Raw genomic sequence first — 57,426 nt, forward strand, 5'->3', positions numbered from 1 at the left:
CAACCGGAAACGGCAGAATCTTCAATTCCTCGAAGGCCAATCAGCCGACATCCAGCACAAAATAGATGAACTTCTGGAGAAACAGAGAGTCATTCTTGTTGATCTGGAAACGGCCAGGAAATCAGCACTTGATCTTCACGACGAATCCACCGAAGAACTTGAAAAGAACATCACCAATATTGAAGAGATAAACCGGAAAGTTCGAGCAAATTTAGATAAAGACAAAGCGGAAGAAGATGCTTTAGATTACTCGAATCAATATAATACGCTCACCGGACAGATTGAAAATATCCGGCAATCCAAAGTTGATTTGCTCAAAGGAGCTGATCTCCCGCTCCCTGGACTGTCAGTTGTGGAGGGAGAGCTCACTTATGACGGCTATAAATGGGATAACATGTCAGGATCTGATCAACTTAAAGTTTCTACGGCAATCGTTCGGAAGCTGAATCCTAAATGCGGGTTTGTCCTGTTGGATAAATTGGAGCAGATGGATCTGGATTCCCTTCAGGAATTTGGCCAGTGGTTAGAAGCAGAAGGCTTACAGGCTATTGCTACTCGTGTTTCAACTGGTGAAGAATGCTCAATTCTCATCGAGGATGGTTATATCAAAGGACAGGAGCAGGAGACACAGACACAAGAAGAGGCCGCAGCTACAGAAGCAACTGCATGGCAGAAAGGAGTATTTTAATGCAAATTACAAGAGGTAAGATTCAAAGTGCTCAAAAGGTTGTGGCTTATGGCCCTGAAGGAATCGGAAAATCAACTTTTGCCGCCCAGTTCCCCAACCCAGTATTTATCGATACCGAAGGCAGCACAAAGCATATGGACGTGGCCCGGACACCGAGGCCCAGCAGCTGGACTATGCTCATAGAGCAGGTAAAGTATTTTAAAGCACATCCCCAAGAGTGCAATACCCTGGTGCTCGATACCGCAGATTGGGCCGAACAACTTTGTATCAATGAAATCTGTTCAAAATCACAAAAAAACGGGATTGAGGATTTTGGCTATGGCAAGGGATACGTTTACTTGGCAGAAGAATTCGGACGCCTATTAAACCTTTTGGAAGAGCTCGTTGAACTCGGAATAAATATCGTATTTACGGCTCACGCTCAAATGAGAAAGTTTGAACAGCCCGACGAAATGGGTGCCTATGATCGCTGGGAAATGAAATTACAGAAAAAGACCGCACCGCTTCTGCGCGAGTGGTCCGATATGCTTCTGTTCGCGAATTACGAAACATTTGTTATCAATGTAGATGGACAGGGTGTGGCTAAAGGTAAAAATAAGGCCCAGGGCGGTAAGCGTGTTATGTATACGACCCATCACTCCTGTTGGGATGCAAAAAACAGGCATGACTTGCCGGACAAAACCGATCTAAATTATGCTGCGATCGCTCACTGCATTCCTACAAGAGATGCTTCAGTTCCAATTCAGAAAAATGCTTATTTAGAAGATACAAAACCTATTGAGCAACCGGTCAAGGCTGAGGAGCAGAAAAAAGTGACTGAAACAGTTTCGGCAACAACCGTTAAGCCACAAGAAGAGCAATTGAAAATAGATTTATCAGGTATCCCCCAGCAGCTGGCCGACCTCATGGCAGCTAATCAGATAACTCAGGAGGAAATCCAGCAGGCTGTTGCCAGCAAAGGATATTATCCCCAAAATACACCGATTCAGAATTATGATCCGGATTTTATTTCTGGCGTTTTGGTAGGCGCATGGTCACAGGTATTCCAAATGATCAAAGATTTCCGTGATGATGTGCCGTTTTAAAAAATAGAAGAGGGGAACAGAGATTATGAGCAATGAAGGTTATGAATTGAATTGGGATTCACAAATTGAGAATGATGGACCTGAATTTACAATATTACCTGAAGGTGATTATGATTTTGTAGTTACCGAATTCGAAAGAGCCAGGCATAACGGAAGCGACAAGCTTCCGCCTTGCTGGAAGGCAGTTGTCCATATCAGGATTCAAGGGCCTGAAGGCATTGCAATTATTAGACACAATCTTTTTCTACATTCAATTACTGAAGGTATGCTTTGCGCTTTTTTCAGTGCAATTGGTCAGCGCAAAAAAGGCGAAAAAATCAGTATGGATTGGGGAACTGTTGTAGGTTCTAAGGGTAAAGCAAAAATCGGTATTCGCAAATGGAAAAACGATGAAGGCCGTGAGTTTACCTCCAATGAGGTCAAGAAATTCTATGAACATACTCCTCAAAAAGGGTTTGAAGCTGGGAGGTTTTAAGCTTGGAGCTAAGGCCATATCAAAGTGAAGCAAAAGAGGCAATCCAAAATGAATGGCGACAAGGTTTACTTAAAACCTTGTTAGTACTGCCGACAGGTACCGGTAAAACAATCGTGTTTTCTAAACTGACAGAGGATTGTGTTCGTGACGGTGAGAGGGTCTTAATCCTCGCTCACCGGGGTGAGCTCCTTGACCAAGCCGCTGATAAACTCAGTAAGTCTACAGGACTGGGATGCGCCGTCGAAAAGGCTGAAGAGTCATGTCTAGGGAGTTGGTTTCGGGTAGTTGTCGGCAGCGTCCAGTCTCTTATGCGTGAGAAACGCTTGAGTCAATTCTCACGGGATTACTTTGATACCATCATCGTAGATGAAGCCCATCACGCCATATCTGATAGCTACTTGCGGGTATTAAATCATTTCAATAAAGCAAAAGTCCTCGGGGTTACGGCCACGCCGGATAGGGGCGATATGCGGAATCTTGGTTCATTTTTTGAAAGTCTGGCCTATGAGTATACTTTGCCAAAAGCAATTAAGGATAGCTACTTATCACCGATTAAAGCTCAGACAATCCCCTTAAAACTCGACCTGACTGGCGTTTCCCTTGCTCAGGGCGATTTTAAGGCATCAGACTTGGGGTCAGCGTTAGATCCTTACCTACACCAGATCGCCGATGAAATGGCAAAGGTGTGCCTGGATCGTAAAACAGTCGTATTTCTGCCACTGATCAAGACTAGCCAGAAGTTTACACAGATATTAAGAGAAAAGGGTTTCCGCGCTGCTGAAGTCAATGGAGAAAGTGCTGATCGCGAGCGGCTCCTGAAAGACTTTGATGCCGGCTCCTATGATGTCTTGTGTAACTCGATGCTTCTGACTGAGGGCTGGGACTGCCCGTCTGTAGATTGCATTGTTGTCCTGAGACCCACGAAGATCCGCAGTCTCTATTGTCAGATGGTGGGCCGCGGTACCCGGTTGTTCCCAGGTAAGGAATATCTGCTTCTGCTTGATTTCCTTTGGCACACCGAGCGCCATGAGCTCTGCCATCCTGCCCATCTGATTTGTGAGAGCGAAGAAGTAGCCAAGAAAATGACAGAGAATATTGAAGAAGCCGGTTGCCCAGTAGACTTAGAGGCAGCTGAAAAACAAGCCTCAGAAGATGTTATAGCTGCCAGGGAAGAAGCCCTGGCGAAACAACTTCAGGAAATGCGCAATCGCAAACGTAAGCTTGTGGATCCGCTGCAGTTTGAAATGAGTATTCAGGCTGAAGATTTAGCAAATTACATTCCGGCTTTCGGATGGGAAATGGGACCACCGTCAGATAAACAGGTTCAGACCCTTGAGAAGCTGGGAATATTCCCTGACCAGATTGAAAGCGCTGGCAAAGCTGCCAAGTTGCTTGATCGTTTAGATAAAAGAAGATCTGAAGGATTAACAACACCAAAACAGATCCGCTTTTTAGAAGGGCGAGGTTTTAGAAATGTCGGCACTTGGGAATTTGAAGGAACAAAAAGACTTATAGACCGAATTGCTGCAAATGGATGGAAGGTTCCGAACGATATCAATCCCGCTGAATTCAAGCCGGAATCCCAGCCATCTGTAGGCTTTGAATGGGGTGCATAAATTGATTAAAGATTTAACAGGAGAACGTTTTGGCAAATTAATTGTTTTAAATCGTGCGCTTTCAAATTCCAAGAGCGGTAATGCTCGCTGGACATGTCGCTGTGATTGCGGAAGTTTTACAACAGTTACTGGAAGTAAACTCATTAATAAACATACAACAAGTTGCGGTTGTAATAAGCGAACTGCCAATGGCCATTCAACTGAAAGACTTTTTAGGATTTGGAATGGTATGAAAAGAAGATGTTTAAACGAGAAGAGTGATAATTATAAGTGGTATGGCGGCCGCGGAATATCGATTTGTTCAGAATGGGATGAATATGAAGCTTTCCGGTCTTGGGCAATAAAAGCCGGATACTCAGATGCTTTAACAATTGATCGAATTAATCCAAATGGAAATTACACACCCGAGAATTGCAAATGGGTCGATATTAAAGCACAAGCAAACAATAGAAACAATAATCACATCTTAAAACTAAACGGAGAAACATATACAATTTCACAATTTGCTGAAAAATACAGAATATCTTACTGGACGGTTGTAAATAGGCTAAAGCTTGGGTGGGACTTAGAGCGAATAATTAGAACGCCTGAAAGGAGCGTGGATTGTCTTGGATGATTCCCATAACCTTTTGGATCTCCTAAAGCATATTGATCCCGCTCAGCTTGATTATGCCACATGGCTATCCGTCGGCATGGCTCTAAAGGAAGCAGGTTATACTGCCGCAGACTGGGATGAATGGAGCCGACGGGACATCGGCCGGTACCATGCCGGCGAATGCTTCCGGAAATGGGACAGCTTCCGCGGCGCCTCTACTCCGGTTACTGCCGGCACGATTGTAGCACTGGCCAAAGATCATGGATGGCGGCCGGAACGGGATATTGGATATGAACTGGGATGGGATTCGACCATTGGCGGGAAAGACGATCTGGTGGTAATTCAAAAAGGATGGTTGGAGGGCAGGGAAGTTGCTGAGCCGGATTCTTGGGACCACGTCGGCCAACTGGTCAAATATCTGGAAATCCTTTTCGAAGCGTCTGAAAATGTCGGTTATGTGACCGAGAGCTGGGAAAAGGACGGCAAATACTTGCCCACTAAGGGTAATTGGGACCGGACTGCTGGCGAACTCATCCAGCAATTTAATAAATGCAAGGATGATATCGGCGCCGTCCTGGGCGATTATAAACTTGAGGCGGGGGCCTGGATACGCTTTAACCCCCTAGATGGCAAAGGCTGCAAAAACGAGAACGTTACCGAATTCCGATATGCTCTGGTTGAGTCGGACGACATGAACATTGACCAACAGAACGCTATTATTCGCGAGTTGGAACTGCCGGTGGCTTGCCTGGTGCATTCCGGAGGAAAGAGCCTCCACGCTATTACAAGAATTGACGCTGCCAATTATGACGAATACCGCAAACGGGTTGATTACCTTTACACCGTCCTAAAAAAGAATGGGATGAACGTGGATACCCAGAACAAAAACCCTTCCCGGCTCTCCCGGATGCCAGGCGTAATGCGTAATGGCCACAAACAATTCCTGATTGATACCAATATCGGAAAAGAGAGTTGGAAAGACTGGCAAGAGTGGATTGAAGGCATCAATGATGATCTGCCGGAGCCGGAAAGCCTGACCAGTGTCTGGGATGATCTGCCGGAGTTGGCGCCACCGCTCATTGATAGCGTGCTTCGCCAGGGTCATAAGATGCTCATGGCTGGACCATCGAAGGCCGGAAAATCGTTTGCCTTAATTGAGTTATGTTGTGCCATCGCTGAAGGCCGTAGATGGTTTAACTGGCCGTGTACACAAGGAAAAGTGATGTATGTCAATCTGGAGTTAGACAGGGCAAGTTGTTTGCATCGGTTTAGGGATGTTTATACCGCATTGGGTTGGCAACCAAAGAATCTCAATAATATTGATATCTGGAATTTACGTGGTAAATCTGTCCCTATGGACAAGTTGGCGCCGAAATTGATTCGCCGGGCGGCCAAGAAAAACTATATCGCGATCATTATTGACCCAATTTATAAAGTAATTACCGGCGATGAAAATAGCGCAGACCAGATGGCACACTTCTGCAATCAGTTTGACCGAGTTTGCACTGATCTGGGGGCAGCCGTGATCTATTGCCACCATCACAGTAAAGGAAGTCAGGGTAATAAGCGCAGCATGGACCGAGCATCAGGTTCCGGGGTGTTTGCTCGGGACCCGGATGCGCTGCTGGATCTGATCGAGTTGGAACTGAATGAGAACATACTGAAGCAAGAAGAGAATAAAGCCATTGCTCATGTATGTAAGGAATGGCTGAATAAGCACGTAAAGGACTGGGAAGATCACGTATCTCAGGATCATTTATGCTCTGAAAAAGACATGCTGGAAGCGTGCAGGAAGCTCCTGGAGACCGAAACCCATTATGCTATGCAGAAGGATGTTGAAGCAGCCAGGAAGGCAATCAAGCAACGGACAGCTTGGAGAATTGACGGTACCTTGAGAGAATTCCCCAAGTTCCCGCCGGTTAACCTTTGGTTTAATTATCCCATTCATTATGTGGATGATGTCGGCAGCTTGCAGGATATAGAAGCTGAAGGGGAAGCGCCGCCGTGGCAGAAGGCCACTGAAAAAAGAAAGTATAGAGCGAAAAAGGATCGTAGGAATAAGGCACAAGAATTCGATGACGCTGTAAAAAGCTGCAATATGGGCGAACCTCCGACGATAAATAACCTTATCGAATGGTTTTCGTCTACCGGAAAGACCGTAGCTGAAAGAACAATCCGAGATTGGATTAAGACTTTCGGGTATGAAATAGACCGCAATAACGGAAATACAATCGTGAAAAAAGATGCGGGGGGAACATAAAAATATGGTCGCTGCAACATTATTCAAAATTGCGGGGATACCATTAAATTATGATCACCGCAGAATTGCGGATACCATAAAAACATGGTCACCGCCCCGCAATAAAAAACTGCGGGGGAACCATAAAAACATGGTCACCGCCGCGGCGGCGGGGAAACCTATATATACTACGTATATATATATCGCCGTTCCGCCGCCGCTTACGCGACGTCACGTATGCGAAGGCGAAGGGGACCGCGATAGATGACGCGGTTCCCCCCTGCCCCTGCATACATGACAGTGACAAACGCAAAATTCAAAACAAAAACCCAAATGTAAAAATTTGGAGGATGGAAATAGATGATTTGTAAATTTTGCAATGAGGAAATGGAACTCGATTCGAATAGCGGAATGGAATACAACGAAACTCATATTTACGCCTGCGATTGTGGAGCAAGTTGCATTGTTCATGAAAACGGAGAAGAAGATGCTTGGGAAGAAGGCGGGGAAGATGCGTACTGAATTTTTTATACCGATGGCCAAGGTTCCAACTGCAACCCATCAGGAAAAGAAAGTGAACTGGGAAACAAGGACTTTCTATGAGCCAGACAACGTAAAAGCAGCCAGGATAAAGATTCGAGCACATCTGGCCAAACACGTCCCGGAAAAGAAATATACCGGCCCTGTCCGGCTGCTGACAAAGTGGTGCTTCCTGGTAACAGGTAAGCATAAGAACGGGGAATACAGGACCAGCCGACCAGATACCGACAACCTGCAAAAAATGCTCAAGGATGTTATGACGACTCTTGATTACTGGACCGATGACGCACTGGTGGCCAGTGAAATCATTGAAAAGTTTTGGGCAGATATCCCGGGAATCTATATAGCGATCGAAGAGCTCTAAAGGTTGGTGATGATATGGCAGTCCAGGAGACATTATGGGGAGAGCCGGTACAGATGCCGGAACAAGGAAATTACAAGGGTGATCCCAGGGCTGATTTGAGAACAGATAGCCAGTATTGGCAAAGGTTACTTTTGAACTGCTGGCACATGGAAAAGGATTTGTATTATATCCTCCATGGGGTTCGATGTGGAGGTGGAGAGTTAATACTTACCAGTAACAGCTTGATGTTACGCCCAGGTGAATGGAGCGAAAAGAAATGGGATGAGATTAAGCAAGAAGAGCTTGTCCCTTATCGTGAAAAGTTAATTGAGGTCCTTAGAGTATCAAGAGTTATGAGTATAACTGATGAGATGGTGCCGGCAGGATGGTAAAAATGGAGTTGGAGTAATGCCAAATGAAAACTATTGAAATTGTCGAAAAAGAGTACTTGCCTGAACAGCAGAAGCTTCTTGATATTTTTCGCCAGCATGGGCAAAGCGCTATGCCAGAGCTTCCGGTAGTCTTTAAAATTCCGGATATTCCAAACAAGGTGAAGACTCATATCAACCGGGTACCATGCAAGACTCTCAGTAAGCGGCAAGGCTACATGATCATCGCTATGGAGGTTGTTGATTTCGTTCGGCTTATGGTTAAAAGCGGTATTGAGATGAAGATAAGCGACAAAGAAAATGGAGGGAAACAACGATAATGAGTGAGTTTGAACGGCTGACGAAAATTTGGAAAGATGAAGGGTATCCATTAAGCACGGGAGCAAGTGGTTATTACGCAAGATCAGAAACAGGATATCCTATTCACGGAAATATTGTTGATCGTCTTGCCCAATACGAAGACCTCGGAAGCCCGGAAGAGGTGGCCAAGCTTGCCAAGGCCAAAGAAGAGGGTAGGCTGATAGTATTGCCTGTTCCTATCGGAGGCTCTATATACGTTCCATTCCGCTATCAAGATCTGGACAATAACATAGACGAAGGTGTGGAAGAGTTGCACTTATCCGGTTATTGCAAAGAAGGCGAGCGGGAATTTTATATGACTTATGATGATTCAGGCACAAATGATATTGAGCCTTGCGAGGTATACATTACCAAAGAGGAGGCCGAACAAGCATTGAAGGTTAAGGGGGCAGAGCAATGCCGATAGGTAAAGCGATTTTATTATCAATCATTTTGACGATTGTCCTTTTAGTCATGTTAGATTCGATCAAGCAAGAATAGATAAGACCAAGGAGGAGCGTATGACAAAAAAACTTGCACCAGAGGTTTTAAAAATAATCGAGACAGCAGTAAACAAGGCTGCCAAAGAGAGCGTGGGCAAAGCCGTAGAGTATAGGCCGGATGAACGGAATTTTTTCCGGGAAACTGAAATTTTGCTTTATAACTATCCCGCCTTGAAACTAAAAGTCGCCCAGGATGAAGAGTTTTTGTATAACCCAGAAGCGCAGACCGACCCGCCGGCAAAATCAAAGGACATTGTTTATGGCGCGATTCGTGGGGGTCACGGCCTGGACATCGACCAATACACCAAAGGAGTTAAGTCCAGCATGATGCGAACTAGGCAGGAAGTGTTGCGGGTTGAGAGGGCATTGGAGACGATCAGAGATGATCAGTATTACGGCATTATTCCGTTTAAGTACTGGGATGGAATGACGATGGAGGAGATAGCCGGAAAATTTGAGTGCGACGAAAGAACACTTTACAGGCAAAAAAACAGGTTGGTTAATAAAATTAAGATCATGCTGTTTGGTGCTGATGCTTTAAAATAGAAATGTCAAAAACGTGTCAGTTTCGTGTCAGAAACGTGTCATTGTTAAGGGGTTTTTGACCTGTTATAATTGCTACAATGCGAAAGTTATGTTAAAGAGAGGTGGCCGGGCATGAACAATAAAGACTTAATCAATCTAATTGAAATTATTCTCTGTGCACTGGCATGCCCGCTGATATTGCCGGCTGTCATAGAAAATCAAACAAAGTAAGGTGCAATATATAAACGAGTTTAGAGCCGAAAGGCTCTTTTCTTTATGCCATTTTTTAGGAGGCGAGTAACCGTGGCATTAACAGCAAAGCAAAAGCGTTTCGTGGATGAGTATTTGGCTGATGATGAGCTAAATGCCACGAGAGCCTATAAAGCTGCTTATCCCAAAGTTAAAAGTGATGAGACAGCCGCAGTAAATGCAAGTAGACTGCTAGGAAATGCTAAGGTCATAGCCTATCTGCGCGAACGCATGAAAGACCGGCAAAAGCGGACCGAGATCACCCAGGACATGGTTTTACAGCGCTGGTGGGATATTGCCACTGCGGACCCGAACGAGATTATTCACCTTCGCCGCTTATGCTGCCGTCATTGCTTCGGCATCGGCCATCAGTATCAGTGGCGCGATGAAGAAGAGTATCAGCAGGCAGTACTGTCTGCGATAGCGTTTGCAAAGGCTGAGGATAAAGAACCCGCTATTCCGTCCGACGTCGGGGGCTATGGCTTTGATAAACTCCTTAAACCTCATCCGAAATGCCCGTACTGTCAAGGGGAAGGTATTCCGGATCTCCATATTGCTGACACCAGGGAGCTAGGGGTAAAAGCCAAATCACTTTATGCCGGGATAAAGCAAACGTCAGCAGGGATTGAGATCAAATTCAGAGACCAGGATAAAGCGCTGGAGAATGTGGCACGGCATCTTGGGATGTTTAATGACAAACTTGAGCTATCCGGCCAGGTCAACACCAACAGTGATAAGCTTGACGCCATTCTGGAACAGTTAAAAGACGATGGCTGAACAGTTCCTGCTTTCTCCGAAGTATAAGGCCTTCCTGCGGCATAACGCGCCAGTAGAGTTTCTGGAGGGCACCACCGCCGCCGGAAAAACGACAGTTGGTATTTTTAAGTTCATGCTCAAGGTGGCCGAGTCACCAAAGAAGATTCACATCCTGTCCGGCCTTGATCTGGGTACCGTCGAAAAGAATATTATCAACAAAGACCTGGGTATCTTAGACATCTTCGGGCCGCTTGTGCAGTATAATGCATCTGGTAGAGGACAGCACAGCCTCCCGCATTTGGCCTATAAAGATAAAATCATCTACGTCCTAGGGTATGATAATAAAACTCGGTGGAAAAAGGCACTTGGAGGCCAATATGGCTGCCTGTACATCGACGAAATTAACATTGCTGATATGGAATATGTCCGAGAAGCTTCCATGCGGTGTGACTATCTACTCGCTACACTCAATCCAGACGATCCGGGATTACCGGTTTATGAGGAATACATCAACCATAGCCGACCGCTTCCAGAATACGAGAAGGACGCGCCAGACGAATTGAATCAAATGCTTTGTGAAGAACCAAAACCCGGTTGGGTCCATTGGTTCTTTTCTTTTGAGCATAACGCCGGGCTGACCGAGGAGAAAAAGGCTCAGATCATCGGGAATGTGCCCGAGGGGACAAAACTACACAAGAACAAGATTCAGGGACTTAGGGGCCGCGCTACGGGGCTTATATTCAATCTGCGTAAGGAAAATATAATCACGCCGAAACAGGCTAAGGAGTTTAAGTTTAATCTGTTCTCCTGCGGTGTTGACACCTCATACAGCCGGTTGTCCGATGATACGTTTTCATTCAGTTTTACGGGCCTAACTGTATGTCGGAAAAAGATCACGTTAGCGGAGGCCGTTTATAACAATAAAGATCGGGAAAATCCGATCACGCCGTCAGATATTCCGCTGCTACTCGTAAAGTTTCTAGAGCAGTCCCGGGCAGGCTGGGGTTTTGCCCGAAATGTGTTCATCGATAGTGCTGATCAAGGCACGATACTGGAGTGCCAGAAATACAAAAGGGCAAATGGTTCTCCGTATCTCTTCCAGGGGGCTTGGAAGAAGATGGAGGTTATAGACCGTATAAACCTGGAATCAGGCTGGCTTGCTCACGAGGATTCCTTGATTGTAGGCACCTGTAAGGAACACATCAGAGAGCTGAACCTGTACAGCTGGAAAGAGGATAAGGATGAACCGGAAGACCGGAACGACCACTGCGTAAATGCGGATCAGTACAGCTGGTTGCCCTTTAAAGATAAAATTGGAAAGGTGGTGAAACCTTGAACATAAGATTGATTATCGACCTGCTGAACCGAGAAAAACAGTACAATCTTTCGCCGGAATACTATTTCAAAGTTGATATCTGGCGAGATTGGTGGCGGGGCTTCCACAAACCTTTTCATGAGTTCCGGGAGCTGGCCGGGGATAAGATGACAACGCGCAAGCTCTTTACTCTCAAAATGGCAAAGAAGGTTTGCGAGGACTGGGCGGCCATCCTGCTTAACGAGAAAACGGAAATTGCGATTGATGATAGAGCCTCTTCTGAGTTCCTTCAGGGGAAGGACGGTACCGGTGGCGTATTTGGTGAGAATGATTTCTGGCAGCTTGGCAATGCACTGGTCGAGAAAGGATTTTACAGCGGCACCGGCGCTTTTATTGTGAAGCTTGATGGGATGAAGCTGCAAGGCCAGAGTGTCGTCAAGAGTCCGGAGGCCAAATTACGTATTGATTACCTGACCGCGCATAACATTGTTCCGCTGACGATTAGGCACGGCAGGATTACAGAGGCCGCTTTTGCGTCGGAAGTGCTGGAGCGAGGCAAGAAATTCATTTACCTGGAAACGCACGAGCTGACCGAGAAGGGGTACAGGATCACGAACAGGTATTTCAAGGCTGATGACGGGATACTGTCAGAGCAATCTCTGCCTCCAGGCATACTTCCCGAGGTAAACACAGGCTCAGACATTCCGCTGTTTGCAATCTTCAGCCCGAACATCGTCAACACCTTCCCGAACACAAACGGACTGGGGATGAGTATTTATGCTCACGCTATAGATAATCTGATGGGCGTTGACTTGGCTTTTAACAACTTCTGCCGGGATTTTAGGCTGGGAGGTAAAAAGGTATTTTACTCTGAGGCTCTGGTGCGCACCGACCCGGACGGAAATAAAATCACTCCTGATGATGTTATGCAGCAACTCTTTTCCGTTGTGGGTGAACTGCCGCTCCGAGAAGACGGCAAAAACTCTCTCATGACCGAATACAACCCTGACCTGCGGGTGCAAGCGAACACAGACGGCTTACAGTCTCAGCTTGACTATTTATCGTTCAAGGTAGGTTTTGGCACAAAGCATTATCAGTTCAATGCCGGCCAGATCGTTACAGCCACACAGTACACCGGTGATAAGCAGGAGCTTATCCAGAATGCCAGTAAGCATTATATTGTCATTGAAAAAGCACTGAAGCAGCTCGTAAAGGCTATCTTGTGGGCGGGGAAGGAAATCCTCGGTCAGCCGGTAAACCCGAACGCAGAGGTGACTGTCAACTTTGAGGACAGTTATATCATTGACAAAGAATCGGAGCGCCTGCGCGATCTTCAGGAGATTCGTGACGGTCTAATGCAAAAGTGGGAATACCGCGTTAAGTGGAAAGGTGAGGATGAGGAGACAGCTAAGAAGATGGTTGCGCAGGAACCATCTGATGATGAGCTGATGGGCTTTAGAGGGGGTGCATGATTTGGAATTGTCTAGGATGGCTAAGCGGTGCCGTCAATGCCGATATCGGAATACTTGCGAGAATAAGGAGACGGAAGCACTGGCTTATATGCAGGATACTGTTGTGGCGCCAGCATCCGCTGCCTTAACAGAGTTGGCAAGTGCTGAAATAACGGTCAAGCATGACTATAGAAACATCTATATCGACAAAGATACTAGCGTCACAATTGACCTTGAGGAATTAAAAGAGCAGATGAGACAAGACTTTTACAAGAGCATTGGGCTCGGCGTTGTATTAGGCGGGTGATTTCTAATGCTCAAGCCCAAGTATCTGGAGCAGCTTCCCGATAACATGGTTGAACTGTACAGCCATGCTGAAATGGATATCCTGGCCGACATGGCTCGGCGGATCAGCACTTACGATTACTTCATTCCGGCAGCCCAGTGGCAATATAAAAAGCTGATTGAAATGGGTAACTACCATAACTCCGTCGTTCAGACCCTGTCAGCTCTGACCGGAAAAACGACAGAAGAAATCAGGTTCCTGATGCAGGAAGCCGGACAAAAGGCTCTGGCATTCGATGATTCTATCTACAGGAAAGCAGGACTTGATCCTCCGCCGCTTTCATCTTCGCCGGCGCTGCGTGATGTCCTAATGACCGGAGTCCAAAAGACAAACGGACTCTTTGAAAACTTGACCAGTACAACGGCCAATACCTCCTCGAAGCAGTTTGAAAATGCTTTGGATCAGGCGTATATGCAAATTACATCCGGGGCCTTTGATTACAATACCGCGATTCGAAATACAATAAAGGGCCTGGCGGAAAAGGGAATCGCCTCAATCGAGTACCCGACTGGACGAGTTGCGTACATTGAGACTGCTGTCCGACGGGCGACGATTACCGGAGTAAACCAGACTGCTTTAAAACTCCAGGATGCGAGAGCGGATGAAATGGGGTGCGATCTTGTTGAAACAAGCGCTCATGCCGGCGCCCGGCCAAGTCATGCGGCATGGCAGGGTAAGGTATTCAGCCGGTCCGGAACGCATCGGAAGTATCCGGATTTTGTAAAGTCAACAGGGTATGGCACTGGTCCAGGTCTTGGTGGCTGGTATTGCCGACATTCATGGTTCCCGTTTTTCGAGGGACTGAGCTCAGCCGCTTACGACAAGGAAGATCTTACCGAGATGAACGCCAGAAATATTGATTACAACGGCGATAAGCTGACGGAATATGAAGCGTCTCAGAAGCAGCGACATATCGAACGCCAAATACGGAAGTGGAAAAGGGAGTATGTCGGGATGGAAGCTGCAGGGCAGCCAACGGAAGAAGCTGCCGCAAAGATATCCCAATGGCAGCGCACGCAGAAGGATTTCCTGGAGCAGACAGGGCTGAAGCGCCAGGGTGATCGAGAGCAGATTGCCGGTTTTGGAAAGAGTGATGCGGCAAAAGCGAGAGCCAAAGCGCGCAAGGCAGCTGCGGGCGTTGTAAATACAGGTAAGAGTGGTATAATGGTATCAGGAATGGCTCCTGTTCCTTCAGCCGGTGGAAGTTTTTCGATACTTGATGCCAATGGGTACCGGGAGCTGCGTAAAACTGCCGGTAAAATCTCAAAAGCAGACCTGCATACGATATGGGATCACAGTAATGGTTATATTCAGACGGGGAACAGCTGGACTATTAATGCAGCAATGCGCAGCGGAACAGTCAATAAACTTCCGACGGAAACCAAAAAAACTATTCAGGTGCTGCGTTCTGTAATTGATAACAACGTAACGGATCGGGACTTCATGGCAGTACGTTTTGCAGATAATAATTATCTCGATGCGGTGTTTGGACCTCAATTTATAAAAACAACTGCCGCAAAGACGGCGCAGGCTTTGAAAGACAATTGTATCGGGCAGATCATTGAAGAAAAATCATTTGTTTCAGTCAGCCTGGATGAAAAGAAAAATGTTTTCAGAGGAAAAGATGTAAAGCTAAAGCTGGAGATTCCCGATGGTGCGAACATCTATGTCAGCTCAAACTTTCAAGAGAGCGAAGGGATCATGAAAGACGGCCTTCGATATGTTTTGAGGGATGTAGAATATCTAAATGGCCAAGTCGAACTCACAGTAAGAGCAATACTTTAGGGGGTGGTAGTGTGAATGATAAGCAATTGGCACAAGAACGGTTTGTTGCCAGTGATGGCATTGGGCACGGGATCTCTCAATGCATGAGGTGCAATAATTTTAAAGAGTTTAATTGCTTAGTCATGCCGCCGTCAGAATCCGGAAAATATATGAGCAACAAGGAAGATTGCCCACGAATAGATTTTAAGGAAATCCAAAGATAAAAACACCACCAGTCAAGCTGATTAGGTGGTGTTTTTATAGCCCATGCGTCATGAAGCGCTGACGTTAAACAGGCTTATTTTTTATTGCCCAAATTGGCTTACCCGTAAGCCTAAAAGAGCGGGACGGCAGGTGACGGCGACCACCTAAAACGCCTAGCCGGGGAAAGGATGCAACATGAAAACGGAATTTTTGGAAGGTTTACTCAAAGAGGGCGGCGTCCCGGATGATAAGATCAAGGGCTTGATCGATAAGGTTATGGCTGAGAACGGCAAAGACGTCGAGGCTGAGAAGATCAAAACTACTGCCGAGACGGGCAAGCTCACTACCGCGGAGAATACCATCAAAAGCCTTCAAGAGGCCGCGAAAAAATTTGATGGTGTGGATGTCGAGAAACTTCGGAAAGACTTCGTGGATCTGGAACAGAAGTATAACGATGATACGAAGGCGCATAAGGCTGAGCTTGATAAGCTCTCTTATACTTCAGCTGCCGAGAAGTTCATTGATTCCCTGAAACCCAAAGACAGCTTGTCCAGAAGTGCAATTCTATCCGAGTTTACCAAAAAGGAATTCAAGCTCGACGGCGATACCTTCCAGGGCGCTAAGGAGTGGGCGGAAACCTTCAAAAAGGATAACGCTTCCCACTTCACGGATGGCGAAGACGGAACATCGACCTCCGTATCATCTGGAGGCGGACACGGCGACCCGCTTGCAGGCGACGTCGATAAATTTGTTGCCGCAGCAATGAAAGGCGCAGGAATTGCGTCGGAAAAACAATAAAGGAGAATTTGAAAAATGCCAAACAGTATTGAATATGCGAAAAAGTTTGTGCCTATAATCGATGGGATCTACAAAGCTGCCGCTGTCACACAGGGGATGGATGCCGCAACAAGGGCCGATTTCACCGGGGTAAATGAGGTGAAGGTGCTCAAGGTCAGCACTACTGGCCTGGGCGATTACAGCCGTGAAAATGGCTATCCTAAGGGTGATGTGACCGCCGTTTGGGAGACCATGCAGCTGACTGAGGAAAGAGGCAAGGAAATTTCCGTAGATCGCATGGATAATGAGGAGACACTGGGGCTAACATTTGGAACAGTCACGGGTGAATTTATGCGCTTGCACGTTATTCCAGAACTCGATGCCTACCGGTTTGCGAAATACGCAAGTAAATCGGGGATCTCCACCGTAACGGGAGCCGTCCTTACAAAAACTACCATTATTGAGGCGATCGACGAAGCGGTGAGGCAGATGAACGCAGATGAGGTTCCGCTGGAAGGCAGAAAGCTCTATCTCAACAGTGATCTGCAGCCGATCTTGAATAGCGCCCTCAACCGTCAATGGGGGAGTGATGGAACTGTAAATACAGTGCTCAGCGGCTATAACAATATGCCGATTACCTGGGTGCCACCTACAAGGTTCTACACGGCGCTCACGCTCAATCCTGGCACTGCCAATTGGGGATATGCCAAAGGAGCAGGAGCGGCGGACGTCAACTTCATGATCATATACCCGCCTTCAATTCTCCAGGTACAGAAGTTCGCATTGCCGAAAATCTTTGATCCTGATACCAACCAGGACAAAGATGCGTGGAAGTTCCAGTTCCGTCTCTATCATGACGCTTTTGTCTACGACAACAAGGTCAAAGGCATTTACCTGCACAAGAAGCCTGTAGCGTAATGGGAGGGATGAAAAATGCTAATTGCTAAAGACGGCATAAGCCGTGAAATTGATAAATCCAGATTGCAGGAATACCGAAACAAGGGATATGTCCCTGTCGAGGCGCAGGAACAGGTTAAGGAAAGGCCCCTTGAAAAGAAGAATGTCGAGGAATTAAAAGCCTATGCCACGGAAAACGGTATAGATATTTCCGAAGCTAAAAACAAAACGGAAATTCTTGCAATTTTGCTTTCCTCTGAGGAGAAAAAGGGGGAATAATCATGGCCCCTGATTACGAATTCTATACAGATACCTACTACGGGAACAAGATTCCGGAGGCGGATTTCCCCCGCCTCTGTAACCGGGCTGAGAGCTATCTTGACTCGCTTGGGTGCAACCTGTCAGGATTACCTCCCGACAAGCTGAGCATGGCGATATGTGCCGTTGCTGAGGCGTGGCAGACCAATGAGCAGGGCGGGGATGTGGTGAGCCAGTCAGTAGGGCCGTGGAGCAAAACCTTTGCAGCCGCCAAGCCCAAGACAAATGAGCAGCGGCTTGCCGATGCTGCAAGGTTGTATATCGGCCCCTGCGCAAGCGGAGTGAGGTGGGTGTAATGTTTCCGCATACCGTAACAATCTATAACAAATATATTGATACTGGTATAGAGAAGTGGCAGAGAACCGTGATATCCGGTGTCTTCTGGAACAGTTCCAAGGGTGCGGCAGTCCGAAAAACAGGAGTATCAACTGTAGATGGTCTGCAACTGATCATTCCTTTTTCGGCCAGTTCGTTCTACGTAAAGCCAAAGGAATGGGCGGCGCTTGAAGATAAATCCGGACACTGGACCTTGCAGAGCGGGGATATCGTTATTCTGGGTGAACAGAGTTATGAGGTTGTAAAATCCTCCAGCGAATTGAAACAGTTTGATGATGTACTGACCATTACCAATGTCGATACTCGGGATTACGGTGGCAGTATGTCGCACTGGGAGGTGTCGGGGAAGTGAGTCATAAGGGTATCCGAATCGAAACTCCACGGGGGGCAGTGGTCAAGAGTAAAAATGGTGTTCGGGCAAGGCTGAGATGGAATCCAGACTTCGTGGATAAACGGCAGGGGTCCTATGACAAAGCTCAGATGTATGTAGATAATGAAGTCCTGAGACTGTCGGACCCTTACGTCCCATTTCAAAGCGGTCTGCTCAAGAAAAGCGGTATCCTCGGAACCGTCCCCGGTCGTGGGGAGGTCATCTGGAACGCTCCATATGCACGGTACCATTACTACGGCAAGGTTATGATCGGCAGGGCTCCAAAGCAGCGGACAGGCCAAAACCTACAACATCACGGCGCGCCAAAGCGCGGGGCTTTCTGGTTCGTTCGAATGAAAAAGGATAAGCTCAGTCAGATCCTAGCAGGCGCTAGGCGGATTGCTGCAGGAGGAACCAGATGAGCATTATAAAAGCTTTGCAGGATTATCTAAAAACCTATGGCGGCATGGACATGCGTCCGATATCCGAGGTTCTGACTGATCAGACCAGGGAGAACGCTTCAAGCTATGCGCTGGCTCCATCCGGCAATGGCAAAACAGTGACGGATATTGTTGGCAATAAAACCTTTGAAAACAATTATGTGTTTTATGCCAAGGAGGCTGTCGCCGATGAGATAGACCGGCAAGAGAATTATGACTTTCTGGAGGATCTTTCCGACTGGTTGGACGAACAGAACGACGCTGGCAATCTCCCGGAGCTGCCTGGGCAGTATGAAGCCGAAAGCCTGGAAGTGTCCAATGTCCTGCTCTTTGATATCGATGAGGACGGCACCGGTCTTTACCAGGTGCAGATCAAACTTATATTAACCAAAAAGAAAGGGTGATAATATGGCTGGAAAAGTTAAAAGAAGTCAGATTGCGGCGTTCTTGAATACCGGTACTTCAGCTTCCCCGACATGGAGCCTGATCGGTGACGGCGTGACAGAGCAGACTATTGCTTATAATCCGCAAACGTCGGAAGAAATTTATATTAACCAGGACAGCGGTAATACCAATATTGAAAGCTACAGACCAACGATACCGACGCCGATGACGGCCATAAAAGGCGATGCCGTATTTGATTTTGTGGACGAAATCCGGAAGAGCCGGAAAGTGTTAGCAGATGCGGAAACTGAGGTTTGCCTTGTTTACCTGTATGAAACGGCGGAGTCCGGGGCGTACCCAGCGGAAAAGAATTCCTGCTCAATTCAGATTGACGATTTTGGCGGGCCCGGTGGAGAGAGTGCTAAAATCAACTTCACGCTTAACTTGAACGGGGATCCAGTCGTCGGGACATTTAACCCGACAACAAAGGCTTTTACCGAAGAATAATAGATGAGCCCTGCTGTCTTGCGGGGCAAATCTCTTTTAGGAGGATATGAGTTTATGAAACTAACCACAGGACGCATAGAGATACCAATTGAACGGGATGGGGAGAATGTCGGCAGCCTGGCCTTCAATCCAAACGACATGGCTTTTGTTGACCGTTTTTACGGCCTGATCGGCGACTTCGAAGCAAAGGAAAAGGAATACCAGGAAAAGGCCTTGGCGCTTGAAGAGAATACAGAGACCGATTCCTACGGCATACCGAAGAACATGAAAGAACGCTTGGCGCTGCTGAAAGATATTTGCGGGTTCTTGCGGGGGCGGATTGATTATGTATTCGGTGACGGCGTCAGTCAGAAAGTTTTCGGCGATGCTAATACCCTTGATATGTTTGAACAGTTCTTCGATGGCATCGCCCCTTTTATCCAGCAGGCAAGGGTAGGAAAGGTCGAAAAGTATACCGGCAACAGGGCCCAACGCAGAGCGGCCAAGGTGATGAAGTAAGGTGAACATTTTAACAGAGCAGCTGCCGACGGCAGTCGAGATTGACGGCGCAGTGTATGAGCTGGATACCGATTTTCGGAGCTGCTTAAACATCATCCTGGCTTTTGAGGACCAGGAACTGACCGACTATGAGAAGCAGATTGTTTTGCTTCAGCTTCTTTACAGAGAAATTCCGGAGAATGCCAAAGAGGCTTGTCGGCTTGGAGTGAAGTTCCTGGACTGCGGTGAAGAGCAAGGAGAGGGCGGCAGCCATGGTGATGGTGCTGGCCGGTTGTATAGTTTCAACCAGGACGCTAAGTATATCTATTCCGCCATAAAACAAAGCCACGGCGTTGACCTTGAGACAGTTGATTATCTGCACTGGTGGAAATTCTGCTATATGTTCCTTGACTTGCGGGAAGATTGTTTCTTCCATCGGCTTATTCATTTACGCCGTCAGAAAAATCTTGGGAAGCTTACCAAAGAGGAAAGAGAGCTGTATTACAAGATTCAGGATATAGTAGATCTTCCGGAAGTGCGGACGAGTGAAGAAAAGATCGTCGCGGATGAGTTTATGCGGTTGCTGAACGGAGGGTGAGAAAAACGGATTATAAAGATAGGTATGAATGTGAATTATGGGCGCACAGATACTGGCACAAAGCCTTTTGTATTGCGGCGGCATTGTTATCATATACATGGTTTTCTTTAATCGGCTGTTTGATTATTTGGTTAGTAACCAAAAAATAATAGATGTTATCAATCCTGCTACAGCTCCGCCAGCTATACCAAAACTTGCAATTTTCCAATCATGCTTAAACTGCTTTTTCTGTTGCTCTTTGGCAAAATTTTTATCCGCTTTACGATTTTGATTTTCTCTAAAGATTTTCAATGGATCGTCGCTCAATTATGATCATCCTTCATATGGTTATGTAGAAATCATACCATAGGATGGAAAATAATCACTATTTCCAGCTATTCGGCCCGTATTTCTGCTCAAGAGTAGCATTCATTTCTTCAATTTCCTTAATGTTATTAGGGGACATTTTATGGAAATAATCTTCTAATAGAGTGTAAAAGTTGCAAACTTTATTGTATTTTGCTTTGTTAGTTTTTAGGGCATTGATTTTGTTTAATGTTTCCTGATAAAACCGGTTAATGAATAAATGAGTATTACGTTCCCTTCCTATTTCAAGGTCTCTGAATTGCTTACTTGGCTTGGTTCCGTTAAATTTTATTGAATCCTCCAATAAAGAAAGTTTCTCCATGCAATCAAGAAGAGTGTCATAGCGGGCAAAAAACACATCCGGTTTTTTGGTTGTGTTAACTAAGTTTGCCGAATCGTTTGCTATTTTTAATAATCCTGGTGCCATAAATCCAGCCTCTGTCTTATTTTTTGGCATGCGAGTATTAGACGTATGAGAACGCGGAGTAAACTTTTTAGGTTTAAAAATATCAAACAATCCCACAATAACCTCTCCCTTGGTAAAATAGTACCATAGTTCTGTTGAAAATAGTATCTGGTCTGTTGTATTATTTTGGTAAAAGAGAAGAAGGAGTATTGATGAACATGAAAAAGAAAATGCTATCCTTAATTATGTTTGCCGCGTTTTTGGGGTGGGGATTGGTATTGACCGGTTGCGGCAGCGAGGAAGCAAGTGCCCCATCAGAAAATAGCGAAAAAAGTTGGACGGAAGTAATAAAATTTGAAGGTGAAAGCGCCAAAGATACGGAAACCTTTAATATTTCATCCAATGAATGGCGAATTGTTTGGGATACTCAGCCTGGTAATCTAGGCGATATGAATTTTTCAATAAGTGTCTACAAAAGCGACGGCTCACTGGAAAGTGTCGCTGCTAATGTGATCGGAAAGGCAAATGACTCAAGTTATGTACGAGGAAAAGGTGAGTATTATCTATCAATCAATACTGGGCAGCCTTACACAATTACGGTAGAAGAAAAGAAATAACAAGCGGTCTCGAATATTACATGCAAAGCATTCTCATTGAGAGGGTGCTTTTTCTATTGCTCAAAATAGGGCGGGTGATAACATCAAAAAAATAAAATGCCCTTATTGTGGGTACGAAATGCCCATTGAACACGCCAAGGAGGCTATTTGCAAAGGCGTATTTGTGAAATGCAAAGGCCGAACGTGTAAAAAGATATTTGAGATTAAACTGAATGAAACAAAAATAATCAAGTAGTGCCTGAGTGCCGATGATTATTGCTTTCTCATAACGGGAGGTGAAATCATTGGCAGCAGGTTATGACGGTAGTATCAGGATTGATACCAGGGTAGATACAAAAGGTTTTAATACAGGAATGAAGCAGATTTCCGGTGGGTTAGCTGGCATAGCTTCATCATTAGGAAAATTGGCCGGCGCTGTCGGTCTTACATTCGGTGTTAAAGCAATAATTGATTTTAGCAAGGAATCAGTTAAGGCCGCGACAGACTTGTCTAATGCCATGATGGGACTCCAGAGCATCATGGAGGGTCAGGGCCGGAGCTTTGCTAAGGCTCAGCAATTCATCAATGACTACATTTCAGACGGTTTAATACCGGCAACGGATGCGATAACTGCTTATAAGAATCTTGCATCGCGTAAATATACTGATACCCAGATCCAGCAAGTCCTTGTTGCCTTAAAAGATAGCGCTAGCTTTGGCAGGCAGGCCAGTTATAGCCTGGGCGAAGCGGTAGAAACTGCTACCGAAGGATTGAAAAACGAAAATTCAATTTTGGTCGACAACGCTGGGGTTACAAAAAATGTAGCTCGGATGTGGGATGAATACGCCAAGTCTATCGGTACCACAGCCGCCAATCTCTCACAGCAGCAAAAGATACAGGCAGAAGTCACGGGCATACTGGAAGAATCTAAGTATCAGATCGGCGATGCCGCAAAAGTAGCAGATAGCTATTCCGGGCAAATCCTAAAGCTCGGCTTTAATTTCAATAATCTCAAAGTAGCCGTGGGAAATGCGATAATTCCACTAGCGCAGGCGGTACTTCCTTCTATCAATGCTATAATAGCCGGGCTTACACGGCTTGCTAATGTCTTTGCCCAGGTGACTGCGGCTCTTTTTGGGAAGCAAGTAAAAGCGCAGGAGCAAGTGGCAAAGACGGCTGCTGCTGGTGCAAAGGCTGAAAATAGCCTAGCTAAAGCAACTGAGAAGGCAGGAAAAGCTGCAAAGGGGTCCCTGGCAAGTTTCGATGAGCTAAATGTCCTCGCGGAAGATACCGCCGCTGGAATGGGAGCCGCTGCTAATGGCATTGAAGATACGTCTTTCGGTGGCGTTGATACAGACGCTGGTCTCAGCGGAGAGCTAGGCGCTGATATGACCGTCAGTCCAGCAGTCCAAACGGCGGTTGATACTTTCATGAGGATTCTGGAGCCCCTGCAGTCGATCAAGCTTGATAATCTCAATGCTGCTTTCGATCGGCTAAAAGAAGCAATCAGGCCAATAACAGCAGCACTCTTCGCTGGCCTGGAATGGGCTTATCTGAATATTTTTGTCCCGCTGGCGGAGTGGACGATAGAGGACGCGCTTCCGGCATTCTTAGACGTACTGTCTGGGGCATTAAAAGTTCTTTCCGCTGTCATTGAGGCGCTAACACCATTGGCGCTATGGCTGTTTGAAAACTTCCTAAGGCCTATAGCTGAATGGACCGGTGGACTGATTGTTGCCTCACTAGAAGCCTTAGCCGGTGCTCTTAAAGGTGTAAGCGATTGGATTAGTGAGAATGAAGGCTTAGTTCAGGGAATGACCGTAACGGTCGGTTTATTTTTTGCAGCATGGAAGGGCACTGAACTTTTAGCATTCATTCAGATGAGTGGCGGGGTAGCGGGAGCCTTTAAAATTATCAAAGATGCCATAAAGGGTGCAACAATAGCCCAAATTGCAAATAAGTGGGAGACTGTTGCTCTCACTGGCCTTTATGCAAAGGATTTCGTAGTATCTATTGGCGCAGCAGCGAAGGCAATCGCTTTTTCGACAGGTAAATGGGCAGCAAACACCTTCGCAATGATTGCTAACAAAATAGCTATGGGGGCTTCGGTAATTGCTCAAGGAGCTATGACATTTGCAATGGGTACCTGGAATGTGATTTGTGCTATCGGTACAGGACTCACAGCCGCCTTTGGTGCCGCTGTCGCCTTTCTTACCTCTCCAATCGGACTGGTTCTACTGGCAATTGCAGCGCTAATCGCAATTATAGTATTGCTTGTCACTCATTGGGATAAAGTCAAAGCCGCCGCAGCCGCTGTTTGGACTGAAATAACAAAAATATGGGGTGTTGCTTCAGGCTGGTTTAATCAAAACGTACTAACTCCATTAAAGAACAACTTCAAAGGGGCAATCAATTTCCTGATTGGGCTCGCTGAGGGGTTTGTAAACGGATTTATTAAAGGGATTAATAAAATTATTAGCGCCCTGAATACCTTAAGCTTTGAAAATCCAATAACAGGGAAAGCATACGGAATAAATATAAGACCGGTAAGAGAGATCAGTATCCCCCGCCTCGCCACCGGCGGCATTACGAGCGGCCCGATGCTGGCTATGATCGGCGACAACCCGGGAGGCCGCGAGGTAGTTGCTCCCCTTGATGATCTCACTGATATGATCGCTAGTGCAGTGGGGGACGCAGTCCTGGCAGTCATGCAGATGGTTCAGAGGAATACGTCAAATCAAGGTGGCGACATCGTAATCCAGGTTGACGGGGCTACATTTGCCAGGATTATAAAGCCATACCTGGCGAGAGAAGATCAGCGTAAGGGATCGGCAATTATTAAACCGATTTAAGAGAGGAGAGGGGGAAAATGATAAAAATAAATAGCATAGAGCTGCCGGCTCTTACCGACTACATTGTATCTATCATGGATATCTCTAAAGCAGAAAGAAACGCCAATGGGACTGTAATCATTGAGCGTATTGCTACAAAGCGAAAAATAGAATTGGCCTTTGGTTTATTAACCAGGGAGCAATTAAGTCAAGTATTAAACTTAGTTGCTCCCGTGTTTTTTACGGTAGAATATGTTGATCCTCAGGATAACGCAATAAAGACAGGAACTTTTTACTGCGGGGACCGTAGCGCTGGAGGACTGCGGTATAAAAACGGCCGTATGTCCTGGAAGGGAATTAAATTTAACCTGATTGAAAGGTAGGTTTAGACAAATGGACTTAGAAAAAAGAATAGAAGCCATGGAAAAGAAAATGGCCGCTCTTGAAGGGCAAGTTCAAAAGCGGCCGGAAAAAATTATTTTAGAGATTGACGGTGAAACTCTTTCTACCGTTCTGAAGAAAAATCACGATTAACTGCCTTCAGCGTCGTATCATAGATGTTTTTATATTGTGTGTAGTAATCAAAATGGACTTCTAAATTTGTGGAATTTGCTTTATTAGCATATTCCCGCAGGATTTCATTTTTGAAACTTTGTAAGATTGATAAGGTTATATCGTGGGCTCTTTGTTCATTAGTTAACATTGCAACACCTCCTTCCTTACCATATTGTACCAGAGGAGGCTAATTTTTTATATGGAAAGGAGGTGTCTGGTCATGATCACAGTCTCAGATCAATTTAAAGAAGCGATATACGCGCCTATCCGGAAAACAGCGGCGAAAGTAACCTTTGAAATACTTGATAATGAGGCCTATGAGGACAATACCATCACGGTCACAGGCGAAGCACCCATAAGCCGGAAAAGCCAACTTGCCAATAAGGTCCGGACAATGACAAACCGGTATGCTACCTTTGAACAGGACTACTGGAAGCTTGACGGTAGTTTTTATATCCCGCCGGTACTGGGAGAAGACAATAGCGAATTAAGCTGGTGGAGCGGGGCTATCTGCGGAAGTGACGGGGTATTTGATCCCTATCAGGTCATAGAATTTGTCTTTGCCGGAGAGCACAACAGCATGGGACTGACCATCACCTTTGATGTCTTGGCTAATGAGTACGCTGCCGACTTCGATATTGACATTTACCGGGCAGACGACAGCCCGGTAAACCATCAAGCGGTAACCGGGAATACCAAAACAGTTTACGCACTGATCCATGGCCTAGACAATTACGGGAAAATCGTTATTACAATCAAAAAGTGGACGAATCCATACCGGAGAGCCAGGATAACAGAAATTGACTTTGGTGTGATTAAGAACTATGAGGGGGATAAGCTCATCAGCCTAAACTTGATTGAAGAAATGGCGGTAATAGGAGATACAATCCCGATAAACGAGCTTAGATTTACGGTAGATAACAGTGACAAAGAATTTAACATCTTAAATCCTGAAGGATTTTACCGTTTTTTTAAGGAGAGACAAGAAATTTCCCTAAGTCTCGGTGTAGAAATATTTGAGGGTCTTTTTGAATATACCGATTTCAAAAAATACTATTTGACTGACTGGCAGAGTGATGAAGGCGCTCTGACGGCAACATTTACAGCCCGGAATATCATTGAGTTACTCGATCAGCGGGAATATGTTCCGGCGGTAACGACTAACCTTTATGCCCTCGCTGAAGATATCCTGCTAGGAGCTGGCGTCATGGAGTATTATATCGACCCTGCACTGCAAGCTATTCCCACGGGGGGCTTTCCAGAAAAAATATCTAGACGGAAAGCTCTGCAATGTGTAGGTATAGCAGGAAAATGTGCGGTATATCAAGACAGGCAAGGCATTTCAACTATCCGCCGTTTTGAAAATCTTGACGAGCGTACTGCTTATGTGAATTACGCCGGAGAAGACATGTTTTGCGGAATGACATTTCCGAGCGTAATCGCCGACTATGGGCTCAGGAATATTGACTTTGATAATGCCTACGAAATCCCGCAGATCAAATTAGACAGCCTGGTCAAGTCCCTTACCGTTGTGGTTTATTCCGGGAGTGAAAGACAAGAATTCGTCTATTTTAATGCCGGCATAAGTGAAGGAACCTCACTAAAGCTAGATAATCCTTTGATTCAGTCCGAAGCTCAGGCCGCTGATGTCGCTGGATGGATTTTAGCCGAAAGCAATCTGCGGGCCCTATATAGTATCAACTGGCGCCAGAATCCTTGTTTGGAATGCGGGGATACGGTATTGGTAGAGGATAACTTTGGCATGAAAAAAGCCTCTCGAATCATCAAGCAGGAATACAATTTTCAGGGTTACTTGGTTGGAAAAACGGAAACTAAGGGAGGGGTGTAAGTGGCGTGGATAACCCCTAAAACAGACTGGCGGCCTACCGACTACTACAATTTCGAGGATCTGAACAGAGTGGAAAACAATACAGAAGTTGTGGCCGATATGGTTGCTGCGTTTGATGCAATACCGTCTCTTGTGACTGTAACTAACCGGGATAGGGCAAGTATTGAGTTTGCAGACAGCCTGAACCGGATAGAGGAAAATATCGGCGCTCTGGGCGAACGGTATATCCCTCCTGGGTGGCAGGAAAATAAATTGAACTGGGCGGCGAACACCCCTTTTAGTTATCAAGACGCAATACGGTTGGAGAACAATCTGGCCTTGTTGTATGCTTTTTACCAGGAAAGCATGCGGAACCTGACGTATTGCGGAATGTATTTTTGCGGAGAGGAAGGGATTTAAAATTGTACGCACCGTTGGAATGGAAAAACAGAGAGGTTGAGCGTCCTAGAACATATGAATTAGTTGAAAATATGGATGAAACCGTTACCCTAACCCCGGCAGAGGGAGCGATCATCGAGCCTGGGACGCCTATCGTTGCTAACAACATGAATCACATCGAGCAGGGGATTGCTGATGCTCATAGCGCTCTTGATACGCACCTTGCTGACTATATCAAGCAGCCAGCTACAGGCACGATTACTAGAAACGGGAACGCCTACACATTTAGCTCCACTCCCGCTTTAAACTCTTATACCGATTTTGTAGGTCTCGTTTTAAAAGCGAGCGCCGACAGTACCGGGGCCAGTACGATTAACTGGAACGGCCTCGGTGCGAAGGCACTCAAAACGGCAAGTGGGGAAGATGTCGACATGAAAAATAACGGGGTGTACACGTACCGTTATAACGCCACTACAGGATTCTTTGTCCTGCAAGGCGGAGGGGCATCGGTAAAAGCAGTCGACGAGTTACGCCTTTATGTTAATGCAGCAACAGGGAATGATAGCAATACAGGACTTACAGCAGGTACGGCACTAAAAACTATTAATAAAGCGATTGCCGTAGCCAGCTCCTATATCACGAATAAAGTTGGCATAGAATTTGCCGCTGGTACGTATTCGTTATCGGTGCCGTTGTCAAGTATTCAGTCTACGTATATATGGTTCTCCGGTCGAGGCGCTACATCAGTGCCTGTGCTAAACGCTGCAGATGGAGAAATAAATTTGTCTGGCATGTACAACCAAATAGTTGAGTTTAGCTATGAGTGGACTATAAACGCTAGTATTACCGGCAATGCTAGCGTTATACTGTCCGATTGTACAGTCACTGCTCCCTCTAATAGAACCTATGCCGTTTCGCTCGAGGGATCGCAAATGTTTCGCTCCAGGGGCCCCGCATATTTTACCGGGCGCTTTGGGTCCTGCATCTATTTAAACAGTGTTGGTACTGTTAGTATAACCCAACAGACCTACTGTTCCACAGGGGGGACACCCGGAACTCATTTGTTTTTGGGTAATATTGGATCGGCAATTTTAGAGAACATTCATTTTCAGACGACTAACAATACCGGAATAATAGTTGAAGGCGGATCAACTGTGTCTGTCAAGGGTTGCTTTGGTACGCTAGGCACTAAGCCATTTATAGATTGTGGGGGTTCAATTGTCATGATGGGCAATAATGAAGTTACCGGGGCAACAAACGAAGCCTCGGAGGGCGGCCAAATATTTTCATAATTTAACGCCAATAAGTTAAGGAGGAACACTGGAATGAACTGGGTCAAACTAGCTGGCAGCATCGCTAGCATCAATAAAGCTCCCGTCGTCGGATCTAAAACCGTCGGCACCACAGCAGCAGAAATCTTTGCCGGTGCGCAAAGACTTGCAGGACGAGAGTATATGGAAGTTTGCAACATTGGTACCCTGCCGGTCTACTGGGGTCCTGCAAGCGTGACAGTTAACACTGGTATGCCGATTCAGCCGGGCGACAGTCAAGCTTTTGGCGTCGAACAGACGCCGGTATATTTTGTAGCAAGCGCCAACAACGAAGTACGGATAAGGGAGGCGTAATCATGAGGTATGAAATAAAGGTCACTGTAAACGGCCATGGCTCTGATGTTGATGTTGAGATATACGAGGATGACGATACCCTAATCCTGGCCGGTCACACTAAGATCGGCACAACGGAAGAAACGACAGCAAGACAATACGCTGAGAACATCTTCCTTCCTGATTTGCGCCGGAACTTTCCGGAGATCTCCACTCTTGAACTTCCTATCGACCTTGTGCCGGAGGTGATTCCTGATGAACCTATTAACGAAGAAAATCCGGAAGCCTAGCAGCTATCCTGCTAGGTTTGAACGTGCTGGATCGGGATTTAATCAAGCTGGCAGGATATTCCCGCAACATACACCGAGGGTAGAAAATCAAGTGTTGACCAAAAATTTAGTCGATGGTACGTTTTTGAGAGACCTAAATAGTGATAGTGTTGCCGGTGATTTTATGCCGACTAAGATGGAGAGTGCCTCCTTTGAAAATGGAGTACAGAGCTTCAAGGCCAATGATCAATTTGGTGGTATTTCTAAAACTGGAGCGCTAAATATTGTTGATCACATATATTACGCAAGAGCCTATGTTAAGGCTCCGCCAGGGTATAATACGATTAGATTTCAAGTTTACAGTGTCAGTTATGGGAGCGCTGTTGTACCGATAACTGGCACTGGTGATTTTCAGTTTGCAAGCTTGACGCATAAAATAACGGGCGGGACTGCTTCTCTCATGATACAAGATAACGCCGTTACGCCATCGGAGTCATTTCAGATTACAAAAGCAATTCTGATTGATTTAACCGCCGCGTTTGGCGTTGGCAAAGAACCGAGCAAAGAAGAATGTGATATTAAGTTTGCGGAGGCGAACGGCGGCCCTCTCGTCCAACCGGCAAATCCTGTCTGGATTGAAGAAAACACAACGAATCTAATCCAGTCTCCCTTGGATCTCAACGCGCCGGCTTGGGCAATAGAGCCATACCGGCCTGTGTGCACAGGAGGATACTTAGATCCTTTTGGCAGCAATAGAGCCTGGCTGATACAGGACACGAAAACAAATGAAAACAGTCATCTCCGGCAGAGCGTAACGATACCAAATGATTCCTTGCCCAGAACGTTTTCATCTTTTGTGAAAAGGCACGACGTAGATGTTTGCGGTATATCTGTAATTTTGCTGGGGGGCAGCACAAGTGTGCAGGCGTACGCAAGGCTAAACCTAACAACCGGAGTTATAGGAGAGGGCGATGGCATGTCTGTGGCAGAAGCGGGGGACGGCTGGTATAAAGTAAGTTGTACCTTAGTAAATAACGGCACCGGAAACATTACCTTTATGCCTCGCATCTTCCCCGCCCCTGATGGGGGGACGGGCTCCGTGTATGTTTCCATGCCCCAAGTCGAACAAAAGGGATATGCCACAAACTTTGTTGAAGGAACTCGGTCAACTGAATTGTATACTCTTCCTACTCCGGCGGGACTAACTCCCATACAAGGCAGTATTCGCATGTGGACATATATCAACTCTGCCTCTAAAAGACAAATCACAAGCAACTGGACAAAATTATTATATATTCCTCGAACCAGCGGCGGGAATGGAATATTGATACAACACTCTGCGTCAGCCGCAAACTGGCAATTACAAACATTTAATGACGCGAATACAGCGTCAAGTATCGCTATTTTGGATACTGTCACGCCGAACGGCTGGCATCATTTTGCGGCGAAATGGTCAGCGACAGAGTTGAAATTTTATATTGATGGAGTGGTTGTGGGTACACTAGCAAATCCTAATCTGCCGACCGGATTCGCCAACACCATCATGCTTGGCTGTTCAAGCGTCGGGCAACCGGCATATGCATGGGGTAGCATGATAGATGAGGTGCATATCACAAATGACAGTCCAACTGACAGCCAGATGCTTGATGAGTATCTGACATATCCTGCTGTGCCATATGCGGCTACAGTGGCGCTGATCCGACCAAGAATGCGGACAGTTGAGCAGGGGATATTTTGATAGAAAAAGGGGGCTGAATATTGGAAACATCGGTATCTCAAGCCGTATGCGAAGAACGGCATAAAGCTCTAGACAATTATCTTAGTAACGATAAAACGAAGCTCCTGAAGCATGATGCTGAAATCAAAGATGTCCAGGAGGCTATTGTTGTCCTTACGGAGATCCAACGCCGGCATAATGCAGAAATAGATGACCACGAAGACCGGCTTCGGGGGATTGAGGCGAAGCCCGGGAAACGCTGGGAAAGTATCGTCGGGCAAATTATACAGCTTATTATAGCTGCCGCAATCGGCGGGATGATAGGTAAATTATTTTAAGAGAGGAGCTGATGACTAATGGAAACAAGGCCATGCAGTATTAAGTACATTGACCTGCACCACACAGCCGGGAACGAAGCAAGCCTGGGCGTGATCAGAAATGAGCATATGAAGAATAATGGCTGGGGAGATATCGGTTATAACGCCGTCGTATTTCCCGACGGCACAATCCCGAAAATAACCAATTCGGATGGGAGTTGCGCTACTGGCCGCAGTCTTAAATGGTCCGGTGCACATAACCCAGGGAAGGCTCCCGACGGCAGCGGATACACGATGAACCAGAAAGCCTACGGCCTGTCGCATGTCGGGAACTTCGAAACGGGTACAATGCCGGACGTCCAATTTGCGGCGTCAACAAAGTTTTGCGCGGAGCTGTGTAAAGAACTTAATATTGTGCCGTCCACATCGACTATCCGCAGGCACAGCGACGATTACGCCACCGCCTGCCCAGGGAAGAATTTTCCCTACGAAAAGTATGTCAAAAAAGTAATCGAAATTTATAACGGAGAGGATAAAAAGAAAGTGGAATACGGGATTTTACTTTATTCAGGCGACGATTTTCCTATCGCCTTAAGATTATGCAGAAAATACAAAATGGAATGCGCTATATTTATTAGGGATGAAGACACCCATAAGGCTCCAGAAATAAGTGAAAAGGTAAAAACCTTATTTATCGTCGGTGGCACCAGTATTGGACATAGCGGCGAAGTGCTGCTCGGTGGTGACAATTGGTTTGAAACTGCCGAGAAAGTAGGAAAGCATTTGAAGGCGATATAATGAAATGGTTCTCACAAAAATGGTCACAATCTTATACGCATAGGATTGTGACCATTTTAATATTTAATAGTGTGGCCTGGGTATGGTGCAGTTACTATCTCGCCTACATTGGGAAAGAAGAAATCGCTGAGTCTTTATCCGAGAAAGTTGTAATAAATCTTATTGCTGTATTTTTGGGCTATGCGGTAAAAGCCTTGTTTGAAAATATCAGCAAAAATACAGATTGGCCGGCCCAAAATACAACAGAAGCCCAAAGGGAGGAAAAATATTAAGGAGGAATTATGTTGGAAACATTGCAGGAAGTCGCCGTTTATTTCATTTTAGCGCTGGTGTGCGGGATTGGCGCATGGCTTTTGAAGACGAAAAAAGAGCAGCTCCTGAAAACAATTGCTGACCTTTGTCAAAAAGCAGAGGAGGCCGTCCAGGGATCTGGCCTGGGTGCGGAAAAGAAAGCAAAAGTCATTGCATACTTAGAAGCCGCCGGGGTAAGTGTCACCGATACTGTAAGTAATCTCATTGATGAAGTGGTTGAAAAACTGAATAAAAAAAGCGGTTGGCTTGTATCGAGTGCTACCAGTACCGCGACAGCAGCAGTAAAAACGGAGTAGTCATAGCACGACAAAGCCCGGGGATGTAATGTCCTCGGGCTTTTTTTGTTAGAACAGGCAACGCCTGAGGCAGCAGGTGGGGAGTCACTTAACCTGATACCAAAGAATATTAAAACCAGACACTCTTTCGGGAATCTTAGAAACGATATTTTTTGAAAAATATTCGCGCAAAGGCTTGTGCAGTTCATTGAAAAGAATAAACCCGTACCGATCTTTAGGGAGTTCCATTTCAATTGTCCTGGTGATGTACTTTACTGGAGCGTATCCACTGGAAAGGTTTACCCTAGCCTTGAAACAGATTTTTGCCATTTTAGATTTCACCTTCCATTCTTTCGATTGTGTACCCATGAACCCTAGTCTTACTTAGATCGTTATTTTTCATCCTCATGAGATTTTCCATTATTCCGTCCATGTCAAAGGGCAGATTGTGAAGTAATCCGGTTGAGAGTTCCTCGATACATCCAAATGCTTCATGTGCTGTGGAGCAATCTCGGACCAGCGGGAAATGCCCGTTATCAACAGTGATTTTGTAATACATATTTATATCCTCCTTTATGTTTGCCTCTTGATTAGTGTCGGTAAGCACATATTAACATGACTCCTTAATGGAGTCAATAGGATATTGACACTTTTTTAGAGTATATTTATAATTGATTTGAGGTGATATCATGGTCAAATCAAAGCTAAAAGAAATCATAGATAAAAAAGGATTGTCTATTCGTAAAGTGGCAGGTGACATAGAATACAGGTTTGAAACTGTGCGTAGGATGTACAATAATGATACGAAACACTACCCGCAGGATCTCCTTGATAAGCTTTGTACTTATCTAGACATAGAGGTTGGCGAATTGCTTGTGAATAAACGAGGAAAGGATGCTACCTTTAAGGCTAATTTCAAAATTGAAGGTATGAAAAGAATAGAGAAGTTTAGGAGTGATTCTATCGATCGTTATTCTCCCGACCTTGTGTTTACCGACGAACAAAAAAACAAGCTTGTTATAATAGAACACTCATCTACGGGAGATAGGAAAGTCCACATTGGGGAAATGACACAGTTTGTGATGTATTGCAAAGCTAAGAGGGTAGAGGATGCCTATTTTTTCATATTCCTTGACGGCGCCGGTGCTACTGCCCCCACTGTTGAGACAGTAAAGAAACGATTAGAATATTATGCAGAAAATTTATTAAGTGGTATTTTCAAAGAAACAAATGGAATTAAGTTTATTGGCGTATTAGGCTGTCCTGAAGATGTAAGAGTTGGGGAAGTAACAGAGAAGTTGGGTGATCTGATTAAGGCATGTAGCGATAATGGCGGGATAGTCTATAAGTGGCAGGAGAAAAAATAGCACCGAGGTGCTTGTCACACTTCTCCGGGCAAGACATATATTATAGTGGGGTGTCGATAATCATAGAAATCTTGATAAGCAGAAACCCGGTTCGTAAATGGCCGGGGTTCTGCTTTTTTGTTTTAAAGTGCGCGGGGCATTGTCTATTTATTGCCACCCACAGTGACGTTATTATAAATAGGAAAAGAATTAAATAGTAGGCTTACGCTACGCGAGGGATTATAAATTTAAACACAGCTTGTTGCTGGCCCCCGCAACCAAAGAAAGTTAAAACCTTCAGAGAATGTATTCTGAAGGTTTTTTAATTTTTTAAATCACTGAGGAGGCTTACAAATAGAACAAGGGCCGTATCCGGATGATTTCGCTTTAGAAAGAGTGGTTTCTATTTTGCTTTTGGACAGATGCCGGCAACCGTCGCGATGGTATTGATGTCCGGTATCAGTGACATATACCGTTACATCTGATTTGTTGCTGCTTGGAGTCTTTGCAACCGGGGCTGGAGGAGCGTTTTCTTTTACGGGAGAAGCTTTTTTGTCGAAAGTAATCGTTTTTCCATCACTGGTTGCGACAATCGTTCCTGACAGATCAGTACGGAAAACCTCAATACCGGCATCGGACAACGCGTTTAATGTGGCGTCATGGGGGTGTCCGTAACTGTTATCTTTTCCACAGGATATTGCTGCATATTTGGGAGAAACGGCCTTCAAAAATGCCGGTGTGGTAGAAGAGTCACTTCCGTGGTGGCCGACCTTTAGGACAGTTGCTTGCAGGTTCCCATTTTTCAGCATTTCATTCTCGGAATTTGATTCGGCATCTCCGGTAAATAAAAACGAAGTATTATGGTAAGTGATTTTTAGTACGGCACTGTAATGATTTAGATCATCATAATTCGAACCGGTTGGAGCAAGAAAGGTTCCGGTTATTCCAGAGACATCAAGTCGTGTACCGGCTTTAGCCTCTACGCGTTTTGCCCCGGATGCAGAGACTGCGGATATAAAGTCATTAAAAGTCTGTGTTGTAGTAGTCGCGTTCGGCAGGTAAACAACCCTAGGCGGAAAAGCCTTGATTACAGTATCCAGCCCGCCAATATGATCCTCGTGAGGGTGAGTAGCGATAATCGCTGCTAACTCGGTGACTCCTTGGGCTTTAAGATAGGCAACGACCTTAGGACCGTCCTCGTTGTTACCGCCGTCAATCAGAATTACGCTGGAAGGGGATTGAACCAGAGTGGAATCTGCCTGGCCAACGTCAATGAAATGAACGCTTAAAGACCCTGCTGCTTGGGCTGCGGGCGCGCTCGAAGGGGAGGCGGCAGTTGGTGTGCTTGCACTCGGAGATGTATCACCGAAGGCAACGCTTAACTGGACGAGAAAGAGAAAGCCAAAGGCAACGGTTAGGGCGGCTTGCAGAGGTTTATTGAACTTTTTTGTCCTGAACATAAAAAATAAACCCACTGGCGGCAGCACAAATAATAATACCCAGAATAGCCAAGGGTTTTTATTAAAAAAATCCATTTTTTCCTTCCTATTCTTCCTCATCAAAAAAATGATCAAAGAGTTTTTTAGCGCGATCTTTGCGCTGAACTGTGGCGGCCTGATCAACAATCACTTTAATCTGAATAACATCACCTTCCTTGGCTGCGGGGAAAAGGGCCTTCGGAAGATGAAAGGTTTTGCGGTCATTTGTCGTTATAACCGCCCATTCACCTTCAAAACGATCAATGATGTACATATTTCACCTCATTTTCGATTATTAATGATTTTATACTTGTTAATTCTCTATATTTCTCCTTAATCCTTTAGAAGACGAAACAAAACAAATACAGATGCAAGCAGTTCGTCATTTCCCCGGAATGGTCTAAACCCCTTTGTTTTACAAATTAATTCATTTTTCAAAATTATTTTCTTTTAATAGGAAAAAAGATATGTTACCATTTTGTTAAATAGCATTATTTAGGAAAGAGAGGAAAATATAATGAAAATCAATGTAGACAAAAAGAATTTGGTGTTTTTTACGGGTGGTGCAGTTGCTTCTTTAGTGGCGTTGAAGTTTCTCAAGAGCAAAAAAGCCAGAAAAATTGGGGTAAAGACCCTGGCCAAGGGACTCCGGTTTAAGGATGAAGTTCAGGCTGCCGCACTGTCCATCAAGGAGGAAGCCGAGGATCTCGTCAGTGAAATCCGCGTGAAAGCTAAAGATGCAGACCTGGCATCGGAATAATTGTTTCGGACTAAGGGGGAACTATGCGCTATAAAATTGCCCACGAACTTCCTGGACGTCTGCGCTTAAATAGCGGTAAGTTCGCTTTTTCACAGGAAGAGGGGGAAAAGATCGAGGTCTATTTAAAGTTGCTGGCGGGAGTAAACAAGGCTGTAGCAACCTCCAGTACGGGGAGTATTCTGCTCGAATATGAGGGGGATGCACGTGCCGGAATTCTGGATGCGGTAACGGCTCTCAAACGGGATTCTTTACCCGATCTGGGGGAAGAGTATGTGATGGTCCAAAAACGGAATGCCGACTTTAAAAAAGGACTCTTGCACATCGTCAGGCGGTTTTTACTTAAACATTATATTATCCCTGCTCCCATCAGTAATGTCTTACGAATCATCGATTCCTCTAAATTTATCCTTAAAGGGTTAGAAAGCCTGTTGATTAAACAGAAAATAGATGTAGCCGTTCTGGATGCGGCGGCGATCGGAGTGACTATCGGACGTCGTTCCTATGGTACGGCCGGATCTATTATGTTTTTGCTGTCAATTAGCGAGTTGCTGGAAGATTGGACGAAGAAGAAATATAAGGATAATCTGGCGACCAGTTTGGCTATCCATATCGATAAGGTCTGGGTTGAAAAAGATGGGGCGGAAATGCTTATTCCCATGTCCTTGCTTATGGCAGGGGATCATGTGGTGGTTCGTACCGGTGGGATGATTCCTGTCGACGGACAAATCATCAGTGGAGAAGCGATGATCAACCAGGCTGCGATGACCGGTGAAGCGCTGCCAATTCAACGGAAGGAAGGCAATATGGTTTACAATGGAACTCTTGTAGAGGAAGGTTCTATTGTGATCCGCGCGGACGCTGTTGATAAGGAGACCCGTATTCATAAAATTCTCAACATGGTTGAGAATTCAGAACATCTGAAAGCAGGATTGCAAAGCCGTACGGAAAAGTTGGCGGACTCAATTGTCAAATACAGTTTCCTGGCCTCCGGTCTGATTTATCTTCTGACCAGAAATCCGATCAAGGCGATCTCCATTTTGCTGGTAGATTATTCGTGTGCCATCAAGCTTTCAACCCCGCTGGCCATTCTTTCGGCGATGAGCGAAGCGTCCAGGCACCGAATCATGGTTAAAGGGGGAAAGTTCCTTGAAGCTTTTGCCAATGCGGACACGATTGTTTTCGATAAAACGGGAACCCTGACTGTTGCCGAGCCAAAGGTAGAGAAAGTTATTCCTTTTGCCGGGCAGACAAGAGAAAATGTTTTAAAAACAGCAGCCTGCCTGGAAGAACATTTCCCGCACAGTATGGCTCGGGCGGTTGTACGTCAGGCGACGGAGGAAGGACTTTGTCACCAGGAGGAACACTCTGAAGTGGAATATGTGGTAGCACATGGGATTTCTTCACGCTTAAACGGAAGAAGTGTTTTGATTGGAAGCGCGCATTTTATCTTTGATGATGAAAAGGTTATTCCAACACCTGAGCAAAAGGCTTTAATCGATAAGGAAAGCGGAGCCTATTCGGTCCTGTATCTGGCTATTGGCAATCAGCTGGCAGGAATGTTTTGCATCAATGACCCTTTGCGTCCGGAAGCCAAGGAAGTAGTTCACCGACTTAAAGGCTTGGGCGTAAAAAAAATAATCATGCTGACAGGAGACAGCCATCAAGCGGCGGAGGCAGTTGCTGCCGGTCTGAAGCTTGATGAATATCGGGCACAGGTATTGCCGGAAGACAAGGCCGACTATATTCGCTCATTGGTTGAGGCCGGACATTCGGTGATTATGGTCGGAGATGGCGTAAATGATTCTCCCGCTTTGACGGCGGCCAGTGTCGGAGTAGCAATGAAAGACAGCTCGGACATTGCCAGAGAGGTATCTGATATTATCCTGCTCGATTCCAAACTGGATGACTTGGTGTATTTGCGGGAATTAAGCCGAAAATCCATGAAGAAGATTAAAGATAATTATACCTTTATCATGTCCTTCAATACATTTATCCTGGCTCTGGGCTTAACGGGCGTAACAACACCGGGAACAGGGGCATTGCTGCATAATCTGTCTACCTTGGGGGTAAGTCTGAACAGTTCGCGAAAATTAATAAAATGAGAGTTCAAGGTGTAAAAAATGTATGTTTCCATTGCTGATTTTCTTTTATTGATGATTGTTATCGTAGTCACTGTGGTAGGAATTTATGCCGCCATGACCTTGAAGAATATCAATATTTTGGTCAAAAGCACCAGGACGCTCATAGAGAAAAACTCCGATTCACTGACCAAGTCGGCGGAATTTTTGCCTGAGGCGATTAAAAACACCAGCAATCTTGCCAAATCAACGCAGGAGCAGGTCAATGCAATTGGTACGACGCTCAATTGTCTGGGTACCAATCTCGCTGAGACAGCTGCCGCCCTGAATGAAAGAGCTGTCAGCGGTGTATCTTTTGTCAATACGGTAGTGGAAATAGTCGGTGCGCTCAAGCATTACATAAGTTCACACGATGAAGACGAAGAGGACAATGAGAGAGCTTGAACGTGTTAGTCACCATTACTGCTGTAATGGAAGATATTCTTGAAATATGCAGTTTACCTGATGGAAAATTTTTAGCTGAAAAAACCTGCAAACAGTTAAGTTTTGCAGGCTTTTTTATAGATGTTCTGCTGATGATAGCATCGGCTTATGGCACAATCCCTTTGATAAACTGAACCGGCTGATAAATAATACGTTCTTCTTCCGAATACTTCCGGCAAATCGATATACCCCGTTCTTTTAACCCGTTCATAATCTCTTCACGGGCTTTCCACGGAAGATTGGCCAATTCCTCTTGGTACAGTCCAAGACCATGAATAATATGTTTGATTACTTTGTCCGGGTCTCGAAAGACCATGGGAGAAAAAGGCTCCTGATGCTCGATCTTAATGAGCCCAGTCTCTGTGAAAGACGCAAGACATTCTTCTGGGCCGAACAGGAAGTTTTTAGGCTGCTCCCGGCGTTTAGAGGCTAATTCAAATATTCGGGCAAACCATTCGGAGAAAAACGGGAAGCTATTGAACGCACAGGCTAAGGGGTGGAAAGAGCCAATGATTCCTCCGGAGCGGGTTACTCTGCGCATTTCTCTAAGAGCGGTTTCGCGATTGGTAAAATGTAAAAAAGCACAACCGATAACAGCGTCAAAACGATCATCTTCAAAAGGAAGCTCTTCGGCGACCCCAACACCAAGCTCCACCCAATTTTTTTCTTCGGCCTCAAGTTTGGCCCTTGCCCGGTTAATCATCTTTGCGGAAGGATCAATACAGACCAGTTTCCCATTCAAGCCTATCCGATCCGCCAATCCAGCCTCAAAGGTAAGAAGTCCTGTACCACTGCCCAATTCCAGAACTTTCATTCCCGCCCTTATTCCCGTAAAATCAATTAACCGTTTTCTTAATTGCATGAATTCAGGAAAGATTTCTTCCGCAAGTTTTTCGTATTCCTCTAACCTGTTAAACTGGGAAATATGTTGCAAAGACATCCGTTCAGCAAAATAACCGGCTGCTTCCAGCATCTGACGGATGAGCTGAAGGTTTTCCGTTCCTTTTGGCGTGATTTGGACACAGCGCTCTCCATTCTGGTCGACGACCTCCATCAAACCGGTGAATACACCCATTTTCAGATCATCATTTAGGAAATGTTTTGCCCAGGGGCGATGCCAGTCTCCGCTGATAAATATTTGTTCAGGGATACCGTTGTAATAGACCAGAGCATTAAGATTGTCATAGATTGTGGTGATCTGATATAAATGAAGAAGGTTGCTTATGCCGTGAGTATTGCAGTAACCAATGACTCTGAGAATGGCTTCTCTGGCAATATCTTCATCCACAAACAGGTCGCCCGTTTTCTCATGGGCAATGAATACTGCGGTTGACATAAAAGTTTCACATAGAGCTGCTTTAGGGAAATTAGCGGGATTAGGCAAGTAATTAAAGTATTGCATTTTCTGGGCATCCGAGAGAATCAGGCCGGCTAGATTGTCCGCTTCAATTCTGAGAAATTCGAGAACATGAGGAGTAAAACACTTTGAACTATGTACAGCCAGCCAAGGGTTGATGACAATTCCTGAAACTTTCAATTGTTTTAGTTTATCCGTCAGAACTTGGTAAACAGGGTCCATCTAAATCCCCCCCATAGATCATTTTATTAATAATTCTCCAATTTTGCGCCAATATCCTCCTTTTGTTTCCAATATTGTATTTTTTTCTTATTTGTCAAATACAATTATTTTTATTAGCGTTTTGATGACAATATGTTGAGAAGAGAGAGAAAAAAATCAATTGATCAAAAGGATAAATCAATTTATGGGAATAAAGTACCAGTCTTGGAGCATTTTTAGATAGCTGGATAGATTCTTTTATGATGAGCGGGGGTGAAACAGCGTGATAACCAAAATGATATGCCGGAAAATCTCTTCAATAATTTTATAATTTTCGAAAATATTTTCGATAAATTTTTAGAAAAAATAAGTAAATAGGTGATTTTTTGCTATTTAGGTTTTATAATTAAATAACTATAAAACAATTCTGACAAAAGCTTCCCAATGGAAATGATTAATCTCCTTCATGATAAATTTAAACTAATTTTAAATTAAAAATAAGATGTAATAACGAAATAAAATAAAGAATATGAACAAAGGAGAAAAAACAATGGGAGAAAGATTAACGGACTTGGTCAATACTCACGAAGAAAAATGTCAGGGATGTAATAAGTGTATAAGGCATTGCCCGGTGGATGCCAATGTTGCTTATGCTGACGAGGAGGGGAAGATTAAAGTCAAGGTTCAAGCCGAGCTATGCATCAATTGCGGTGAATGTATTGAAGTTTGTGATCATGAAGCAAGAGAGTTCTACGATGATACGGAAGCCTTCTTTGCCGATTTAAAGAACGGTAAAAAAATAACTGTTATCTCAGCACCCGCAGTACGTACGAATTTTGAGGATTATAAAAAAATATTTGGCTTTCTGAAGGCCAGGGGAGTTGAATATATTTATGATGTTTCGTTTGGGGCGGATATAACGACCTGGGCTTATTTAAAAGCGATTAAAGAAAAAAAGCTGACCTCAGTTATCGCCCAGCCTTGTCCCGCCATCGTCGGATATGTGGAAAAGTATAAACCGGGGCTGTTAAATTATCTTTCGCCTATTCACAGTCCAATGATGTGTACGGCAATCTATTTAAGAAAATATAAAAAGATCTCTTCAAGTATTGCGTTTCTCTCGCCTTGCATAGCGAAGAAAAATGAAATGGAAAAAACGAATGGGATCATATCCTATAATGTTACATATAAAAATATTGAAAAATACATGAAAGACAATGGGCTGGCGATGAACAGCTTTGAAGATAAGGATTTTGATTTTATTGATTTGTCCCTTGGCTTCTTATACAGCAGGCCGGGTGGCCTGAAAGAGAATATAGAAGCGGTGATTGATCATGCCTGGGTTAAACAAATAGAAGGAACTGAAATTGCCTATGAGTATTTAGACCATTATCAGGAGCGGATCCACAACCAAAAGCCTGTGCCTCTGGTTGTGGACATCCTTAACTGTTCTCAGGGATGTAATATTGGGTCTGCGGCATGTGCCGATCGTAAAATGATTGATGATATCGACCATAAGTTTAATCAAATGAAGACTGAAACCATTGATAAGAATACAAAGGGGCGTTTAACCAAAAAGTTCCGCTGGATTGGTGAAAAGTTTGATAAAGAACTGAAACTGGACGATTTTGTCCGGGAGTATGACAAGGATGGAGCAGTGCCTGCGAAGAGAATCCCTTCAGATAGCGAAGCAGAACAGATTTTTAAATCAATGTATAAAAATGATGAGGCAGCATGTAATATTAATTGTACCGCATGTGGATGTAATACCTGTTATGATCTGGTTGTAGATGTGTTTAACGGGATAAATATTGTTGAGAACTGTATGGACTATACAAGAAACAAGGTTCTTGCGGAGACGGTAAAGAATAATGAGACCAATGCCATGTTGGAGGAGATTGAGCATCTAAGCAATGAGCGCTTAAACAAAGCCAACGAACTGAAAGAAAATGTTAATATCATCAAGGACTCTTTGACAGAACTCGGAACAGCGAATGAAGAAAGCACCAGAACACTAACAGGGATTACGAACCGAGCTGAAGAAACCGTCAGGACAGCTTCCGCACTTAAGGAAAGAATTGATCAGATGAACGATAAACTGAAGAGCTTTGTCGATGCGTCCAAGCAGATTGTCGATATCGCAAATCAGACCAATCTGCTTTCTCTGAATGCGGCTATTGAAGCAGCACGCGCCGGTGAGCATGGCAGGGGTTTCGCAGTTGTGGCTGAAGAGGTACAAAAGCTGGCGGAACAATCGGGACAGGTTGTCAAGTCTACGATAAATGATGAAGAAATCATGCTTCTGCTTCTTAAGGAGATCTCTGATGTCGCGGTAGAACTAGGGAAACAGATGAATGATGTCAGCAATCAAATTTCTGATGCTTTGAAATCAGGTGAACAAATCACTTCTACCGGGCAGAGTATTTTGGCGGCGGTAGAAACCATGGTCGAGAATAACCAGTTCAGTTAAGCTTTAGCGGTTCAAAGGGGAACATAGCTATGATTTGGAAATCGTTTGCTATGTTCTCTTTTTCACTTTCTTACAGCTGGAATTTTAAAATCATAAATTTTTCTGTTATAATTTATCTGTGGGCATTGAGTAAGTGAAAAAACAAAGTGTATTCACGCTGTAAAATTGATTATATAAAGATATGAAGAGTGATAGAATGACAAAAAATAAAAAAAAGCTGTTTAAAATTATAAAGAGATATAGTTTTCTTTTTTTAGGGGCATCTCTTGCCGGGGTTGGTCTGGAAATTTTTTTAGTCCCTAATGCCATAATAGACGGTGGGATAACGGGGATTTCTATTATGGCCAGTTTCTTGAGCGATCTTCCTTTGGGGATTTTCCTATTTTTCCTTAATATTCCTTTTTTGATTTTTGGATATACGCAAATTGGCAAGACGTTTGCTTTTTCTACTTTGTTTTCAATTACCGTTCTGGCTATAGCAGTTACTGTGCTTCATCCAGTACCGCAGTTGACTCAAGATACTTTGCTGGCAACAGTGTTTGGCGGTTTTATTCTGGGGATGGGAGTAGGTCTGGTTGTACGCTATGGAGGATCAATGGATGGAACGGAAATTGTAGCGATCGTAGCTTCCAAAAAAACGAGTTTTTCGGTTGGCGAGATCGTCATGATTATTAACATCGTCATTTTAAGCAGTGCGGGGTTGGTATTCGGCTGGGATAGAGCCATGTACTCTCTGATTGCTTATTTTGTCGCTTACAAAGTTATCGATATCACAATTGAAGGCTTGGAAGAATCGAAGGCCGTGATGATCGTATCCGAAAAAACCGAAGAAATAGCGGAGGTTCTCCTGGCCCGTTTAGGGAGGGGAGTAACTTTTATTGAGGGAAGAGGAGCATATACGGGTCAGCTGAAAGGGATCCTGTATTCAGTCGTTACCCGATTGGAAATTTCTAAACTGAAGTCGATTATTGATGAAATCGATGAAAATGCATTTGTGACAATAAGTGATGTGCATGAAGTCGTGGGGGGACAATTAAAGAAAAAGGCAATTCACTAATTTATGCTTCAGTCTTTCTTGACAAAGGATTTGAATTTGTGTTAAATTAGTCTGTGCGACTAGCAAAAATAGTAGTCAAGCTATTGCTGGGGAGGTGTTCATAAATGCGTGTTGCGATTACTTTGGCTTGTACGGAATGCAAGAACAGAAACTATCAGACAATAAAGAATAAGAAAAATGATCCGGATCGTATAGAAATCAAAAAATACTGCAAATTCTGTCAGACTCATACCACTCATAAAGAAACCAAATAATTGTTTTGCGTTTTGTTTATCTGTAATAAGGATGTGATTGAATGGCAGTGGCAAAAAAGACAGAATCCACAGGCTTTATCAGTAATTTTACGAATAAGTTCAAGGCAAGAACAGTGTTTTTTCGTGAAGTCTGGAATGAACTGAAAAAGGTGCACTGGCCTACTCGTAAGCAAATGATGGTGTATACAGGCGTGGTTTTTGTTACTGTAGGTATATTTGCTGTGCTTATTTGGATCGTTGACAGTATGCTTACTTTTTCTCTGACCAGTATTCTGAAATAAAAGCTGCTGGATTATATTGAGGGGGCCTTCGGACAATGTCTAAGAACTGGTATGTTATTCATACTTATTCCGGCTATGAGAACAAGGTTAAGACGAATCTGGAAAAACGTGTTGAATCCATGAACATGGAAGACAAGATATTTAGAGTACTCGTCCCCATGGAAGATGAGATAGAAGTGAAAAACGGGAAAAAGAAAATTTCCAAACGCAAAGTTTTTCCTGGGTATGTTCTTGTGGAAATGGATATGACTGATGATTCTTGGTATGTTGTTCGCAATACTCCGGGAGTAACCGGGTTTGTTGGGAGCGGAAGCAAACCTCTTCCTTTGTTGGAGCACGAGGTAGCCAATATCCTGCGTCAAATGGGCTTGGAGAAGGTACGCCATAAGATTGACGTCAATGTGGGACAGTCAGTCAAAGTTATTTCAGGTCCGTTTAAAGACACAATAGGTGTGATTCAAGAAATCTTGGAGGAAAAAGCCAAAGTCAGGGTTTCTGTTTCCATGTTTGGAAGAGAGACACCTGTAGAACTGGAGTTTGGGCAAGTTCAAAAACTTGACTGAATATAAATGATGAAGTCCAAGACGGCATTACCAAGATAAGGAGGTGTAAGAAGTGGCAAAAAAGGTTGTAGGTTTAGTGAAATTAGCGATCAATGCAGGTAAAGCAAACCCGGCACCTCCGGTTGGACCGGCACTCGGCCAGCATGGTGTTAATATCATGGCTTTCTGTAAAGAGTATAATGAAAGAACGAAAGATCAGGCAGGGTTGATCATTCCTGTGGAGATTACTGTTTATGAAGACCGTTCTTTCAGTTTTATTACAAAGACTCCGCCGGCCTCGGTTCTGTTAAAGAAAGCGGCCAATATTAATTCCGGATCTGCCCAGCCCAATACGAACAAAGTTGCTAAGGTCGGCAGGGATAAGGTCAGGGAAATTGCAGAACTGAAGATGCCCGATTTGAATGCGGCCAGTGTCGAAGCGGCAATGCGTATGGTTGAGGGAACCGCGCGCAGCATGGGAATCGAAATCAAAGATTAGTTTTTGTCCAAAGGGGCAAAAAATGTGGGAGGGTTAGATCCCGCTTAACCACGAGGAGGTAAATGATTATGCCGAAAAGAGGCAAGAATTATCAGGATGCAGTCAAGACTTATGACAGTCAGGCTTTATTTGAACCAAAAGAAGCTCTAACGACGGTGAAAAAGAATGCTAAAGCTAAATTTGATGAAACGGTAGAGATTGCGTTTAAATTAGGTATTGATACCCGTCATGCTGACCAACAGATTCGTGGAGCCGTGGTGCTTCCTCATGGAACAGGTAAAAGCCAGACAGTTTTGGTTTTTGCTAAGGGGGAGAAAGCCAAAGAAGCGGAAGCTGCAGGGGCGGAATTTGTTGGAGCCGAAGATATGATTGAAAAGATCCAGCAGGGTTGGTTCGGATTCGATGTTGCTGTCGCTACCCCCGATATGATGGGGTTGGTAGGTAGACTTGGCCGGCTGCTTGGTCCTAAAGGACTGATGCCCAATCCAAAGACTGGGACGGTAGCTGTGGATGTTGAGAAAGCAGTGAAAGAAATCAAAGCGGGTAAAATCGAATATCGTGCCGACAAAGCCGGTATTGTCCATGCTCCTATCGGTAAGGTTTCTTTTAGTGAAGATCAATTGTTGGATAACTATAAGGTCATCGCCGATATTATTGCAAGGGCTAAACCTGCTGCCGCTAAAGGACAGTATGTCAGAAGTGTAACGGTATCTTCCACGATGGGACCGGGCGTGAAAATTAACCCTTTGAAAGTTCTTGCTTGATTTAAGCGCTTTCAGGGTTTAAAATAGACCAGGTGACAATAAAATATTTCCGCTTAAGACAGTAGGTGCTTCATTTAGCTTAATGTCCTGCCGAGGTGGTGCTTTGTTTTGATTAGAAGTCTTTTGATATTGCTCTGATTATGACATTGACAAACCTCTGCATGAAAGCGGAGGTTTTTTGATTACCGGTTGGAAGGAGGTGCGTTAGATGCCGAATTATGAGGAAAAACAAAAGATCGTTGACGAGATTAAAGAAAAGTTACAGGAATCATCAGGTGTAGTGCTTGCTGACTATAGGGGAATGACAGTGTCACAAGTGACTAAACTTAGAGTCGAGCTGCGTCAGGCAGGTATAGAATACCGTGTTCTTAAAAATACAATGGTACGTAGAGCAGCGGATGAAATTGGCTTGCAGGGCCTCGACCCTTATCTTAAAGGTTTGACTGCGGTAGCCTTCTCTGCTGATCCTGTTGCTCCGGCCAAGATCCTGATAGAGTTCGGGAAGAAAAATAAAGAGCTTCAGATTAAGGCTGGTGTGGTTGAAGGACAGGTCGTTGGGGCGGATAAGATTAAAGACTTGGCTGCTCTTCCTTCCAGAGAGGTTCTTCTTGCCCAGGTACTTGCAGGAATGCAGGCTCCTATCTCTGGCCTTGTCAATGTCCTTCAGGGTCCGATTCGCAAAATGGTTTATGCATTGGAAGAAGTGCGTAAGGTGAAAGAATCTCAAGCTTAGAAAAATTCATTATTTTATTCATACCAATATGTTGGTATTATTTTAAGGAGGATTTTTAAAATGTCTAAAACTGCTGAAATTTTAGAAGCCGTGAAAGGCTTAACCGTGTTGGAACTTGCTGAATTAGTAAAAGCTTTCGAAGAAGAATTTGGTGTTACCGCAGCTGCTCCTGCCGCTGTTGTAGCCGCTGCTCCTGCTGCCGGCGGGGCTGCTCCTGCTGCTGAAGAAAAAACGGAATTCGATGTTATCCTGGCTAGTGCGGGTGCGGCCAAGATCAATGTCATCAAAGTTGTTCGGGAAGTTACCGGTCTCGGACTCAAGGAAGCGAAAGACCTTGTTGACAATGCACCAAAACCTGTTAAAGAAAAGGTCGCTAAAGACGAAGCGGAAGCAATTAAGGCTAAGCTTACTGAGGCCGGCGCTACTGTCGAAGTAAAGTAATTTATCTTATATTTTAAGATGCTTTTTCGAAAAACGGAAAAGCATCTTTTTTATTTTTTTGATTTTGCAATTCACCTTGTGTTTATTTTACTGAAAAACTTAAAATTTTCCTTGACAATCAATCAATGTTTTGATAATATTAGTAAATGTCTTATAGCTAGATATCTACATATCCTTGATTGTTGGGAGATAATATGGTGGAAGTTTGTATCTCATTTTTTTGAGGTAGTTCCATAGACGAAGAAGCGAGGTTTTGGTTAGAAGCCTTGCTTTTGGTTGTCTTGATATCTGCTTTCTCCGCGTGAGTTTAATTAGTCACTTCTAAATATATAACTTGCTGGGAAAAAACGCTGGAAGGGTGAGCAGGAAATGGTTTATCCAGTTAAAGTTGGTACCCGTGAACGTTGGAGTTATTCCAGGCTACGAGAAGTTCTAGACATGCCTAATCTTATTGAACTTCAGCAGAATTCCTATAAGTGGTTTTTGGACGAGGGATTGCGAGAAATGTTTCATGACATTTCCCCTATTCAGGATTTTACAGGAAATCTCGTATTAGAATTTATTGATTATAGCCTTGGTGAGCCTAAATATGAGGTTGAGGAATGCAAGGAAAGAGATGTAACCTTTGCGGCTCCTTTACGTGTGAAAGTTCGTCTGATGAATAAAGAAACAGGCGAGGTTAAAGAACAGGAAGTTTTCATGGGAGACTTTCCCTTGATGACCGAAAAAGGCACATTCATTATTAATGGTGCAGAAAGGGTTATCGTCAGTCAGCTTGTGCGGTCTCCGGGGGTATACTACTCCGAAACAAAGGATGCCAGCGGAAAGACACTATATGGTGCGACGATTATCCCGAACAGGGGTGCATGGCTTGAATTTGAATCAGACATTAATGATAATATTTTTGTGAGAGTGGACAGGACGCGTAAGCTTCCTGCTACGGTGTTGATCAGAGCTTTGGGCTATACAACCAATTCTCAGATCGTGGAAGTGTTTGAGGAAGACGAGAATATCAAAGTGACGTTGGAAAGGGATAATACAGAATCGACAGAGGAGGCCCTTGTTGAAATATATAAGAGGCTGCGTCCGGGCGAACCGCCTACGGTTGATAGTGCAAGATCTCTTTTAGAATCTTTATTCTTTGACCCTAAACGATATGACTTGGCTAAAGTCGGTCGTTATAAACTAAATAAAAAACTGAACATGGATGTGGAAAGTCATGTTCGTAATCTGACCAAAGGTGATGTCATTGCGGCGGTTGCCCGTCTTCTGGAAATCATGAAGGGAGAAGGACACCGGGATGATATTGACCACTTGGGCAACAGAAGGCTGCGTTCAGTAGGCGAGCTGTTGCAAAATCAGTTTAGAATAGGCCTTTCCCGAATGGAAAGGGTTGTTCGCGAAAGAATGACGATTCAGGATGTTGAGGGGATTACACCTCAGGTCCTGATCAATATTCGTCCCGTAGTCGCCGCAATCAAAGAATTTTTTGGAAGCAGCCAGCTCTCTCAATTTATGGATCAGACCAATCCGCTGGCTGAGCTTACCCATAAAAGACGTCTGAGTGCGCTTGGACCAGGGGGCTTAAGCAGAGAAAGAGCCGGGTTTGAGGTCAGGGATGTGCATCACTCCCACTATGGCCGCATGTGTCCGATTGAAACTCCTGAAGGTCCTAACATTGGCTTGATCGGGTCTTTAAGCACGTATGGAAGGATTAACGAATATGGATTTATTGAGGCTCCTTACCGAAAAGTAGCCGGCGGGAGAGTAACGGATGAGATTCACTATCTCACTGCTGATGAAGAAGAAAAATATATTATTGCTCAGGCTAATGCGCCGATCAACGAGGAAACTGGAGAATTTTTGACAGATAAGATCGAAGCCCGCCGGGGTGAAGATTTTGTTCTTGTGCCGGCAACCAGCCTGCAGTATATGGATGTATCGCCAAAACAGATGGTTTCCATTGCGACAGCGTTGATTCCGTTCTTGGAGCATGATGACGCCAACAGGGCGCTGATGGGATCCAACATGCAAAGACAGGCCGTACCGCTTCTGAAAACAGATGCTCCCTATATTGGAACCGGGATGGAGTATAAAACCGCTGTTGATTCCGGAGTTTGTATTTTGGCGAGGAAATCGGGGACGGTCAGCAGAGTAACGGCAGATGAGGTCATTATTCGCAATAATGAAGGAACCTTGGATAAGTACAGGTTATTGAAATATTTGCGCAGTAATCAGGGAACGTGCATCAACCAGCGTCCTATTGTAAAAAAAGGCGATGTTTTGGAAAAAGGACAGGTTATCGCTGACGGCCCTTCAACCGATAATGGCGAGCTTGCACTTGGACGCAATGTCCTGGTTGCTTTTATGCCCTGGGAAGGCTATAACTACGAAGATGCCATTCTGATCAGCGAAAAACTGGTCAGAGAAGATTACTTCACTTCTATTCATATCGAGGAATATGAAGCAGATGCGCGTGATACCAAACTCGGGCCGGAAGAAATAACCCGCGATATTCCCAATGTCGGCGAGGATGTTTTAAAAGATCTCGATGAAAGAGGGATAATTCGCATAGGGGCGGAAGTTCGTCCCGGAGATATTCTTGTAGGCAAAGTTACGCCAAAAGGAGAAACGGAGCTTACGGCGGAAGAAAGGCTTCTGCGGGCCATCTTTGGTGAGAAAGCCAGAGAAGTGAGGGATACTTCCCTCAGAGTTCCGCATGGTGAAGCGGGCAAGATCGTCGATGTCAAGGTCTTTAAGAGGGAGAACGGTGATGAACTGGCCCCCGGGGTCAATCAGCTGGTCAGAGTTTATATTGCTCAAAAAAGAAAAGTCTCTGTCGGGGATAAAATGGCGGGAAGGCACGGCAACAAAGGGGTTATCTCCAGGATTATGCGCCAGGAGGATATGCCTTTCCTGCCAAACGGCACTCCGATTGAAATCGTATTAAACCCATTGGGTGTTCCATCCCGAATGAATATCGGGCAGGTTCTGGAGACTCATCTTGGCTGGGCGGCCAAAGCTTTAGGTTTGCACATTGCCACACCCGTATTTGACGGTGCCCGCGAAGATGATGTAATTGAAACATTAGTCAAAGCAGGTTTGCCTGATAGTGGGAAATCTGTTCTCTATGACGGACGTACAGGCGAGCCGTTTGATAATGAAGTAACGGTTGGTTATATGTATATGCTGAAACTGCATCATCTTGTTGATGATAAGATTCATGCGCGGTCTACCGGTCCTTATTCTCTCGTCACACAGCAGCCTCTCGGTGGTAAGGCTCAGTTTGGCGGACAACGTTTTGGAGAGATGGAAGTTTGGGCATTGGAGGCATATGGCGCGGCCTATACCTTGCAGGAAATACTGACAGTGAAATCCGACGATGTCGTGGGACGTGTTAAAACCTATGAGGCAATTGTTAAAGGGGAGAATATTCCTGAACCCGGTGTGCCGGAATCGTTCAAGGTTCTGATTAAGGAGCTGCAGAGCTTAGGGCTGGATGTTTCTGTGCTTTCCGAGGAAAATGAAGAAATAGAAATCAGAGATGCTGATGAAGATGTCGCTCAAGTAGCCCAGGAACTGGGGATGGATTTTATTGATGAAAATTCGGAAAATATTGGGCAGGCCTATGATGAGGAAGGTCTGGAAGGAGACGGCTTCAGTGAAGAGACGAGTGAGTTAAACGATGATTTTGTTGAGGATTTAGCTGAAGAATTGGTACAAGACGACAATTATGTGGATGACAATAATCTTGATGAATAAGCTAGACTGTAATATCCGGTTGACAGGCGAAAGGAGAGAAAACGCGTGCTTGATGTAAATAATTTTGACAGGATGCGTATAGGTCTGGCATCCCCTGAAATGATCCGCAAATGGTCATACGGGGAGGTCAAAAAACCAGAGACCATCAACTATCGCACATTGAAACCCGAAAGAGAGGGTCTTTTCTGCGAAAAGATCTTTGGACCGACCAGAGACTGGGAATGCCACTGCGGGAAATATAAGAGAGTGCGCTATAAAGGCATTATCTGTGACCGATGCGGAGTAGAAGTCACCAGATCAAAGGTCAGAAGAGAGAGGATGGGGCATATCGAATTGGCCGCCCCTGTATCCCATATCTGGTATTTCAAGGGCATCCCCAGCCGCATGGGCCTTTTGCTTGATATGTCGCCGCGTTCTTTGGAGAAAGTACTATATTTTGTCTCGTACATCGTCATTGACTCCGGGGATACTTCTCTGATGAAAAAACAGCTTCTGACCGAGACTGAATACAGGGAAGCCAGAGAAAAATACGGCAATATATTTAAAGCTGAGATGGGCGCGGAAGCAATCAGAGAACTTCTCCGGGAAATCGACCTTGACAAATTGAATGAAGAACTGAGAACTGAGCTCAAGGAAGTATCCGGACAGCGCAAAATCAGGGCTATTCGTCGTTTGGAAGTAGTGGAGGCATTCAAGAAATCCAACAACCATCCGCAATGGATGATTATGGATGTCGTTCCGGTTATTCCTCCCGAGCTCAGACCAATGGTCCAGCTTGATGGCGGCAGATTCGCCACTTCAGATCTCAATGATTTATATCGCAGGGTGATCAACAGAAATAACCGCTTGAAAAAACTGCTCGATTTGGGGGCTCCTGATATTATTGTCCGTAATGAAAAGCGCATGCTGCAGGAAGCGGTAGATGCCCTGATCGATAATGGCCGCCGGGGCAGACCGGTAACAGGTCCCGGTAACAGGCCGCTGAAATCTTTAAGTGACATGCTTAAAGGAAAGCAGGGCAGATTCCGTCAGAACCTTCTTGGCAAACGTGTTGATTATTCGGGCCGTTCGGTTATTGTTGTCGGACCGACGCTCAAGCTCCATCAATGCGGGTTGCCTAAAGAAATGGCCCTGGAATTGTTTAAACCTTTTGTGATGAAGAATTTGGTCAATGAAGGTTATGCCCATAATATTAAAAGTGCGAAAAGAATGGTCGAAAGAGTAAGACCGGAGGTTTGGGATGTCTTGGAAAAGGTTATTTCCGAGCACCCTGTGCTATTAAACCGTGCTCCGACCCTGCATAGATTAGGAATTCAGGCTTTTGAACCTATTTTGGTTGAAGGTAAAGCTCTGCAAATCCATCCTCTTGTCTGTACGGCTTATAATGCCGACTTCGATGGTGACCAAATGGCCGTGCATGTTCCATTGTCTGCGGAAGCCCAGTCCGAAGCAAGGCTGCTGATGCTTTCGGCCCACAATATCCTTAATCCTAAAGATGGACGTCCGGTGGCCTCCCCAACCAAGGATATGGTTCTTGGCTGTTATTATCTCACTTTGGAAAGGCCCGGAGCAAAAGGTGAAGGCAAAGTTTTCAGCAATCAGGACGAAGTGATCCTGGCTTACAACTCCAGAGCAGTTGATCTTCATGCAATGATCACTGTTCGTAGAAATGGGGAATTATTACAAACGACCCCGGGAAGATTAATCTTTAATACAGTCATTCCTGAAGAAGTCGGCTATATCAATGAACTGGTGCCAAAGAAAAAGCTTGACGGTATCGTTGCAAAAACTTTCCGCATCGGCGGGTATGAGAAAACCGGGGAGTTACTGGACGGAATCAAGTCTTTGGGTTATAAGTATTCTACTCGGGCCGGTATTACGGTTGGGATCAATGATATTCAGGTGCCTGAAGCAAAAAAAGGAATTTTGTCCAGGGCGGATCAAGAGGTAACCAATACAGAAAAACAATACCGCCGCGGTTTGATTACTGATGAAGAACGCCGCAATTTGGTTATTGAAATATGGACAAAGGCCAATGACGAAGTGACCAGGGCCTTGATGGATTCATTGGATAAATTCAATCCTGTTTTTATGATGGCGAATTCCGGAGCCCGCGGTAATGTTCAACAGCTGCGTCAGCTGGCGGGGATGCGCGGACTCATGGCTGACCCTTCGGGTCGTACCTTTGAAATTCCGATTAAAGCGAATTTCCGTGAAGGGCTGACTGTTTTAGAGTATTTCATTTCCTCTCATGGAGCGCGTAAAGGTTTGGCAGATACAGCCTTAAGAACGGCGGACTCCGGTTATCTGACCAGAAGATTGGTTGATGTTTCCCAGGATGTGATCGTCCGCGAGGAAGATTGCGGATCTGACCGGGGAATTAATGTTGAAGACATTAAAGAAGGCTCGGAAATGATTGAGAAACTGGAAGAACGTCTGGTAGGAAGATATGTCGTCAGGGAACTCAGACATCCGGAAACAGGTGAGGTTCTGGCTACACCTGATGAGGAAATCAGTGAAGAACAGGCAAAAGTTATTGTCGAGGTTTGTTCGAGAGTCGAGATAAGATCGGTGCTCACGTGTAAGACCAGGTATGGCGTGTGCAAGAAATGCTATGGACGTAACCTGGCAACAGGCCGCAAGGTTGAGATTGGGGAAGCGGTAGGGATCATTGCGGCCCAGTCAATCGGCGAACCTGGAACACAGCTGACAATGCGTACTTTCCATACCGGTGGTGTGGCAGGGGAAGATATTACCCAGGGTTTGCCGAGGGTTGAAGAGTTATTTGAAGCCCGCAAACCTAAAGGGCAGGCCATCATCTCTAAGGTCGGAGGGACAATTTCCATTAAGGAAATTAAGGGCCGCCGCGAAGTTGATGTCATGACAGAAAGCGGAGAACATGAGGTTTACTCTATTCCTTTCGGTTCGAGGCTGAAAGTTAAAGAAGGACAAGTGATTTCTCCCGGAGACGAGCTGACCGAAGGCAGTGTGAATCCCCACGATACCTTGGAAATTAAGGGAATGGCCGGTGTTGAGCTTTATCTGCTCAGTGAAGTTCAAAGAGTATATCGACTTCAAGGGGTGGATATTAATGATAAACATATCGAAGTCATGGTCAGACAAATGCTGCGCAAGGTCAAAGTTGAAGATGCGGGGGATACCGGTCTTTTACCGGGGGGACTGATCGACATCTTTGAGTTTGAGGAAGAAAACGCTTTAGTGGAAGCACAAGGCGGAGAACCGGCGACAGCCCGTCCGGTACTCTTAGGGATAACCAAGGCTTCTCTGGCCACTGATTCATTCCTTTCGGCCGCATCATTCCAGGAGACAACCAGAGTTCTTACTGAAGCGGCAATCAAAGGGAAAATTGATCCTCTGATCGGACTCAAAGAAAATGTGATTATCGGCAAGCTTATTCCGGCTGGAACGGGGATGTCGAAGTTCCGCAATATTAAGGTTTATGAGGAAGCGGAGGATACCTTGCCGGCGGTAAACCAGGATGAAATAGTATATGCACTTGATTCAGATCAATCTTGACATTGAAAATAGCGACTGTTAAAATAGTAAAGTCTGATTTTAAGAGAGGAGGAAAGCATTCCGGAAATGCTTGACGAATCTTTGAAAAAGGAAAACAACAGAGTTGTTGGAATCAAACAGACTAAACGTGCTTTAGAAAAGGGCGGTGTCAGTTATGTTTACGTTGCGAGAGACGCTGATGCCGGTCTTCTTCAGCCAATAGTTGAACTCTGCAGGATCAAAGGACTGGAAGTCAAAGAAGTACAGACAATGTCCGAACTTGGGAAAATATGCGGAATAGCTGTTGGTGCCGCGGTTGCAGCGGTGCAAGAAAAATAGTGCTGAATGTGAGAATGAGAAAATGTTGTAAATCGGGTATTTTCCTGATTGATTAATGAGAAAGGGGGTGTGAAGATGCCGACAATTAGCCAGCTTGTTCGTAAAGGCAGAGAAGTGATGACAACAAAATCCACTGCGCCTGCATTACAGTGGGGGTATAATTCTCTGAAACGCAGACAGTTTCCTTCAGGTGGTTCTCCACAAAAGAGAGGGGTTTGCACAAGGGTTTATACAACAACACCGAAGAAACCGAATTCCGCTCTCAGAAAAGTAGCTCGTGTTCGCCTGACCAATGGAGTTGAGATTACAACGTATATTCCGGGTATCGGCCACAATCTACAGGAGCACTCCGTTGTTCTGGTTCGCGGAGGCCGTGTTAAGGACCTTCCTGGGGTACGTTACCATATTGTTCGTGGCGCACTTGATACAACAGGTGTTCAGAACAGAAGCCAAAGCCGTTCCAAGTACGGTTCTAAAAGACCTAAAAAATAATTGTATGGTCAGAACGGCATAGATGTTTTCAGAAAGGGGGAACTGAATTGCCACGTAAAGGATATATAGCTAAAAGAGAAATATTACCAGATCCTATATATAAGAACAAGATTGTAACCAAATTTATTAATCAGATTATGCTGAGCGGTAAAAAAGGAACAGCCGAAGCAATTTGCTACGGGGCGTTTAATCTGATTCAGGAAAAGACAGGCAAAGATGCAATTGAGACATTTGAAGCGGCGCTGAAAAATGTTATGCCTGTACTCGAAGTAAAAGCGCGCAGGGTTGGCGGGGCCAACTATCAGGTTCCGATTGAAGTCAGAAATGACCGCAAACAGACACTTGCTCTTCGCTGGTTGGTTGAATATGCTCGTAAAAGAGGAGAAAAAACCATGGAAGAGAAAGTTGCGGGCGAGTTAATGGATGCGGCCAACGGAGTTGGCGGAGCATACAAGAAAAAAGAAGATACCCATAAAATGGCTGAAGCAAATAGGGCTTTTGCTCATTATCGCTGGTAACCAATTCAGTGATAGCCAAGAAACCCAGAGAAAGGCTGATCATAAGTGGCAAGGCAAGTTCCTTTGGAAAAAACTCGTAATATCGGTATTATGGCGCACATTGATGCCGGTAAAACGACAACCACAGAACGTATTTTGTTTTATACCGGTCGTGTGCATAAAATTGGTGAAGTGCATGATGGCGCAGCGACCATGGACTGGATGGTTCAGGAGCAGGAACGTGGGATCACAATTACTTCTGCTGCGACCACCTGTCAATGGAAGGGCCATAATGTTAACATCATTGACACACCCGGACACGTTGACTTTACCGTCGAAGTTGAGCGCTCCTTGCGCGTACTCGACGGAGCAGTTGCTGTATTTTGTTCTGTAGGCGGAGTTGAACCACAGTCAGAAACTGTATGGCGGCAAGCGGACAAATACGGTGTACCCCGTATCGCCTATTTTAACAAAATGGATAGAGTAGGCGCTGATTTCTTTCGCGGTTTAAATATGATTATCGAACGTTTGGATGCCAATCCGGTTCCTATTCAGATCCCGATCGGAACTGAAGATAAATTTAAAGGAATTGTTGATTTGGTAACCATGCAGGCTATGATTTACACCGATGATTTAGGCACAACCAGTGAAACAACAGATATCCCGGAAGATATCCTTCCTATTGCCCAAGAATACCGTGAGAAACTGTTAGAGGCTATTTCTGAAGTGGATGAAGACCTGATGATGAAATATCTCGAAGGTGAAGAAATTTCTGAATCAGAAGTTAAAGCTGCCTTACGTAAAGGAACAATTGGATTGAATTTTATTCCGGCTTTATGCGGATCTTCTTTCAAGAATAAAGGCGTTCAGCCTTTATTGGATGCAGTTGTGGAATATATGCCTTCTCCTGTTGACGTTCCTCCAATTCATGGGGTAAACCCGGATACCCATGAGGAAGATGAAAGAAAATCTGATGACAACGTTCCATTCTCAGCTCTGGCATTTAAAATTATGTCCGATCCTTATGTTGGTAAGTTAACATTCTTCAGAGTATATTCCGGAGTTCTGACAGCAGGGTCCTATATCATGAATTCTACCAAAGGCAAAAGAGAGAGAATCGGTCGGATTCTCCGTATGCATGCCAATCATCGTGAAGATGTAGAAGAAGTCAGGGCGGGAGATATTGCAGCAGCTGTTGGTATTAAGGAAGTCAGCACAGGGGATACCCTCTGTGATGAAAAGAACCAAATTATCCTTGAGGCCATGGTATTCCCAGAGCCGGTTATTCATATTTCAAT

At 44.9% G+C, this 57,426-nt stretch carries 67 protein-coding genes and 1 other annotated feature (2 of these 68 running past the window's edge); of the genes, 60 read left to right on the top strand and 7 right to left on the bottom strand.

The annotated features are described in order from the left end of the window. The 27 genes from SGLY_RS01705 to SGLY_RS01840 all read left to right on the top strand — a co-directional run. Window positions 1-688, top strand: the 3' portion of a protein-coding gene (locus SGLY_RS01705) for an AAA family ATPase (RefSeq protein ID WP_013623557.1). Its footprint begins 605 nt before the window's first position; only the last 688 of its 1,293 coding nucleotides appear in the window; its start codon lies off the left edge, out of view; the stop codon is at window positions 686-688. Continuing rightward, window positions 688-1,773, top strand: coding sequence for an ATP-binding protein (locus tag SGLY_RS01710; RefSeq protein ID WP_013623558.1), 1,086 nt, complete (start codon window positions 688-690; stop codon window positions 1,771-1,773). The genes SGLY_RS01705 and SGLY_RS01710 overlap by 1 nt, the downstream gene beginning before the upstream one ends. 25 nt (window positions 1,774-1,798) lie before the next feature. After that, window positions 1,799-2,248, top strand: a complete 450-nt coding sequence (locus SGLY_RS01715; protein ID WP_013623559.1) for a hypothetical protein — start codon at window positions 1,799-1,801, stop codon at window positions 2,246-2,248. Window positions 2,249-2,250: 2 nt separating this feature from the next. Further along, on the top strand, window positions 2,251-3,864 hold the full coding sequence (locus SGLY_RS01720) for a DEAD/DEAH box helicase (RefSeq protein WP_013623560.1): 1,614 nt from the start codon (window positions 2,251-2,253) through the stop codon (window positions 3,862-3,864). Continuing rightward, a complete protein-coding gene (locus tag SGLY_RS01725) occupies window positions 3,857-4,480 on the top strand; it encodes a hypothetical protein (RefSeq protein ID WP_148228162.1) in 624 nt (207 codons plus the stop codon). Before SGLY_RS01720 ends, SGLY_RS01725 begins: the two co-directional genes overlap by 8 nt. Continuing rightward, window positions 4,473-6,719, top strand: coding sequence for an AAA family ATPase (locus tag SGLY_RS01730; protein ID WP_013623562.1), 2,247 nt, complete (start codon window positions 4,473-4,475; stop codon window positions 6,717-6,719). Before SGLY_RS01725 ends, SGLY_RS01730 begins: the two co-directional genes overlap by 8 nt. Before the next feature lie 339 nt (window positions 6,720-7,058). After that, on the top strand, window positions 7,059-7,220 hold the full coding sequence (locus SGLY_RS18020) for a hypothetical protein (RefSeq protein ID WP_013623564.1): 162 nt from the start codon (window positions 7,059-7,061) through the stop codon (window positions 7,218-7,220). Beyond that, window positions 7,210-7,602: a RusA family crossover junction endodeoxyribonuclease gene (locus tag SGLY_RS01740; protein WP_013623565.1), complete on the top strand. Its 393-nt coding sequence runs from the start codon at window positions 7,210-7,212 to the stop codon at window positions 7,600-7,602. Before SGLY_RS18020 ends, SGLY_RS01740 begins: the two co-directional genes overlap by 11 nt. Window positions 7,603-7,655: 53 nt before the next feature. After that, window positions 7,656-7,973, top strand: coding sequence for a hypothetical protein (locus tag SGLY_RS01745; RefSeq protein ID WP_052298589.1), 318 nt, complete (start codon window positions 7,656-7,658; stop codon window positions 7,971-7,973). 23 nt (window positions 7,974-7,996) lie between these two features. Beyond that, on the top strand, window positions 7,997-8,290 hold the full coding sequence (locus SGLY_RS01750) for a hypothetical protein (RefSeq protein ID WP_013623567.1): 294 nt from the start codon (window positions 7,997-7,999) through the stop codon (window positions 8,288-8,290). Beyond that, entirely contained in the window at window positions 8,290-8,736 is a 447-nt protein-coding gene (locus SGLY_RS01755; RefSeq protein WP_013623568.1) for a hypothetical protein, read from the top strand. Before SGLY_RS01750 ends, SGLY_RS01755 begins: the two co-directional genes overlap by 1 nt. A 94-nt stretch (window positions 8,737-8,830) precedes the next feature. Further along, on the top strand, window positions 8,831-9,358 hold the full coding sequence (locus SGLY_RS01760) for a sigma-70 RNA polymerase sigma factor region 4 domain-containing protein (protein WP_013623569.1): 528 nt from the start codon (window positions 8,831-8,833) through the stop codon (window positions 9,356-9,358). A 282-nt stretch (window positions 9,359-9,640) separates the two neighbouring features. Beyond that, window positions 9,641-10,363, top strand: coding sequence for a terminase small subunit (locus SGLY_RS01765; protein WP_013623571.1), 723 nt, complete (start codon window positions 9,641-9,643; stop codon window positions 10,361-10,363). Further along, a complete protein-coding gene (locus tag SGLY_RS01770) occupies window positions 10,356-11,678 on the top strand; it encodes a terminase (protein ID WP_013623572.1) in 1,323 nt (440 codons plus the stop codon). Before SGLY_RS01765 ends, SGLY_RS01770 begins: the two co-directional genes overlap by 8 nt. Beyond that, window positions 11,675-13,129, top strand: coding sequence for a phage portal protein (locus tag SGLY_RS01775; protein ID WP_013623573.1), 1,455 nt, complete (start codon window positions 11,675-11,677; stop codon window positions 13,127-13,129). The genes SGLY_RS01770 and SGLY_RS01775 overlap by 4 nt, the downstream gene beginning before the upstream one ends. 1 nt (window position 13,130) lies before the next feature. After that, window positions 13,131-13,415: a hypothetical protein gene (locus SGLY_RS01780; protein ID WP_013623574.1), complete on the top strand. Its 285-nt coding sequence runs from the start codon at window positions 13,131-13,133 to the stop codon at window positions 13,413-13,415. Between the two features lie 6 nt (window positions 13,416-13,421). Then, entirely contained in the window at window positions 13,422-15,239 is a 1,818-nt protein-coding gene (locus SGLY_RS16920) for a phage minor capsid protein (protein WP_013623575.1), read from the top strand. 378 nt (window positions 15,240-15,617) lie between these two features. Then, the gene (locus SGLY_RS01795) at window positions 15,618-16,220 is read left to right on the top strand and encodes a phage scaffolding protein (protein WP_013623576.1); all 603 of its coding nucleotides are present in this window, start codon (window positions 15,618-15,620) and stop codon (window positions 16,218-16,220) included. Window positions 16,221-16,268: 48 nt separating this feature from the next. Then, window positions 16,269-17,117, top strand: a complete 849-nt coding sequence (locus tag SGLY_RS01800; RefSeq protein WP_242822968.1) for a hypothetical protein — start codon at window positions 16,269-16,271, stop codon at window positions 17,115-17,117. A 15-nt stretch (window positions 17,118-17,132) separates the two neighbouring features. After that, window positions 17,133-17,375 carry a hypothetical protein gene (locus SGLY_RS01805; RefSeq protein WP_013623578.1) on the top strand — a complete coding sequence of 81 codons (243 nt, stop codon included), beginning with the start codon at window positions 17,133-17,135 and terminating at the stop codon, window positions 17,373-17,375. A gap of 2 nt (window positions 17,376-17,377) precedes the next feature. Then, on the top strand, window positions 17,378-17,710 hold the full coding sequence (locus SGLY_RS18025; RefSeq protein WP_013623579.1) for a head-tail connector protein: 333 nt from the start codon (window positions 17,378-17,380) through the stop codon (window positions 17,708-17,710). Beyond that, window positions 17,710-18,102 carry a DUF6751 family protein gene (locus SGLY_RS01815; protein ID WP_013623580.1) on the top strand — a complete coding sequence of 131 codons (393 nt, stop codon included), beginning with the start codon at window positions 17,710-17,712 and terminating at the stop codon, window positions 18,100-18,102. The genes SGLY_RS18025 and SGLY_RS01815 overlap by 1 nt, the downstream gene beginning before the upstream one ends. Continuing rightward, window positions 18,099-18,542: a minor capsid protein gene (locus tag SGLY_RS01820; RefSeq protein ID WP_013623581.1), complete on the top strand. Its 444-nt coding sequence runs from the start codon at window positions 18,099-18,101 to the stop codon at window positions 18,540-18,542. Before SGLY_RS01815 ends, SGLY_RS01820 begins: the two co-directional genes overlap by 4 nt. After that, window positions 18,539-18,964, top strand: coding sequence for a phage tail terminator protein (locus SGLY_RS01825; RefSeq protein WP_013623582.1), 426 nt, complete (start codon window positions 18,539-18,541; stop codon window positions 18,962-18,964). The genes SGLY_RS01820 and SGLY_RS01825 overlap by 4 nt, the downstream gene beginning before the upstream one ends. 4 nt (window positions 18,965-18,968) lie before the next feature. Continuing rightward, the gene (locus tag SGLY_RS16925) at window positions 18,969-19,451 is read left to right on the top strand and encodes a phage tail tube protein (protein ID WP_013623583.1); all 483 of its coding nucleotides are present in this window, start codon (window positions 18,969-18,971) and stop codon (window positions 19,449-19,451) included. Window positions 19,452-19,505: 54 nt separating this feature from the next. Then, window positions 19,506-19,949, top strand: a complete 444-nt coding sequence (locus SGLY_RS01835; RefSeq protein ID WP_013623584.1) for a DUF6673 family protein — start codon at window positions 19,506-19,508, stop codon at window positions 19,947-19,949. A 1-nt stretch (window position 19,950) separates the two neighbouring features. Then, complete coding sequence (locus SGLY_RS01840) at window positions 19,951-20,526, top strand: bacteriophage Gp15 family protein (RefSeq protein ID WP_013623585.1); 576 nt, start codon at window positions 19,951-19,953, stop codon at window positions 20,524-20,526. Between the two features lie 123 nt (window positions 20,527-20,649). Here the strand turns inward: SGLY_RS01840 and SGLY_RS01845 are convergent, their stop codons facing one another. Both SGLY_RS01845 and SGLY_RS01850 read right to left on the bottom strand, forming a co-directional pair. Next, on the bottom strand, window positions 20,650-20,832 hold the full coding sequence (locus SGLY_RS01845; RefSeq protein WP_041444546.1) for a hypothetical protein: 183 nt from the start codon (window positions 20,830-20,832) through the stop codon (window positions 20,650-20,652). Between the two features lie 58 nt (window positions 20,833-20,890). Further along, window positions 20,891-21,394 (bottom strand): hypothetical protein, encoded by a 504-nt coding sequence (locus tag SGLY_RS01850; RefSeq protein WP_041444547.1) that lies wholly within the window; start codon window positions 21,392-21,394, stop codon window positions 20,891-20,893. A gap of 95 nt (window positions 21,395-21,489) precedes the next feature. Between SGLY_RS01850 and SGLY_RS01855 the strand changes: the two genes are divergently transcribed. The 3 genes from SGLY_RS01855 to SGLY_RS01865 all read left to right on the top strand — a co-directional run bounded on the left by SGLY_RS01855 (window position 21,490) and on the right by SGLY_RS01865 (window position 25,087). Next, complete coding sequence (locus tag SGLY_RS01855) at window positions 21,490-21,894, top strand: hypothetical protein (RefSeq protein ID WP_013623587.1); 405 nt, start codon at window positions 21,490-21,492, stop codon at window positions 21,892-21,894. Between the two features lie 284 nt (window positions 21,895-22,178). After that, complete coding sequence (locus SGLY_RS01860; RefSeq protein ID WP_013623589.1) at window positions 22,179-24,725, top strand: phage tail tape measure protein; 2,547 nt, start codon at window positions 22,179-22,181, stop codon at window positions 24,723-24,725. Between the two features lie 17 nt (window positions 24,726-24,742). Continuing rightward, window positions 24,743-25,087: a DUF6711 family protein gene (locus SGLY_RS01865; RefSeq protein WP_013623590.1), complete on the top strand. Its 345-nt coding sequence runs from the start codon at window positions 24,743-24,745 to the stop codon at window positions 25,085-25,087. Window positions 25,088-25,209: 122 nt separating this feature from the next. On the opposite strand, the gene SGLY_RS01870 is transcribed toward SGLY_RS01865, so the two are convergent. Then, on the bottom strand, window positions 25,210-25,407 hold the full coding sequence (locus SGLY_RS01870) for a hypothetical protein (RefSeq protein WP_013623592.1): 198 nt from the start codon (window positions 25,405-25,407) through the stop codon (window positions 25,210-25,212). A 72-nt stretch (window positions 25,408-25,479) separates the two neighbouring features. On the opposite strand from SGLY_RS01870, the gene SGLY_RS01875 reads away from it, so the two are divergent. Genes SGLY_RS01875 through SGLY_RS01920 form a run of 10 tightly spaced genes read left to right on the top strand, consistent with a single transcriptional unit; the run spans window position 25,480 to window position 32,799 of the window. Continuing rightward, a complete protein-coding gene (locus tag SGLY_RS01875; protein ID WP_013623593.1) occupies window positions 25,480-27,108 on the top strand; it encodes a hypothetical protein in 1,629 nt (542 codons plus the stop codon). Beyond that, window positions 27,109-27,507, top strand: coding sequence for a hypothetical protein (locus tag SGLY_RS01880; protein WP_013623594.1), 399 nt, complete (start codon window positions 27,109-27,111; stop codon window positions 27,505-27,507). It begins immediately after the preceding gene. 2 nt (window positions 27,508-27,509) lie between these two features. After that, entirely contained in the window at window positions 27,510-28,778 is a 1,269-nt protein-coding gene (locus SGLY_RS01885) for a hypothetical protein (protein WP_013623595.1), read from the top strand. A gap of 33 nt (window positions 28,779-28,811) precedes the next feature. Continuing rightward, window positions 28,812-29,111 carry a hypothetical protein gene (locus SGLY_RS01890; protein ID WP_013623596.1) on the top strand — a complete coding sequence of 100 codons (300 nt, stop codon included), beginning with the start codon at window positions 28,812-28,814 and terminating at the stop codon, window positions 29,109-29,111. Between the two features lie 2 nt (window positions 29,112-29,113). Then, window positions 29,114-29,380, top strand: a complete 267-nt coding sequence (locus SGLY_RS01895; protein WP_013623597.1) for a hypothetical protein — start codon at window positions 29,114-29,116, stop codon at window positions 29,378-29,380. Beyond that, window positions 29,346-31,097: a LamG domain-containing protein gene (locus tag SGLY_RS01900; RefSeq protein ID WP_013623598.1), complete on the top strand. Its 1,752-nt coding sequence runs from the start codon at window positions 29,346-29,348 to the stop codon at window positions 31,095-31,097. Before SGLY_RS01895 ends, SGLY_RS01900 begins: the two co-directional genes overlap by 35 nt. A gap of 20 nt (window positions 31,098-31,117) precedes the next feature. Next, on the top strand, window positions 31,118-31,414 hold the full coding sequence (locus SGLY_RS01905; protein WP_013623599.1) for a hypothetical protein: 297 nt from the start codon (window positions 31,118-31,120) through the stop codon (window positions 31,412-31,414). Window positions 31,415-31,432: 18 nt separating this feature from the next. After that, window positions 31,433-32,191, top strand: a complete 759-nt coding sequence (locus SGLY_RS01910; protein WP_013623600.1) for a peptidoglycan recognition protein family protein — start codon at window positions 31,433-31,435, stop codon at window positions 32,189-32,191. Then, complete coding sequence (locus SGLY_RS01915; protein ID WP_013623601.1) at window positions 32,191-32,463, top strand: hypothetical protein; 273 nt, start codon at window positions 32,191-32,193, stop codon at window positions 32,461-32,463. Before SGLY_RS01910 ends, SGLY_RS01915 begins: the two co-directional genes overlap by 1 nt. Before the next feature lie 12 nt (window positions 32,464-32,475). Then, on the top strand, window positions 32,476-32,799 hold the full coding sequence (locus SGLY_RS01920; protein ID WP_148228051.1) for a hypothetical protein: 324 nt from the start codon (window positions 32,476-32,478) through the stop codon (window positions 32,797-32,799). Between the two features lie 310 nt (window positions 32,800-33,109). Here the strand turns inward: SGLY_RS01920 and SGLY_RS01930 are convergent, their stop codons facing one another. Continuing rightward, complete coding sequence (locus SGLY_RS01930; RefSeq protein WP_013623604.1) at window positions 33,110-33,337, bottom strand: hypothetical protein; 228 nt, start codon at window positions 33,335-33,337, stop codon at window positions 33,110-33,112. A 130-nt stretch (window positions 33,338-33,467) separates the two neighbouring features. On the opposite strand from SGLY_RS01930, the gene SGLY_RS17350 reads away from it, so the two are divergent. Then, entirely contained in the window at window positions 33,468-34,145 is a 678-nt protein-coding gene (locus SGLY_RS17350) for a helix-turn-helix domain-containing protein (protein ID WP_013623605.1), read from the top strand. A 314-nt stretch (window positions 34,146-34,459) separates the two neighbouring features. On the opposite strand, the gene SGLY_RS01940 is transcribed toward SGLY_RS17350, so the two are convergent. Continuing rightward, window positions 34,460-35,659 carry a ComEC/Rec2 family competence protein gene (locus tag SGLY_RS01940; protein WP_013623606.1) on the bottom strand — a complete coding sequence of 400 codons (1,200 nt, stop codon included), beginning with the start codon at window positions 35,657-35,659 and terminating at the stop codon, window positions 34,460-34,462. Between the two features lie 10 nt (window positions 35,660-35,669). Beyond that, window positions 35,670-35,876, bottom strand: coding sequence for a DUF3006 domain-containing protein (locus SGLY_RS01945; RefSeq protein WP_013623607.1), 207 nt, complete (start codon window positions 35,874-35,876; stop codon window positions 35,670-35,672). A gap of 243 nt (window positions 35,877-36,119) precedes the next feature. Between SGLY_RS01945 and SGLY_RS01950 the strand changes: the two genes are divergently transcribed. Genes SGLY_RS01950 through SGLY_RS18030 form a run of 4 tightly spaced genes read left to right on the top strand, consistent with a single transcriptional unit; the run spans window position 36,120 to window position 39,057 of the window. Then, window positions 36,120-36,362 (top strand): DUF6110 family protein, encoded by a 243-nt coding sequence (locus SGLY_RS01950; RefSeq protein WP_013623608.1) that lies wholly within the window; start codon window positions 36,120-36,122, stop codon window positions 36,360-36,362. 23 nt (window positions 36,363-36,385) lie between these two features. Continuing rightward, window positions 36,386-38,464 (top strand): heavy metal translocating P-type ATPase, encoded by a 2,079-nt coding sequence (locus SGLY_RS01955; RefSeq protein ID WP_013623609.1) that lies wholly within the window; start codon window positions 36,386-36,388, stop codon window positions 38,462-38,464. 18 nt (window positions 38,465-38,482) lie between these two features. Then, window positions 38,483-38,884, top strand: coding sequence for a hypothetical protein (locus tag SGLY_RS01960; protein ID WP_013623610.1), 402 nt, complete (start codon window positions 38,483-38,485; stop codon window positions 38,882-38,884). A 2-nt stretch (window positions 38,885-38,886) separates the two neighbouring features. Next, complete coding sequence (locus SGLY_RS18030) at window positions 38,887-39,057, top strand: hypothetical protein (RefSeq protein ID WP_169312002.1); 171 nt, start codon at window positions 38,887-38,889, stop codon at window positions 39,055-39,057. Here SGLY_RS18030 and SGLY_RS16930 read toward each other — a convergent pair. Continuing rightward, complete coding sequence (locus tag SGLY_RS16930) at window positions 39,030-40,502, bottom strand: class I SAM-dependent methyltransferase (RefSeq protein ID WP_013623611.1); 1,473 nt, start codon at window positions 40,500-40,502, stop codon at window positions 39,030-39,032. The genes SGLY_RS18030 and SGLY_RS16930 overlap by 28 nt on opposite strands. A 529-nt stretch (window positions 40,503-41,031) precedes the next feature. On the opposite strand from SGLY_RS16930, the gene SGLY_RS01970 reads away from it, so the two are divergent. From SGLY_RS01970 to fusA, 15 genes are all read left to right on the top strand, one after another. Beyond that, window positions 41,032-42,951, top strand: coding sequence for a [Fe-Fe] hydrogenase large subunit C-terminal domain-containing protein (locus tag SGLY_RS01970; RefSeq protein WP_013623612.1), 1,920 nt, complete (start codon window positions 41,032-41,034; stop codon window positions 42,949-42,951). A gap of 196 nt (window positions 42,952-43,147) precedes the next feature. Next, window positions 43,148-44,008 (top strand): YitT family protein, encoded by an 861-nt coding sequence (locus tag SGLY_RS01975; protein WP_013623613.1) that lies wholly within the window; start codon window positions 43,148-43,150, stop codon window positions 44,006-44,008. 104 nt (window positions 44,009-44,112) lie between these two features. After that, on the top strand, window positions 44,113-44,262 hold the full coding sequence (gene rpmG, locus SGLY_RS01980) for a 50S ribosomal protein L33 (RefSeq protein ID WP_013623614.1): 150 nt from the start codon (window positions 44,113-44,115) through the stop codon (window positions 44,260-44,262). A 41-nt stretch (window positions 44,263-44,303) separates the two neighbouring features. After that, window positions 44,304-44,543 carry a preprotein translocase subunit SecE gene (secE, locus tag SGLY_RS01985; RefSeq protein WP_013623615.1) on the top strand — a complete coding sequence of 80 codons (240 nt, stop codon included), beginning with the start codon at window positions 44,304-44,306 and terminating at the stop codon, window positions 44,541-44,543. A gap of 35 nt (window positions 44,544-44,578) precedes the next feature. After that, window positions 44,579-45,106: a transcription termination/antitermination protein NusG gene (gene nusG, locus SGLY_RS01990; RefSeq protein ID WP_013623616.1), complete on the top strand. Its 528-nt coding sequence runs from the start codon at window positions 44,579-44,581 to the stop codon at window positions 45,104-45,106. A gap of 52 nt (window positions 45,107-45,158) precedes the next feature. Beyond that, a complete protein-coding gene (rplK, locus tag SGLY_RS01995; RefSeq protein WP_013623617.1) occupies window positions 45,159-45,584 on the top strand; it encodes a 50S ribosomal protein L11 in 426 nt (141 codons plus the stop codon). A gap of 68 nt (window positions 45,585-45,652) precedes the next feature. Continuing rightward, complete coding sequence (gene rplA, locus SGLY_RS02000; RefSeq protein ID WP_013623618.1) at window positions 45,653-46,348, top strand: 50S ribosomal protein L1; 696 nt, start codon at window positions 45,653-45,655, stop codon at window positions 46,346-46,348. A gap of 34 nt (window positions 46,349-46,382) precedes the next feature. Beyond that, window positions 46,383-46,538: a sequence feature (ribosomal protein L10 leader region), on the top strand. A gap of 18 nt (window positions 46,539-46,556) precedes the next feature. Continuing rightward, window positions 46,557-47,081, top strand: a complete 525-nt coding sequence (gene rplJ, locus SGLY_RS02005; RefSeq protein ID WP_013623619.1) for a 50S ribosomal protein L10 — start codon at window positions 46,557-46,559, stop codon at window positions 47,079-47,081. Between the two features lie 60 nt (window positions 47,082-47,141). After that, a complete protein-coding gene (gene rplL / locus SGLY_RS02010) occupies window positions 47,142-47,522 on the top strand; it encodes a 50S ribosomal protein L7/L12 (protein WP_013623620.1) in 381 nt (126 codons plus the stop codon). A 369-nt stretch (window positions 47,523-47,891) separates the two neighbouring features. Further along, a complete protein-coding gene (gene rpoB / locus SGLY_RS02015; protein WP_013623621.1) occupies window positions 47,892-51,284 on the top strand; it encodes a DNA-directed RNA polymerase subunit beta in 3,393 nt (1,130 codons plus the stop codon). A 45-nt stretch (window positions 51,285-51,329) separates the two neighbouring features. Beyond that, window positions 51,330-54,821, top strand: coding sequence for a DNA-directed RNA polymerase subunit beta' (gene rpoC / locus SGLY_RS02020; protein ID WP_013623622.1), 3,492 nt, complete (start codon window positions 51,330-51,332; stop codon window positions 54,819-54,821). Window positions 54,822-54,887: 66 nt separating this feature from the next. Beyond that, on the top strand, window positions 54,888-55,139 hold the full coding sequence (locus SGLY_RS02025) for a L7Ae/L30e/S12e/Gadd45 family ribosomal protein (protein ID WP_013623623.1): 252 nt from the start codon (window positions 54,888-54,890) through the stop codon (window positions 55,137-55,139). Between the two features lie 75 nt (window positions 55,140-55,214). After that, window positions 55,215-55,631 carry a 30S ribosomal protein S12 gene (gene rpsL, locus SGLY_RS02030; RefSeq protein ID WP_013623624.1) on the top strand — a complete coding sequence of 139 codons (417 nt, stop codon included), beginning with the start codon at window positions 55,215-55,217 and terminating at the stop codon, window positions 55,629-55,631. Window positions 55,632-55,678: 47 nt separating this feature from the next. After that, complete coding sequence (gene rpsG / locus SGLY_RS02035) at window positions 55,679-56,149, top strand: 30S ribosomal protein S7 (RefSeq protein ID WP_013623625.1); 471 nt, start codon at window positions 55,679-55,681, stop codon at window positions 56,147-56,149. A 45-nt stretch (window positions 56,150-56,194) separates the two neighbouring features. Then, window positions 56,195-57,426, top strand: the 5' portion of a protein-coding gene (gene fusA / locus SGLY_RS02040; protein WP_013623626.1) for an elongation factor G. 847 nt of this gene lie beyond the right edge of the window; the window shows 1,232 of its 2,079 coding nt (coding positions 1-1,232); the start codon lies at window positions 56,195-56,197; its stop codon lies off the right edge, out of view.

It is taken from the genome of Syntrophobotulus glycolicus DSM 8271 (assembly GCF_000190635.1).
Taxonomy (GTDB): Bacteria; Bacillota; Desulfitobacteriia; order Desulfitobacteriales; family Syntrophobotulaceae; genus Syntrophobotulus; species Syntrophobotulus glycolicus.

Coding starts and splice junctions, on each gene's coding strand:
- SGLY_RS01710 (WP_013623558.1), top strand. CDS start 688: ATGCAAATTACAAGAGGTAAGATTCAAAGTGCTCAAAAGGTTGTGGCT.
- SGLY_RS01715 (WP_013623559.1), top strand. CDS start 1,799: ATGAGCAATGAAGGTTATGAATTGAATTGGGATTCACAAATTGAGAAT.
- SGLY_RS18020 (WP_013623564.1), top strand. CDS start 7,059: ATGATTTGTAAATTTTGCAATGAGGAAATGGAACTCGATTCGAATAGC.
- SGLY_RS01740 (WP_013623565.1), top strand. CDS start 7,210: ATGCGTACTGAATTTTTTATACCGATGGCCAAGGTTCCAACTGCAACC.
- SGLY_RS01745 (WP_052298589.1), top strand. CDS start 7,656: ATGCCGGAACAAGGAAATTACAAGGGTGATCCCAGGGCTGATTTGAGA.
- SGLY_RS01750 (WP_013623567.1), top strand. CDS start 7,997: ATGAAAACTATTGAAATTGTCGAAAAAGAGTACTTGCCTGAACAGCAG.
- SGLY_RS01755 (WP_013623568.1), top strand. CDS start 8,290: ATGAGTGAGTTTGAACGGCTGACGAAAATTTGGAAAGATGAAGGGTAT.
- SGLY_RS01760 (WP_013623569.1), top strand. CDS start 8,831: ATGACAAAAAAACTTGCACCAGAGGTTTTAAAAATAATCGAGACAGCA.
- SGLY_RS01770 (WP_013623572.1), top strand. CDS start 10,356: ATGGCTGAACAGTTCCTGCTTTCTCCGAAGTATAAGGCCTTCCTGCGG.
- SGLY_RS16920 (WP_013623575.1), top strand. CDS start 13,422: ATGCTCAAGCCCAAGTATCTGGAGCAGCTTCCCGATAACATGGTTGAA.
- SGLY_RS01795 (WP_013623576.1), top strand. CDS start 15,618: ATGAAAACGGAATTTTTGGAAGGTTTACTCAAAGAGGGCGGCGTCCCG.
- SGLY_RS01805 (WP_013623578.1), top strand. CDS start 17,133: ATGCTAATTGCTAAAGACGGCATAAGCCGTGAAATTGATAAATCCAGA.
- SGLY_RS18025 (WP_013623579.1), top strand. CDS start 17,378: ATGGCCCCTGATTACGAATTCTATACAGATACCTACTACGGGAACAAG.
- SGLY_RS01815 (WP_013623580.1), top strand. CDS start 17,710: ATGTTTCCGCATACCGTAACAATCTATAACAAATATATTGATACTGGT.
- SGLY_RS01825 (WP_013623582.1), top strand. CDS start 18,539: ATGAGCATTATAAAAGCTTTGCAGGATTATCTAAAAACCTATGGCGGC.
- SGLY_RS16925 (WP_013623583.1), top strand. CDS start 18,969: ATGGCTGGAAAAGTTAAAAGAAGTCAGATTGCGGCGTTCTTGAATACC.
- SGLY_RS01835 (WP_013623584.1), top strand. CDS start 19,506: ATGAAACTAACCACAGGACGCATAGAGATACCAATTGAACGGGATGGG.
- SGLY_RS01855 (WP_013623587.1), top strand. CDS start 21,490: ATGAACATGAAAAAGAAAATGCTATCCTTAATTATGTTTGCCGCGTTT.
- SGLY_RS01865 (WP_013623590.1), top strand. CDS start 24,743: ATGATAAAAATAAATAGCATAGAGCTGCCGGCTCTTACCGACTACATT.
- SGLY_RS01870 (WP_013623592.1), bottom strand. CDS start 25,407: ATGTTAACTAATGAACAAAGAGCCCACGATATAACCTTATCAATCTTA.
- SGLY_RS01875 (WP_013623593.1), top strand. CDS start 25,480: ATGATCACAGTCTCAGATCAATTTAAAGAAGCGATATACGCGCCTATC.
- SGLY_RS01890 (WP_013623596.1), top strand. CDS start 28,812: ATGAACTGGGTCAAACTAGCTGGCAGCATCGCTAGCATCAATAAAGCT.
- SGLY_RS01895 (WP_013623597.1), top strand. CDS start 29,114: ATGAGGTATGAAATAAAGGTCACTGTAAACGGCCATGGCTCTGATGTT.
- SGLY_RS01900 (WP_013623598.1), top strand. CDS start 29,346: ATGAACCTATTAACGAAGAAAATCCGGAAGCCTAGCAGCTATCCTGCT.
- SGLY_RS01910 (WP_013623600.1), top strand. CDS start 31,433: ATGGAAACAAGGCCATGCAGTATTAAGTACATTGACCTGCACCACACA.
- SGLY_RS01915 (WP_013623601.1), top strand. CDS start 32,191: ATGAAATGGTTCTCACAAAAATGGTCACAATCTTATACGCATAGGATT.
- SGLY_RS01930 (WP_013623604.1), bottom strand. CDS start 33,337: ATGTATTACAAAATCACTGTTGATAACGGGCATTTCCCGCTGGTCCGA.
- SGLY_RS17350 (WP_013623605.1), top strand. CDS start 33,468: ATGGTCAAATCAAAGCTAAAAGAAATCATAGATAAAAAAGGATTGTCT.
- SGLY_RS01940 (WP_013623606.1), bottom strand. CDS start 35,659: ATGGATTTTTTTAATAAAAACCCTTGGCTATTCTGGGTATTATTATTT.
- SGLY_RS01945 (WP_013623607.1), bottom strand. CDS start 35,876: ATGTACATCATTGATCGTTTTGAAGGTGAATGGGCGGTTATAACGACA.
- SGLY_RS01950 (WP_013623608.1), top strand. CDS start 36,120: ATGAAAATCAATGTAGACAAAAAGAATTTGGTGTTTTTTACGGGTGGT.
- SGLY_RS01955 (WP_013623609.1), top strand. CDS start 36,386: ATGCGCTATAAAATTGCCCACGAACTTCCTGGACGTCTGCGCTTAAAT.
- SGLY_RS01960 (WP_013623610.1), top strand. CDS start 38,483: ATGTATGTTTCCATTGCTGATTTTCTTTTATTGATGATTGTTATCGTA.
- SGLY_RS16930 (WP_013623611.1), bottom strand. CDS start 40,502: ATGGACCCTGTTTACCAAGTTCTGACGGATAAACTAAAACAATTGAAA.
- SGLY_RS01970 (WP_013623612.1), top strand. CDS start 41,032: ATGGGAGAAAGATTAACGGACTTGGTCAATACTCACGAAGAAAAATGT.
- SGLY_RS01975 (WP_013623613.1), top strand. CDS start 43,148: ATGACAAAAAATAAAAAAAAGCTGTTTAAAATTATAAAGAGATATAGT.
- rpmG (WP_013623614.1), top strand. CDS start 44,113: ATGCGTGTTGCGATTACTTTGGCTTGTACGGAATGCAAGAACAGAAAC.
- secE (WP_013623615.1), top strand. CDS start 44,304: ATGGCAGTGGCAAAAAAGACAGAATCCACAGGCTTTATCAGTAATTTT.
- nusG (WP_013623616.1), top strand. CDS start 44,579: ATGTCTAAGAACTGGTATGTTATTCATACTTATTCCGGCTATGAGAAC.
- rplA (WP_013623618.1), top strand. CDS start 45,653: ATGCCGAAAAGAGGCAAGAATTATCAGGATGCAGTCAAGACTTATGAC.
- rplJ (WP_013623619.1), top strand. CDS start 46,557: ATGCCGAATTATGAGGAAAAACAAAAGATCGTTGACGAGATTAAAGAA.
- rplL (WP_013623620.1), top strand. CDS start 47,142: ATGTCTAAAACTGCTGAAATTTTAGAAGCCGTGAAAGGCTTAACCGTG.
- rpoB (WP_013623621.1), top strand. CDS start 47,892: ATGGTTTATCCAGTTAAAGTTGGTACCCGTGAACGTTGGAGTTATTCC.
- SGLY_RS02025 (WP_013623623.1), top strand. CDS start 54,888: ATGCTTGACGAATCTTTGAAAAAGGAAAACAACAGAGTTGTTGGAATC.
- rpsL (WP_013623624.1), top strand. CDS start 55,215: ATGCCGACAATTAGCCAGCTTGTTCGTAAAGGCAGAGAAGTGATGACA.